A 55943-nucleotide genomic window follows, 5' to 3' on the forward strand; every position below is an offset into this window, starting at 1 on the left:
ACTCGCCACCCCTGAGTGCTAAAAATGCATTTGGCACTCTCGACCTGTGAGTGCCAGGTCGGGACGGTGAGACCGGGTTCCGTAGACACCCTCGGTCGTCCGTCGCGGGCACCGAACCTGGCCAGCGTAACTGGGACGACCCAACCGGCGGTCGTCCTGTGTGTCAGCCATCCACATGGAGGATCTCAACAACGCCATGGCCAAGACAATTGCGTATGACGAAGAGGCCCGCCGCGGCCTCGAGCGGGGTCTGAACAGCCTCGCCGACGCGGTCAAGGTGACGCTGGGCCCCAAGGGTCGCAACGTTGTCCTGGAGAAGAAGTGGGGCGCTCCCACGATCACCAACGATGGTGTGTCCATCGCCAAGGAGATCGAGCTGGAGGACCCGTACGAGAAGATCGGCGCCGAGCTGGTCAAGGAAGTCGCCAAGAAGACCGACGACGTCGCGGGCGACGGCACCACCACCGCGACCGTGCTCGCCCAGGCGCTGGTGCGCGAGGGCCTGCGCAACGTCGCGGCCGGTGCGAACCCGCTGGGCCTGAAGCGCGGCATCGAGAAGGCCGTCGAGGCCGTCACCGCCAAGCTGCTCGACACCGCCAAGGAGGTCGAGACCAAGGAGCAGATCGCCGCCACCGCCGGTATCTCGGCCGGCGACGCGTCCATCGGTGAGCTGATCGCCGAGGCCATGGACAAGGTCGGCAAGGAAGGCGTCATCACCGTCGAGGAGAGCAACACCTTCGGGCTCCAGCTGGAGCTCACCGAGGGCATGCGCTTCGACAAGGGCTACATCTCGGGTTACTTCGTGACCGACCCGGAGCGTCAGGAAGCGGTCCTCGAGGACCCGTACATCCTGCTGGTCGGCTCGAAGATCTCGACCGTCAAGGACCTGCTGCCGCTGCTGGAGAAGGTCATCCAGGCGGGCAAGCCGCTGCTGATCATCGCCGAGGACGTCGAGGGCGAGGCCCTGTCCACCCTGGTGGTCAACAAGATCCGCGGCACCTTCAAGTCCGTCGCCGTCAAGGCGCCCGGCTTCGGTGACCGTCGCAAGGCGCAGCTCGCCGACATCGCCATCCTGACCGGTGGCGAGGTCATCACCGAAGAGGTCGGCCTCTCGCTGGAGAGCGCGGGCCTCGAGCTGCTCGGCCAGGCGCGCAAGGTCGTCGTCACCAAGGACGAGACCACGATCGTCGAGGGCGCGGGCGACCCGGAGGCCATCAAGGGCCGGGTGCAGCAGATCCGCTCCGAGATCGAGAACTCCGACTCGGACTACGACCGGGAGAAGCTGCAGGAGCGGCTGGCCAAGCTGGCCGGCGGCGTCGCGGTGATCAAGGCGGGCGCGGCCACCGAGGTGGAGCTCAAGGAGCGCAAGCACCGCATCGAGGACGCCGTGCGCAACGCGAAGGCGGCTGTCGAGGAGGGCATCGTCGCCGGTGGTGGCGTGGCCCTGCTGCAGTCGGCGCCTGCGCTGGAGGAGCTGAAGCTCGTCGGTGACGAGGCCACCGGCGCGAACATCGTGAAGGTCGCGCTGTCGGCTCCGCTGAAGCAGATCGCGTTCAACGCGGGCCTCGAGCCCGGCGTGGTCGCCGAGAAGGTCGCCAACCTGCCTGCGGGTCACGGCCTGAACGCCGACTCGGGCGAGTACGAGGACCTGCTGGCCGCCGGCGTCGCCGACCCGGTCAAGGTCACCCGCTCGGCGCTGCAGAACGCGGCGTCGATCGCGGCCCTGTTCCTGACCACGGAGGCCGTTGTCGCCGACAAGCCGGAGAAGGCCGCCGCTCCCGCCGGCGACCCGACCGGTGGTATGGGCGGCATGGACTTCTGAGTCCCAGCCACCCGGCACCATAGTTCGACCCGGAAGCCGGTCCACCGCGAGGTGGGCCGGCTTCCGGCGTTCCGGCGTCAGATGCCGTCGAGGCTGACGACGGCGAACGGCGTCTTCGGGCTGCCGGGGCCCATCGGACCACCCTTGTCGAACTGGGATGAGACGATCAGGGTCCGGTCACCGGCGCGGGCCAGGGTCGTCGGGATGGCGAGCGCCTCGTCGCTGCGCTGCCGGTCCAGCGTCGCGGTGGTCCCGTCGCCGGAGACCGTCCAGCGGCTGATCGTGTTGGTGGTGTTGTGCGCGGCCCACAGCGTGCCGTCGCGCAGGTCGAGTCCGTCGCCTTGGCGGAGATCGCCGCCACGCAGGGTGACCTTGCCGATCGGGTTGGCTTCCGGCGACAGCGCGATCCGGTACAGGTCGCCGCGGGGCATGTCGACGGTGAGCAGATAGCGGCCGGCCGGATCGGCGACGATGCCGTTGAGGCTGAAGCCGCCCGGCTCGATCGGCGGCAGCACGGGGCGTAGGTCGAACTGCGGGCGCAGTTCGCCACGCCCGCCCTGGGCTCTGGCGGCGGCCAGTTGTTCCGGGGTGACGCGATAGACGACCGCCCGCGTGCTGTCGGTCAGATACGCCGTGCCGTCCGGGGTGAGGGCGAGATCGTTCACGAAGCGGGGATCGCTCCCGGGCACGGTGAAGTCGGCGAGCAGGGCGCGGGTCGCGACGTCGTACACCGCGACGCCGGTGGTCGAGTCGGTCACCCACAGCCGCCCCGCGGCGTCGACTTTCAATCCGTTGGCGGTGTTGTGGTCGCCGGCGCCTTCGGGCAGGAAGACTTCGGCGCGCCGGGCGTCCGGCGTCGCTCGGTAGACGGCGCCGGTGGTGTACGAGCCGACATAGACGTCGCCGGTGCGCGCGTCGACCGCGATGCCTTCCGGGTAGACGCGGTCGCCGGGGAGCTCGTACGCGGTGTGGACGGCGTGCATGTCACCGGCGCCGCACGCGGCGAGCGTGACGCAGGCGCTCGCCGCGGCCAGGCTCGACAGCAGGCGGTGGGGAAGTGCGTGGGGCATCGAGATACCTCTTCGAGTCCGTTCTATCTAACGTATTCACATTCAAAATCGCATACGAATGTAAGTTAGAACTCTAATGTCAGTCAAGGTTCATATGGTGAGACGCACGGATACCATGCGGTTATGACGTCGTTGCCCGCCGCCCAACGGATCGGCTCGTATCTCAAACGTGCCGAGCAGTCCCTCAGCACGGCCAAGAACGCCGCGTTGAAACCGGCGGGTGTCACCGTGCCGCAGTACGCCGCACTGCTGTTCCTCTCGGAGAATCCCGGCATCTCGGCCGCCGCCCTGGCCCGGCTCTGCGGCGTCACCCCGCCGTCGATGAACACCGTGCTGAGCAATCTGCAGGACCGGGGACTCATCGAACGAACTCCGCACCCGTGGCACAAGAACGTCCTGGAGACCACGCTGACCGACAAGGGCGCGGCGGTGATGCGCGACGCCGACGTCCGTGCGGTCCGGGTCGAACGGGCGCTCGCCGAGGAGTTCACCGACGCCGAACGGGCTGCGTTGCAGGACTTGCTGACTCGATGCGCGGACCGGTTGGACTCGATCCGCCCCGGTCCCGCCGCATAGCGAAGCGCCGAAGGGGCGGGAGCGCCAGCGTCAGGCAGGCAGGCCGCCTTCGCGGTCGGCACCCGACATAGGTGACCGGACGCAGAGCGATCGTCGCGCCGCCGGTACCGCGCCGGTGCGGGGCCGCGACCTGCGGTCGGTCGGCGTGCCCGGCGAGCGTGCCGGTCGTACGCTGAAGCCGTGCCTGACCGCAGTCGGATCCGAGGCGTGCTCTACGACATCGACGGCGTCCTGGTGACCTCCTGGCAGGAGATCGAGGGCGCCGCCGCCGCGGTGCGCCGGATCGGCGAAACCGGGCTGCGCCGCGCTTTCCTGACCAACACCACCTCGCGCACCTGCGCGGAGATCGCGGAACGCCTGTGCGGCAGTGGTATCGAGGTCGAGCAGGCCGAGATCGTCACCGCCGCAAGGCTCACCGCCGAGTTCGTGCGCGATCGCCATCCCGGAGCCGCGGTCTGGGTGCTCAACCACGGCGATATCACGGCGGACCTCACCGGCCTGACGCTCGACGACGATCACCCCGACGTGGTCGTGATCGGCGGCGCCGGGCCGGAATTCGATCACGCCGCGCTGAGCCGCGTGGCGGAACTGATGCTGGACGGCGTGCCCGTCGTCGCGATGCACAGCGGCCTGACCTGGGCGACGGCGGATGGGCTTCGCGTCGACGCGGGGGTGTACCTGCCCGGACTGGAGGCGGCGGGCAACGCGCGCATCGAGGTGGTCGGCAAGCCCGCCGCGCCCGGCTTCCGGACCGCCGCGGCGTTGATGCGGCTGGACCCGGCGGAGGTCGTGATGGTCGGTGACGATCTGTATTCGGATGTGCTCGCGGCGCAAGACGCCGGGTTGACCGGAGTGCTGGTGCGCACCGGTAAATTCCGGCCGGGAGTGCTGGCGTCGGCCGACCGCGCGCCCGATCACGTCATCGATTCCGTGGCCGCGCTGCCGGAATTGCTGGCCCGGCAAGCGGGGTCGGGCGAACCTGCCGTAACCGACGAATCGGAATGAAACAAAAAATTCTACAGTTTCCCTCTAAAATTGCCCGCAATCGTGGTGCTGCTGGGTATCGTCTGTTCCGGCAAATAGCCAGTGACAAGGAATGTCTCACGGACAGATCGGAGTTGCCGGATGCTCGATTCGCTGATGAGCGTGCTTGTACGCAAACTACTATGGTCGCCGGGCTTCGGCTCGGCGACCGATCAATGAGGTAGCAACTGCTCAGCCAACTTTCGGCTAACCCGTTGTCTGCCGAGGGTTGTAACGAAGGGCCCGATCCATGACGATGAGTTCGGGCCCTTCTGTATTGTCTGCCCCAATGTCACAGGATGCGAATACGGGTCGAATGTATGCCGGGCAACCCGTGGAGGACCGGCAGCGTCAGCGGCGTGCGCGTTTTCTGGAGTCAGGCCTGACGGTCTTCGCGCGCGACGGCTACGCCAATAGTTCGGTCGGCGCCATCTGCAAGGACGCCGGACTCTCCTCGCGACAGTTCTATGAGGAGTTCACCGGTCGCGAGTCCCTACTCCTCGAGCTGTACGAGCAGATCGACCGGGAGTCGCGGGACGCGGTGAAGAAGGCGTTGGACGCCAAGTCCGGCGCGAAGGCGCTGGAGGTCATCGACGCGGCCGTCCGCGCCTACGTCGAGTCGATCGGATCCGATCCACGCAAGGCGCGCGTCGCCCTCGTGGAAGTGGTCGGCGCGGGCCCGAAGGTGGAGAAATTCCGGCTCGCGGTGCGCCGGGAGTGGGGTTCGCTGCTGGCCGGCGCCGCCGAGGACGCCGCGTTGCACGGGGAGATTCCCGCGGGCGACTACGAGATGCGGATGCTCGCCATCATCGGCGGCGTCAACTACGTGGTGGACTCCTGGAGCGGTTCGGAGCCGCGCCCGCCGCTCGACGACGTGATCCGGGTGCTGAGCAGGGTGATCATCGGCGCGGTGCGCGCCTAGCGTTCCGGTCCGCGGGATCGGCGGTGACGAGCGCGGTACCGTGCGGGGATGCAGACAGTTCCGATCCAGATGCCGGACGGCACCACGGTCCCGGTGCGGTTGATCCCCGCCGGGGGCGCGCACCGGCACCCGGTCACCCCGGATACGCCGCGCCCGGTGCTGGTCATCGTGCCCGGTCTCGGCGTCCCCGCGGGTTACTACGAACTGTTCGCCGAAGGCCTGGCGGCGCGCGGGTTCGACATGGCCATCGGCGAGCTGCGCGGCAACGGCGACAGCAGGCCGAAGCCGAGTTCCGCCAGCACGTACGGCTACCACGAGCTCGTCTCGGTCGACTTCCCGGCGATTTTCGAGGTGGTCCGCGAGCAGTTCCCGGACAGCACGCCGTACCTGCTCGGGCACAGCATGGGCGGCCAGCTCGGCGTCATGTACGCCGCGCGCATCCGCGGCAGGCTCGGCGGGCTCGTCCTGGTCGCGTCCGGCACGCCGTATTACCGCGGCTACCGCGGACTTTCGGGGCCGGGCATGCTGGTCGGCACCACGGCCATCTCGCTGACGGCCAACCTGGCCGGTTTCTGGCCCGGCGACCGGGTCTCGATGGGTTTCGGCCGCCAGTCCAAGGTGCTGATCTCCGACTGGGCCCGGCTGGCCCGCACCGGCCGGTTCGTCCCGGTCGGCGCGGACATCGACTACGAGGAGCGCATCGCGCGGCTGAAGCTTCCGGTGCTGTCCATCACGATGACCGGCGACGACCTCACCCCGCCCAGCTCCGCCGAACACTTGCTGGAGAAGCTGCCCAACGCCGAGGTGACGCGCTGGCGGCAACCCGAGCCGCTGGGGCACAACGGCTGGATCCGCCAGTACACCAGCACCGTCGACCAGATCGAGAAGTGGCTGCGCGACCGCTGAGCGCCGCTCAGGCGCGGCGTTCGATCAGCATCTGGGTGAAGAACTCGTAGATCAGCGCCGCCTGGAAAGCCGACTGCTTGTTGTCGGCCGCGCCGCCGTGGCCGCCTTCGATGTTCTCGTGGTACCAGACCTCGTGGCCCTGTTCCTCCAGCAGCGCTGCCATTTTCCGGGCATGTCCGGGGTGCACCCGGTCGTCCCTGGTAGAGGTGGTGAGCAGGATCGGCGGGTAGGCGCGGTCGGCGCTGGCGTTCTGGTAGGGCGAGTACTTGCCGATGTACTCCCAGTCCTCCGGCTTGTCGGGGTCGCCGTACTCGGCCATCCAGGAGGCGCCCGCGAGCAGCAAGTGGTAGCGCTTCATGTCCAGCAGCGGCACCTGGCAGACGATCGCGCCGAACAATTCGGGGTAGCGGGTCAGCATCACGCCCATGAGCAGTCCGCCGTTGCTGCCCCCGACCGCGCCGAGCTGGTCCGCGGTGGTGATGCCGCGCGCGACGAGGTCCTTCGCGATCGAGGAGAAGTCCTCGTACACCTTGTGCCGGTTGGCTTTCTGCACCGAGGTGTGCCACTGCGGCCCGTACTCGCCGCCCCCGCGGATGTTCGTCATCACCCAGGTTCCGCCGCGCTCCAGCCACCCCATGCCCGACGCGCCGCTGTAGGCGGGGGTGCGCGACACCTCGAAACCGCCGTAACCGGACATCATCGTCGGCCCCGGGGAGCCCACTCGGTCACGATGGCGGATCACGAAGTACGGCACCTGGGTGCCGTCGTCGGACGTGGCGAAGAACTGCTCGGTCACCACGTCGTCGGCGTCGAAGAACCCGGGCTCCTGCTTGAGCCGCTCGGTGCGCTCGCCGACCGCGCCGGTCAGCAGCGTGGCCGGAGTGGTGAATCCGCTGGTGTTGAGCATGAACTCGTCGCCGTTGTCCAGCGGGTCGAGGTTCAGCACGCTGGTGGCGGCCATCGGCGGGGTGTCGGCCAGCGGCTCGCGGCGCCAGCCGTCCGTCCCCGGTGTCAGCACGTGGAGCTTGGTCTGCACGTCCTCGAGCGTGACCAGCAACAGGTGGTTCTCGGTCCAGCCGTAGCCGTGCAGCGAGGTGTGTGCGTCCGGGGTGAAGAGCACCTCGAAATCACGGTCGCCGGCCAGGAACTTCTCGAAGTCGGCGGCCAGCAGCGCGCCCGCGGGATAGCTCGCGTCGCCGACTTCCCACGGCGACTTCAGCCGCACCAGCAGCCAGTCCTTGTACCAGGACTCGTCGGCGTCGCTGGGGAGATCCAGGTACCGGAGCGTGCCGTCGGCTTCCAGCAGGTAGACCTCTTCGTTGAAGAAGTCGGTGGCGCGGCCGACGTAGTGCCGTTCGTAACCCGGAGTGCGGTCGTAGCCCGCCGACACCGCGACATCGCCGCTCTCGCCCTCGAAAACAGTGGTGGCGTCGGACAAGGGGGTGCCGCGACGCCAGCGTTTCGCGATCCGCGGGTATCCCGAATCGGTCAGCGAACCGGGGCCGAAGTCGGTGCCGACATACACCGAGTCGATGTCGATCCAGCGGATCTCCGACTTCGCCTCGGGCAGGAAGAAGCCGCCGTCGGCCGGCTCGAGGAACACCCGGCGTTCGAGGTCGAACTCGCGGACCACCTTCGCGTCCGCGCCACCTCGCGAGAGGCTGATCAGCGCGCGGGACTGTTCCGGGCGCAGCACCGCCGCCCCGCCCCACACCCAGTTCTCGTCCTCGGCGGCGGCCACCGCGTCCAGGTCGATCAGCACGTCCCAGTCCGGCGCGTCCTCGGCGTACTCGGCGAGCGTGGTGCGCCGCCAGAGGCCGCGCGGATGCTCGGCGTCGCGCCAGAAGTTGTACAGCCAGCGACCGCGCCGCGCCGGGTAGGCGATCTTGGTGTCGGTGTCGAGCATGCCGAGGATGCGCCGCTCCAGATCGCGGAAGCGATCGGAGTCGGCGAACCGGGCGTGCACTACCGCGTTGCGCGCGCGTGCCCAGTCGAGGGCGCGCTCGTCGGTCACTTCTTCCAGCCAGAGGTAGGGGTCGGTCACGTTCCGCTCAACGCCGCTCATCCCCACATTGTGGCCGAGCCGCGCGGCGCGGGTTCACCAGGAGTGCGCTACGTCGACCACGACGCGCGATCCGCCGCCCGGACCGGTGAGGGTGGACACCTGGAACGGCAACCGGGCACGCGTGCCCGCGCCGATCGTGGTCTGGCCCTCGAAGGAGCCCGCCCAGGCCACCTGCCGGAAGGTCCGGTAGTCCCGCACGTCGGCGAGCTCGGCCCGGTTCGCCGGGTTGTAGGTGGGGGTGAACGAGTCGTCATAGGCGGCGGCGTTGAGGGTGATGCTGAGGAACGCCCCGCCGCGCAGCGGGACGAGCGCTCCGGAGCCGTCCATGACGACCCGCTCGACGTAGCCGACGTGATAGCCGGTCACCGGTCCGGCGACATCGAACACCAGGCGGTCGAAGCAGTCGTGCCGACCGGCGCGGACACCGGTGAGCGGTGCGAGTGAGCGGGCCTGGCTGATCTTGGGGATCGAGCCCCAACCGGACGCGCACGCCGGGGCGGCGGACGCGGGGGCGGGCGCGATCCAGAGACCGGCGAATGTCACGAAGGAAAACAACAGCAGAAGTAAGCGACGCATGGTCGCACCGCCTTCGGGGCACGGGAGGATTGATGTATTTCATGCATCGGTCCAGGTGGGTGCCCTGTTACGGCGACGGCGACGAAAGATGTTGGCCGATACGGCAACTCGGCAGCTACGCGAAGCCGGCGGCGCCGGCCGTTCGCCGCGTGCCGATGTCCGCTCGATGCGGACAGTAGGATCGCTGCTTGCGAGGCCGATCCGACCAGGAGGTTCGAGGTTGCCACCCTTCCTCTGGGAGCAGCACTGCTGTCTGCCGCTGACGCCCGCAGCGCGCATCGGCGACCTCGCTCGTTACCCGGCCGGATCGTATTTGTCGGTGAACGTCGGATACTCCCGGCAGTCGACCGCCGATTCGCTGGCGCTGCTGGAGCGATTTCGCCGTGCTGCTCTGACGGACGGCCGGTTTCATCTGGTCGACAGCGTCGACGACATCGGAGCGCACGACGCCATCGCGCTCGCTTTCGACTTGGAGGACTCCGGCCCGCTCGGCGGCGATCTGGACAACGTCGCGCGCTTCGCCGAACTAGGCGTGCGGTCGCTGCTGCCCGCCTACAACCACGCCAACGCCGCGGGCTGTGGATGCCTGGACACCGAGGACACCGGCCTCACCGGATACGGGCGCGACCTCGTCCACGCGCTCAACGAAGCCGGTGTCTTCGCCGACGGCTCGCACTGCTCCCGGCGCACCGGGCTGGAACTGGCCGAGCTGAGCGTCGTCCCGATGATCTACAGCCACTCCAACTTCGCCGCGCTCTGGGACCATCCGCGCAACATCACCGACGACCAAGCGCGCGCCTGCGCCTCCACCGGGGGCGTGATCGGGATCAACGGCGTCGGCATCTTCCTCGGCCGCAACGCGGCAGGCGAGCGCGCCGAGCGGATCGCGGCGATGGCGCGGCACATCGAGTACGGCGCGGAACTCGTCGGCATCGAGCACATCGGCATCGGCTCGGATTACTCCTTCGACGCCGAGGACTTCAACGCCGAGATGGCGCACAATCCGGGTGCCTTTTCCGAGGCGTACACCAAATATGGTCCTCTGCAATGGGTCCCACCAGAGGACCTGACCGGCGCCTCCGAGGTACCCGGCCTCGACGAGGCCCTGGCCGCCCGCGGCTTCAGCCCCGCCGACCGAGCCGCGGTCTTCGGCGAGAACTTCCGCCGCGTCGCCCGCCGGGTCTGGCGCACCTGAGCCGTTTCGTGCGAGGCGGAACGGCTGCTCAGGCGGCATGGTAGGCCCATCGGGGCGAGTTGTTCTTCCCGGTCGGGGGAAGTTCTGTATTCGGTGTGGTCCATGCCTCACAGTTGTGGGGTACGGGTGCGTGAAGTTTGCGCTGCGGAGTTAGGCTCGGGGCGTGACTTCCCACTACGATGTCGTCGTTCTCGGTGCTGGTCCCGGCGGATACGTCGCCGCGATCCGCGCCGCTCAACTCGGCCTGCGAACAGCGATCGTCGAGCAGAAATACTGGGGTGGTGTGTGCCTGAACGTGGGCTGCATCCCGTCCAAGGCGCTGCTGCGCAACGCCGAGCTCGCCCACATCTTCACCAAGGAGGCGAAGACCTTCGGCATCTCCGGTGAGGTGAACTTCGACTTCGGCGTCGCCTTCGACCGCAGCCGCAAGGTCGCCGACGGCCGGGTCAAGGGCGTCCACTTCCTGATGAAGAAGAACAAGATCGACGAGTTCGACGGCAAGGGCACCTTCACCGGCCCGAACTCGCTCTCGGTCGAGCTCGGCAAGGGCGGCACCGAGTCGATCACGTTCGACAACGCGATCATCGCGGCGGGCACCGTCACCAAGTTGCTGCCCGGCACCCGGCTCAGCGCCAACGTGGTCACCTACGAGGAGCAGATCCTCACCCGGGATCTGCCGGGCTCGATCCTCATCGTCGGCGCGGGCGCGATCGGCATGGAGTTCGGCTACGTCCTGAAGAACTACGGCGTCGACGTGCGCATCGTCGAGTTCCTCGACCGCGCGCTGCCGAACGAGGACGCGGACGTCTCCAAGGAGATCACCAAGCAGTACAAGAAGCTCGGCATCACCATCACCACCGGTGCGGCCGTGCAGTCCATCGAGGACGACGGCGCCAAGGTCACCGTCGCGATCAAGGACAACAAGAGCGGTTCGATCGAGACCGTCACCGTCGACAAGGTGCTGCAGGCCGTCGGCTTCGCCCCGCGCGTCGACGGCTACGGCTTGGAGACCACCGGCGTGGTGGTCACCGACCGCGGCGCGATCGGGATCGACGACTACATGCGCACCAACGTGCCGCACATCTACGCGATCGGCGACGTCACCGGCAAGCTGCAGCTCGCGCACGTCGCGGAGGCGCAGGGCGTGGTGGCGGCCGAGACCATCGCGGGTGCGGAGACCGTCACCCTCGGCGACTACCGGATGATGCCGCGCGCCACCTTCTGCCAGCCGCAGGTCGCCAGCTTCGGCCTGACCGAGCAGCAGGCGCGCGACGAGGGCTACGACGTGAAGGTCGCGACGTTCCCGTTCACCGCCAACGGCAAGGCGCACGGCCTCGGCGACCCGACCGGTTTCGTCAAGCTGATCGCCGATGCCGAGTACGGCGAACTGATCGGCGGCCACCTCATCGGCCCGGACGTCTCCGAGCTGCTGCCCGAGCTCACCCTCGCGCAGAAGTGGGATCTGACGGTCAACGAGCTGACCCGGAACGTGCACACGCACCCGACGCTCAGCGAGGCCCTCCAGGAGGCCTTCCACGGCCTGGCCGGCCACATGATCAACTTCTGATCCGGTCGCGGATACAGGGCGTGCGGTCGTCGATCGCGCGCCCTGTTGCGCTGTCGGGCAAGAGTTTCCGCGCCGGTAGGGTCGTCGGTGATCGGCGCGGATGCGGGCAGTCTGCTATACAGCGTGCATGCTTCGCAGGTGGCTGATCGGAAGTGTGCCGGTGCTCGTCGTGGTGGTGCTGCTGGGGACGGGCACCTTCTATCTGACCAAGGCGCGCACCTTCCAGCTGGCCGGTCACGTCGTGAGCAGGGTGGACACCGACGCCAGGGTGGTCGCGCTGACCTTGGACGACGGACCGTCCGACCGGGCCCCCGAAGTGTTGCGCGTCCTCGCCGAGACGCAGGTACCGGCCACTTTCTACCTGAACGGGCGTGATCTCGCCGCGCACCCCGAGTACGGCAGGGCGATCGCCGCGGCGGGCCACGAGATCGGCAACCACACCTATTCGCATCGCCGGATGGTCCTCGTCACGCCCGCCACGGTTCGTGACGAGGTGGAGCGCACCGACGCCGAGATCATGCGGACCGGCTACGTCGGCCCCATCACGTTCCGCCCGCCTTACGGCAAGAAGTTGTGGGTGCTGCCGCACTACCTGGCCGAGCACGACCGGGTCACCGTGACGTGGGACGTGGAGCCCGATTCGGGCAAGGCGGGCGCTACGGCGGACGACATCGTCGCCGAGACCCTCGGCAAGGTCCGTCCCGGCTCGATCATCCTGCTGCACGTCATGCACGGGAACGCCGAGCCGTCGATCGCCGCCATTCCCCGCATCGTCGCCGAATTACGCGCCGCCGGTTATCAATTCGTCACGGTTTCCGATCTGATGTCACGCTGAGTCCGGCGGTGCGCCGAGTCGGCTCACCGTAGGCGCCCGCGAACCCGATTCGTCGGCGCCCCGGTCGCGGACCTTCGCACGGTTCGGGGAACGGAATCCGTTCGGTCAACCGGCGGCCGGAAGCATCCCGTAGGCGTGCGTCGGCGTGAACAGCACCAGGGCACGCCGGTCGGCGATCATCGCGTCGCGGTACTCGTCCCAGTCGGGATGCTCGCCGTTGGCGGTGCGGTAGTAGTCGACGAGCGCGTCGACGGTGGGGTCGTCGGGCGCGGCGGCCACGGGGGTGAGTTCCACCGTGCCTTCGAGCACGGCATAGGCGAAGAAGTCCGCGCGGGTCACGTGCAGCGCCGCCCACGGGTCGCGGACGAGGTTGTGATACTTCGCGCGGTCGGCGGTGATCGAGATGCGGATGCGGCCGTCGTCGCCGACGACGTGCAGCACATTGGACAATTGCGGCCGTCCGTTGCGGCGGATCGTGGTGAGCACGGACCTGCGGTGATCGCGGGCGAAATCGACTGCGGCGGCGAGTTCCATGCCCGTGTAACCCCTGGCGCGGCGGGTCTCTTCCCCGTCGCGGCCGGTCAGTCGCGGTGGTAGGCCGCCTGGGCCGCTCGCACGCGCGGCATGTTGGTTTCCAGTACCTGGATCAGTGCCTCCAGGTGTGCCGCCACCTCGGCGCCCAGTTCCGTGAGGGTGTATTCCACGCGCGGTGGAATCGTCTCCTGCACCTCGCGATGCACCATGCCGTCGCGTTCGAGTGCTTGCAAGGTCTGCGACAGCATGCGCTCGCTCACGCCGTCGACCCGCCTGCGCAGGGCGCTGAACCGGTACGGGCCTTCGCGCAGCGCGACCAGGGCCAAGGTGCCCCAGCGACTGGCGACATTCTGCAGGACCGGCCGTGAGGTGCAGTTGCGTGCGAAGACGTCGGCTTCCAGCGTGGGGTCGTCGGCTTCGGCCGAGACGGCGCGCTGGGTGGTCATGCCGCCATGGTAGCGAACTTGACCGCAGTGGCGGCGGAATGCATAGTGCTTACGAATAGTTAGTACTTGCAAATAGCACCTTGGGAGGTAGTCATGACCGTCGCCGTCACAGGAGCCAGCGGACAGCTGGGCCGACTCGTGGTGGAGGAGTTGTTGCGCACGGGGTCGACGCCCGTCGCGATCGTGCGTGATCCCGGGAAAGTGGCCGATCTGGCCGAACGCGGCGTCGACGTCCGGCAGGCCGCCTACGACGACCCGGCCGCGCTCGAGCGTGCCCTCGACGGCGTGGACCGGGTGCTGCTGATCTCGGGCAACGAGTTCGGCGCGCGAGTAGCCCAGCACACCAATGTGATTCGCGCGGCGCAACGTGCGGGCGTGCGACTGCTCGCCTACACCAGCATTCCGAACGCGGCCGACAACCCGCTGATCCTCGCCCAGGAACACCGGGGCACCGAGGCGGTGCTCGCCGAATCGACTGTGCCGTATGTCTTGCTGCGCAACGGCTGGTACTGGGAGAACTACGTGGGCGGCCTCGCGTACGCGGTGGAATCGGGGGTCTTGCACGGAGCTGCGGGCGAGGGGCGCGTGGCGGGCGCGGCGCGCGCCGACTACGCCGAAGCGGCCGCCCGTGTGCTCACCACCGACGGTCACGCGGGCCGGGTGTACGAACTCGGTGGCGGCGAGCGGCTCACTTACACCGGGCTGGCAGAGGCGATTTCGCAGGCATCGGGCAAGCCGGTGCGCTATGAGAACTTGCCCGAAGCGGACTATGCCGCCGTGCTGACCCGAGCGGGCCTGCCCGACGCCTACGCGAAGGCGCTCGCCGACGCGGACGCGGGCATCGCCACCGGCATCCTCGATGTGCGATCCGGGGACCTGGAGAAACTCCTCGGGCGACCGGCCACCCCGGCGGTCGAGGTATTCCGCGCGGCGCTCGCCTGAAACCCTCCGGCGGCTTCTGCCCCGGGACGATGGGCCAGGTGTGGTGACTTTCGTTGCCCACGCCTGGTCCATCGCAGGTAGTGCCAACCGCGGGCGCCGATCGCGGCCCGACTGCTGTCTGCGCGTGCTGTGCGCCCGAGTTCGGCCGGATACGTGCTCAGCCCAGCTCGACTACGTCTTTCGAGCGAAGCGAGACCGAGCATGCGCCGTTCGCGGCCCGGCTCGCGTCCGAGCGGCCGCCGCGTTCGCGACGTAGTCGCCAGTGGCGGTCGCTCGGACGCGAGCCATGAAGGGGCCGCGAACACGCCGCGACGCAGTCGCGGCCAATCCAACACAGCTCACACCCACTGCACCAACTGGATGATGATTCCGTTCGGGTCGCTCATCTGGAAGTACCGCTCGCCCCATTCCTCGGTCTCGATGGGCGTCACGATCGGCACTCCCTCGCGTTGCAGCCGGGCGTACTCGGCATCGATCTCGTCGACGACGAAGACGACGAGCAGGCCTTCGCCCGCACTGCCCGCCGCGCTCTCCGGTTTGAAACTCGCCAGCCCGGTGCGCAGGTAGATCACGTTCAGGCCGGCGTCGGCGCGATCCAGTGAGACGAACCCGTCGGCCGACATCTTCTCCTCGAAGCCGAGGTGGTCGATGAGGAACTTCGCCGAGGCGGCCGGGTCCGGGACGTTGAGCGAGATGGCGGATGCGGTGATGTTCACAGGCCCTCCTGAAATATCTGTACTAAGTACACTGTACTTTGTATGGTACAGACGCTCGGTGTTCACTATGAACTGCGTCACATCGATACCATCGGTGCGGGAGAGGCGTGGAGGAGGCGGCAATGGCACAGCCGAAGGAACGCAGCGGTGCGGGCGACCCGGTGCGCACGCTGGAGTTGCTATGGCGAGTTCCGGGCGAGTCGGGCCGGGGCCCGAAACAGCGCAGCAGCCTGGAGGCGGTCGTGGCCGCCGCAATCGAGATCGCGGACGCGGAAGGCATCGGAGCGCTCACGATGCGCGCGGTCGCCAACCGGCTCGGCTTGACACCCATGGCCACCTACACGTATGTGCCGGGCAAGGCCGAGCTGATCGATCTGATGCTGGACACGGTGTACGCGCAGATGGAGCGCGGAGACCTCACCGGCCTGTCCTGGCGCGAGCGGGTCATCCGGGTCGCGGCCGAGAACCGCGCCATGCTGGCCCGGCATCCGTGGGTGGCGTATCTGCCGACCACCCGGCCGCCGCTCGGCCCCGGTCTCGCCGCCAAATACGACCATGAGCTGGCGGCATTCGCGGGACTCGGTCTCGATGACGTCGCCATGGACGCCGCACTGACGTTCGTGCTCGGCTTCGTCACCTCCGTCGCCCGCATCGCCATCGACAGCGCGCGTGCGGCGGCCGACAGCGCCATGTCCGACGGACAGTGGTGGGAACGGGCCGCGCCGATTCTCGCGCGGGTCTTCGACGCGCAGCGCTACCCGCTGGCCGCGCGCGTCGGCGCCACGGCGGGCCAGGCGCACGACGCCGCCTACAGCGCCGAGCACGCCTACGAGTTCGGCTTGACGCTGGTGCTCGACGGTTTGGCGCGGCGGATCGAGGGGCCGTCCGCCGACGGCTAGACGCCGTCGCGCTGGATGCGCAGTGCGGTGATGGTCGTGGCCAGGCCGTCGTACTGGTTGATGAGCAGGACGATTTCGATCAGGCTGCGCTCGTCGTAGTGCTTCGCCAGCTCGGCCCAGGTGTCGTCGTCGAGGTCGCGCGCATCGACCAGTTGGTCCACCGCGGCCAGCAGCGCGCGGTGCTTGTCCGACCAGCCTGCCGCTGCCGGGCCCGTGCGCAGCCGCTCCAGGATCTCGCTCGTCACCCCGGCGCGGCGGCCGAGCCGGATGTGATGGTCCGTCTCGTAGTCGCAGCCGCGCAGATGCGCGACCCGGAGGATGACCAGTTCCGACTCGTGCCGGGGCAGCCGCCCGCCCGGCATGAGTTTGCCCGAGTAGTGCAGCCAGCCGCGGAACAGTCCCCTGGTGCGGCCGAGCGTGCTGAACAAGTGGGCGTCGCCGGTGCCGGCGGCGCGGGAAAGCACCTGCCAGACAACCCAGTTGAGCGGGCCGAGCTCCCGGAGCCGTCCGGGTGAGATGCGTGGTTGCAGCGCTGAAACCATGCCGGTTGCCACCTCCGCGTGGTCTGTGGCCGGCGTCGGTGCCGACCGAGAAAGAGCCTACTTGGCAGTATCCCGTGCAGCGCGCCACCATTCTTTTGCTTTCGGAGTGGTTTTCGGCGGGGTACCCCGTCATCATCAGTACCGGTGCTGGTCACCGTGGCGTCAGGTGTGGACAACAGGTCGGCAGGGGAATAGATGCTGGTGAGGATCAGGCCCGGAGCGGAGCTTTCCGGCGCCGAGCGGGAATTCGTCGCGTGTCTGCGGTCGTATCCGACGACCGGCCTCGCCGTGATCGATATCGAGGCGGACAATCGGCGCGTCGACGCGGTGGTATGGACCCCGCGGGGCCTGACCGTGCTGGAAGTGCACGGATTCCAGCGCAGGCAGAGCGGCATTCTGAGCACACCGGCCGAAGGGCAGTGGAAGATCAGCGACGCGCCGGTGGAATTGGACGACCCGGAGTCCGGGAGCCCCGCCGAGCGCGTGGAGCACGGCAGGTACGCGGTCAAGCACATGCTCCAGCGCGCGTTGCAGGACCCAGGGCACATCAGCGGCGCGGTGGTGCTCGTCCCGTTCCGTGGAGCCGTGGTGCGCCCGGCGCGCACGAATCTGCGTCCGGGTTTGGACGTGGTCGTCGGAAACGTCACCGACGCGACGGAACTGCGTATCTATCTGGAGGGATTCTCCGCGGGACCGCGCGACTGGACCGCGGACCGGGTGATCGGCGCGTGCGGCGCGCTCGGTCTGGCGGAACTCGCCCCGTCCCGGGCGGAGCTCTTGGAAGCGGGATTCGAGGAGCAGGCCCCGGAGCCGGTCACCACCATCGCGCGCACACCGAAGCCGCGCGTCGAGCCGACGCCCGGCGTGGCGACGAAGAGCCAGGCTTATGCCGGGTGGTCCGTCGTCGTCATCGCCGTGGTCGGGGTCCTGTTCGTGCTCGGCGTGATCGCCACCGCGCTCGCGCACGATTCCGCGCAGCCGATCCCCGCGACCGGCACGACGAGCCCGACGCCGTCGCCGCCCGCGTACCGGCCCACCCAGTGCTTCCCTTTCCAACAGAGCTGCTGAGCGGTCAATCCCGCACGGCGCGGCCCAGTTTGGTCAGGCGCAGGGCGTGCTCCGCACGGGCCAGCACGTGCGTGCGCGAGGTGGTGACGTGGGCGGTGAGCGTCTCCAGCGCCGCGTCCACGGCACCGGACAGCAGATGCTCGGCGACCGCGATGTGCTCGGCGGTCATCGTGGCGATCCGTTCCGGCGTCGGCACGTCCAGCGTGCGCACCGGGCGCACCCGGACGTGCACGGCGGTGAGCGCGTCGGCGAGTGCGGCGTTGCCCGCCGCCGACAGCAAGGTGGTGTGGAACCGTTCGTCGGCGGCCACCAGCGCGGGTCCCGGCTCGGGTGGGTCGTCGCGCAGTGCGCGCCAGGTGTCGAGTTCCGCGCGCACGAGATCCAGATCGTGCGCAGGCGCCGTGCCGGGCGGCCCCACGCGTTGCATGCCCCTGGTTTCCAGGACGAGCCGCAATTCGTAGAGGTGATCGAGTTCGTCCAGCCTCGGCCGGTACGGATACAGACCGTCGGGGAGACGCTCGACCAGACCGTCGGCTTGTAAGCGGGCCAACGCCTCCCGCACCGGGGTGCGCGACACCCCGTAGGCCTCGGCGAGGCGCTCTTCCCGGAGCCGTTCGGTCGGCACGATGGCTCCGGTGGCCAGATCCCGGCGCAACGAGTCGTACACCTGCTCGCGCAACGGGATCCGGCCCCTGTGGTGGGCCACGGCGGTGCTCAGATCGCCATCGCCGAGCGGACGTCGCTCTCGGCCCCGGCCCCACCCGCGCCCGTGGCGGTCACCCGGCCGGACCGCAGCACGTAGTAGCGCTGCGCCGCCTGCAACGCGAAGCCGATGTGCTGTTCGACCAGCAGCACGCTGAGCCCGCCGCGCCGGGTGAGATCGATGATGGTGCGCTCGATCTCGGCGACCACCGACGGCTGGATGCCCTCGGTCGGCTCGTCCAGGATGAGCAGCTTCGGCTCGGTGATCAGCGCCCGCGCGATGGCCAGTTGCTGGCGCTGCCCGCCGGACAACAGGCCCGCCTTGCGCGTCAGCAGCTCGCGTAGCGCGGGGAACAGGTCGAGCGATTCGTCGATCAGCGCCTTGCCGCGCTTGCGGCCGTCCGCCACCACCTGAAGGTTCTCCGCGGTGGTCAGTTGCGGGAAACTCTGCTGCCCCTGCGGCACGTACGCGATCCCGCGGCGCACCCGCCGCGACGGCGACAGCTTGGTGACGGACTCGCCGTCGAATTCGATCCGGCCCGACTTCGTGCCGATCAGGCCCACGGCGGTGCGCAGCAGCGTGGTCTTCCCCGCGCCGTTGTGTCCCATGACGGCCACCACGCTGTCGGCCGGGACGGTCACCGAGACGCCGTGGATCACCTCGGTGCGGCCGTAGCCGGCGTGGATATCGGTGAGTTCAAGCATCGCTGTCCCCTTTCCGGGTCGAGTCCGGGCTCGGCGCGCTGGACGCGTCCTCCAGCTCGGTTCCGACGGCCGCGGCGGTGCCGAGGTAGACCTCCTGCACTTTCGGGTCGGCCTGCACCTGTTCGACGGTTCCCTCGCTGAGCACCTTGCCACCGGCGAGAACGGTGACCGAGGTGGCGAAAGCGCGCATGAAGTCCATGTCGTGCTCGACCACCACGACCACCCGGTCGCCACCGATCCGGCGCAGCAGGTTCCCGGTCTCCTCGCGCTCCTCGGCGCTCATCCCGGCCACCGGCTCGTCCAAGAGCAGTACCGAGGCGTTCTGCACCAAGAGCATGCCGATCTCGAGCCATTGTTTCTGCCCGTGCGCGAGTACCCCGGCGGGCTTGTCGCGCAGACCGGCCAGGCCGGTGGTCTCCAGCGCCTCCTCGATCGCCGGGAGCACGGATCTGCGGCGGCGCAGCATGCTGAGCGCCGAGCGTCCCGCGCCCGCGGCGATATCGAGGTTCTGCAGCACGCTGAGCTGCTCGAACACACTCGCGGTCTGGAACGTGCGCCCGACGCCGAGCCGGGCGATCCGGTGCACCTTCTTGCCGAGCAACTCCACCCCGGTCTTCTGCGCCGATCCGGTCGCCGGGACCAGTCCGGTGATCGCGTCGATGAGCGTCGTCTTGCCCGCGCCGTTGGGGCCGATGAGGAAGCGCAGATCCCCCTGCAGCACCGTCAGGTCGACATCGGTGACGGCCTTGAATCCGTCGAAGCTCACCGACAGACCGCGGACCTCGAGGTATTCGCTGGACATTCCGGCGTTGCCGCCGAGCTTCGGTTCGTGCGTCGTCTCGGTCATCGCGATTCCACCTTCTCCGTCGCGGGTTCCGGCAGCTTCTCGACCACCACCGTCGAGGGCGGCGCGGTGCGCCGAAATCTGTGCTCCAGCAGGCGTTTCAGCAAAGGCCACAGTCCGGCGAGGCCCGCCGGGACGAAACCGACCACGACGATGAACAGCACGCCTTGCAGATACGTCCATCCCGACGGGAACTCCTCCGACAGCGCCGTCTGCGCCCACGCGACGCCGATCGCGCCGAGCACCGGCCCGAGCAGCGTGGTCCGGCCGCCGATCGCGACGCCGATGAGGAACGCGATGGAGGGGACGACGCCGATGTCGGCGGGGGAGATGATGCCGACGATCGGAGTGAACAGCGCACCGGCGATACCCGCGAAGAACGCGGCGACCACGTAGGCCACGATCTTGACGTTCGCCGGGTCGTAGCCCAGGAAGCGTACCCGCTCCTCCTGGTCGCGCACCGCGACGAGCAACTCGCCGTATCGGCTGTGCATGAGCTGCCGCACCAGCGCGACCACCACCAGCAGCGTGCCCGCGGCGACGAAGAACAGCATGCGCCGGTTGACCGGATCGGACAGCTTGAAGCCGAAGAACGCGCGGAAGTCCGACAAGCCGGTGAATCCGCCGATGGCCTGCTGACCGGTCAGCAGGATGGCCAGCGCGGCGGCCAGCGCCTGACTGAGGATCGCGAAGTAGGCGCCCTTCACCCGGCGTTTGAAGACGCCGTAGCCGAGCGCCGCGGCGACCAGCGCGGGCAAGACGAGGATGCCGAGCAGCGCCACCGGGGCCGAGGCGAACGGCTGCCAGAACGACGGTAATTCGCGAATGCCCGCGATCTCCATGAATTCCGGCACGTCGTTGCCGAGCCGGGCGGCGTCGGCCATCTGCAGATGCATGGCCATGATGTAGGCGCCGATGCCGAAGAACACACCCTGGCCCAGGGTGAGCATGCCGCCTCGGCCCCAAGCCAATCCGATGCCCACCGCGACGATCGCGAAGCACAGGAATTTCGCGAGCAGATTGAGCCGGAAATCGCTGAGCACGGCGGGCGCGACCGCGAACAACAGGACGGCGGCGAGGGCGAATCCGGCGAGCGCGCTCGGCGCGGAGTGCGCGCGCCACCGTTGGACGAGCGTGGTCATGCGAGGCTCCTTGTCCGGACGGTGAACAGGCCCTGCGGGCGGACCTGCAGGAAGATCACGATGACGACGAAGACGATGACCTTCGCGATGGACGCGGTGGTCGAGTACTCGATGTAGGAATTCAGCAGCCCCAGCGCGAATGCCGCGATCACCGTGCCTTTGATCTGGCCGAGCCCGCCGATCACCACCACGAGGAACGCGTCGATCAGGTAGCTCTGACCGACGGTCGGGCTGGTGGAACCGATCAGGGTGAGCGCGACACCGGCCACACCCGCCAGACCGGAGCCGATGAAGAACGTGCTGATATCGGTGAAACGGCTGGACACGCCGGAGGTTTCGGCCAGGCCCCGATTCTGCACCACCGCGCGGATCCGGCGGCCGAGCGGCGACGCCTTGAGGACCGCGGCCAGCGCGGTCACGGCGACGACCGCCAGCACCAGGATGAAGATGCGTGTCTTCGGCACCACCGCGCCCAGGATCGTGACGCCACCGCTGAGCCACTCCGGCGCGACGACGTTCTTGGCGGGCGCGCCGAAGATGTCGCGGGCCAGCTGTTGCAGTACCAGCCCGACACCGAAGGTGACCAACAAGGTGTCCAGCGGCCGGTCGTACATCCAGCGGATCAGGCCCATCTCCAACGCCGTCCCGAGCAGGCCGCCGACGAGGAAACCGATCAGCAGCGACACGACGAGCGAGACGCCCGCCGACGAGATGACCTTCTGCACAACGTAGGTCGTGTAACAACCGGCCATGATGAACTCGCCGTGCGCCATGTTGATCACGCCCATCTGCCCGAAGGTCAGCGACAGGCCGAGTGCGGCGAGCAAGAGTATCGATCCCAGACTCAGCCCGGTGAAGAGCTGTCCGATCACAACATCCATGGGAGAAGCTCCTGTGTCGAATTTGCCGCTTTGTTTGATTGCCGCGACTTCGTCGCGGCGTGTTCGCGGCCCCTTATGGCTCGCGAACGGCGGATGCTCGGTCTCGCTTCGCTCGAAACCGGAAGTTGCGGTGAGCGGGGCACGTCATGTGCTGATGTGCGGCCCTGACGTCCGCCTGACTGTGGTTCGGTGCATCGTCCATGGTTCCTTCCGGCGGGGCAGGTCCGTCGGCCCTTCTCGCCTGCCCCTTCGGTCCTGTCCGATGCTGCCCGCGGCCCCCCTCATTGCGCTCCGCGTGACCGCCGTGGCGACTGGGTCGCTCGGCGGGCACCGGTAGCTGGGCCGCGGACAGCCGCGGACTACTTCAGGCCCTTGGCCCAGTCGTAGGACTTCAGGTAGGGGTCCGGCGTGACGGCCTTGCCGGAGTCCCACACGGTGTAGATGAGGCCGTCGGGACGGATCTCGCCGATGCGGGCGGTCTTGGTGATGTGGTGGTTGGCGCCGTCGATGGTGACCAGGCCCTCGGGCGCTTCGAAGCTGACGCCGTCGGCGGCGGCCTGGATGTCCTCCACCTTGAACGACTTGGCCTTCTCGACGGTGTTCTTCCACAGGTAGACCGACGCGTAGGCGGCTTCCATCGGGTCCGAGGTCGGCTTGTCGGCGCCGAAGGCGGCCTTGTAGTCGGCGACGAACTTCTTGTTCACCGGGGTGTCGACGGTCTGGTAGTAGTTCCACGCGGTGAGCTGCCCGGCGATGTGCTGCGCACCGATGCCCGCGACCTCTTCCTCGGCGATCGACACCGAGACCACCGGCATCTCGGCGGCCTTCAGGCCCGCGTTGCTGTATTCGCGGAAGAAGGCGACGTTGGAGTCGCCGTTCAAGGTGTTGAACACCGCGCCCGCCTTGGCCGTGCGGACCTTGTTCACGATGGTGGAGAAGTCGGTGGAGCCGAGCGGGGTGTAGTCCTCGCCCTTGATTTCGATGCCGTTGGCGGCGGCGTACGCCTTGATCTCGCGATTGGCGGTCTGCGGGAAGACGTAGTCGCTGCCCACCAGGTAGAGGGAGGTGATGCCCTTCTGCTTCAGGTAGTCCAGCGCCGGGACGATCTGCTGATTGGTGGTCGCGCCGGTGTAGAAGATGTTCTTGCTGTCCTCCAGGCCCTCGTACTGCACCGGGTAGTAGAGCAGCGAGTTCAGGCTCTCGAACTTCGGCTTCATCGCCTTGCGGCTCGACGAGGTCCAGCCACCGAATACCGCCGCCACGCAGTCGGAGCTGATCAGCTTCTCGGCCTTCTCCGCGAAGGTCTTCGGGTCCGAGGCGCCGTCCTCGAGCACCAGATCGATCTTCTTGCCGAGTACGCCGCCCGCGGCGTTGATCTGGTCGACGGCCAGCTTGGTGGAGTTGGCGACGGTGACCTCGGAGATCGCCATCGTGCCGGACAGGGAGTGCAGCGAACCGACCTTGATCGTGTCCTTCGACGTGTCGACGCAGGACGCGGCGCCCGAGCCGGTGGTCGAGGCGTCGTCCTTGGCGCCGCAGGCGGTCAGCAACAGGGCGGCGAGCGCGATGGCGGTGGGCACCGCCATCGCTCGCGCCAAGCGCGGGGAGCGACGGGTGGCACGGAAATCTGGCATGGGGCGAACCCTCTCCTCATCAGGTGTTGCGGCGGCGTCGGCAGGGCGCCGCGTCGAACACCGCCGTCTTCGCCCCGGTCACGGCTGTAGACGGGGCTGTATACAACGGCTGTATTCGTGATGCGAACGGTAGACAGGAGTTGTTGCGCCGGAATATCTCTCGATGACAAGTCCGTTTCGTCTGTTTCGCTCGTGTGAACCTTTTCCGTAAACGTCCGGTGAACAGTTGTGAGGTTCTGGCAAACGTGCTGGCCAGGGTGGATCCGGCTACGGTTGCGTAGCGTCGCCGCGATGCGGCACGCTTCGACTCGTAGACGTCTGAACTGTCCCAATGCCGCGGCGGCGAACCGCGGAACCGAGTCGAGGAGGACAAGGTGGGTCACTACAAGGCGAACCTGCGGGATATCGAATTCAACCTGTTCGAAGTGCTCGAACTGGACAAGCTCCTCGACACCGGCGCCTACGGCGACCTCGATTCCGACACCGTCCGAGAGATCCTGTCGGAGGTTCGGCGGCTGGCCGAAGGACCGGTGGCGGACTCCTTCGCCGCGGCCGATCGCGATCCGGTCGTCTACGACGCGGCCACCTTCTCGATCGCCGTCCCGGAGCCGCTCCGCAAGACCGTCGCCGCCGTGCGCGAGGCGGACTGGAGCAGGCTCGGCATGCCGGAAGGCATGGGCGGCACCCCGGCGCCCGCGGCGCTGGTCTGGGCGGTCGCCGAGATGATCACCTGTGCCAATCCCTCGGCGTCGTTCTTCAACATGGGCCCGGTCATGGCGTCCGTGCTGTACAACGTGGGCACCGAGCAGCAGCGGCATTGGGCCGCGCTCGGCTTCGAGAAGGGCTGGCAGGGCACCATGGTGCTGACCGAGCCCGACGCCGGTTCCGATGTGGGCGCGGGTCGCACCAAGGCGATCCGCCAGGAGGACGGCTCCTGGCATATCGAGGGCGTCAAGCGGTTCATCTCCGGTGCGGAGGTCGGCGACACCGCCGAGAACGTCTTCCACCTGGTGCTGGCCCGCCCCGAGGGCGCGGGACCGGGCACCAAGGGCCTGTCGCTGTTCTACGTGCCGAAGTTCCACTTCGACCACGAGACCTTGGAACTCGGTGAGCGCAACGGCGTGTACGTCACCGGGGTCGAGCACAAGATGGGCCTGAAGTCCTCGCCCACCTGCGAGCTGACGTTCGGCGGTCACGGCATCCCGGCCAAGGGCTGGCTGGTCGGTGAGGTGCACAACGGCATCGCGCAGATGTTCCAGGTGATCGAGAACGCGCGCATGATGGTCGGCGTCAAATCCGCCGGCACCTTGTCGACGGGCTACCTCAACGCGCTCGACTTCGCCGAAGAGCGGGTGCAGGGCGCGGATCTGACCCAGATGACCGACAAGGCCGCGCCCCGCGTGACCATCGTTCGTCATCCGGACGTGCGTCGTTCGCTGGCCATGCAGAAGGCCTACGCGGAAGGGCTGCGCGCGGTATACCTCTACACCGCCGCTCACCAGAACGCCGATGTGGCGCAACTCGTCTCGGGCGCCGACCCGGAGCTGGCCCACCGGGTGGACGATCTGCTGCTGCCGATCGTCAAGGGTGTCGGCTCGGAGCGGGCCTACCAGTACCTGACCGAGTCGCTGCAGACCTTGGGCGGTTCCGGCTATCTGCAGGACTACCCGATCGAGCAGTACATCCGCGACGCGAAGATCGACTCCCTCTACGAGGGCACCACCGCCATCCAGGCGCAGGACTTCTTCTTCCGCAAGATCATTCGCGACCAGGGTGTGGCGCTCGGCCATCTCAACGCACGGATCGCGGCGTTCCTGGACGCGAAGACCGGGCGGTTCGACACCGAGCGCGCACTGTTGCGGACGGCCGCGGAGGACGTGCAGGCGATGGCCGCCTCGCTCACCGGCTACCTGATGGCCGCCCAGCAGAATCCCGCCGAGCTGTACAAAGTCGGCTTGGGTTCGGTGCGCTTCCTGCTCGCGGTGGGCGACCTGCTCATCGGCTGGCGGCTGCTGGTCCAGGCGGAGATCGCGGCTGCCGCCCTGGCCGCCGACGCCCCGGAGAAAGATCGCGCCTTCTACACAGGAAAGGTCGCCGTCGCGAGCTTCTTCGCCAAGAACGCGCTGCCCGCCCTGGCCGCGGTCCGCGGAATCATCGCCGCGCTGGACAACGACATCATGAACCTGGACGAAGCCGCGTTCTAGGTCTCGCTTCGCTCGAAACCTGTGGTTGCGGTGCACTGGGGCACGTCAGTGGCGAGGGCTGCGGAGCGCGCCGTTTCGAAAAGACTCCGCCGGCACTTACGCACGCAGCCGTGGCGGGCGGTATGCCGGCCGACGCGTGGCGGACCGGGTCAGGGCTCGGGCTGGGATAGGAGTCTGAGGACTACGGGCCGGGACAGGGTGCCGGATACCTGGCGGGCGAGATGGTTGGCGCTCGCGCCTGCGGCGTGGGCGGCGCGGAGGGCGGTGGCGAGTTCTTCGCGGGCGGCGTCGGCGGCGGCTTGGGCGTCGCGGAGTCGCTGTGCGGCGCGATCGACTCCGGACGGTTCGTCGTCACTGGTAAACTCATTGACCAGTTCGACCTCGGGCAGGCGGGCTTGCCGTTCACCGGGGGCGGCGTCGCGGCGCATCGCCGCCCTGGCGAACTCCATCAGGAACGCTCGGGTGGCGTCCGTGTCCTCCGCGGCGGCTTCGCCGAGCAGCAGTCTGGTGGTCTGCGGAACCGCGAGCGACCAATTGGCGAGGCCGCACAGGGCCAGCAGCAGGCGGCCCGCGTCGGCGGAGTCCACGTCGAACTGCTCTTGCGCGCGGTCGAATTTCCGCACGTAGTGCGCGGCGCGCCAGCCGTCGATGTCGTGCGCGTCGGCGCCGCGATGCAGCGCCTCCCAGAGCATCAGGCGCAGTAGCTGGGGGTTGTCCCGGTGGTAGTCGTACAGCTTGCCGACGTATGCGCCGGGTTCGGTGTCGGCCAGCGGCTGCACCACCTCGATGAACTCGCGCAGCGTCTCGATCAGGATGACGTCGAACAGCTTGTCCTTGCTGCCGAACAGCCCGTAGATGCGCTCCTTGTTGACGCCCGCCGCCTCCGCGATCCGGTCGACCCGCGCGCCGGCCAGTCCGTACTGCGCGAATTCGTCGCGGGCGGCGCGCAACAGGGCCTGCCTGGTCGCGTCACTGCGTTTCATCGTGGCCGTCATGACGGACACTTTACCATTTCATTAAACCAACTATTTGGTTGACAGCTGGATCGTTCCAGGCCTACCTTCATGTCATGGCTATGCCCACCCTTCACTCCGCGGCTCCGGCCCGGACGCGCACCGGCGACACCTCGGCGCGTGCCCACACCGGGCGCACCCTGCCCTTCTTCGTCTTGGCGGCCCTGCTGGCCACCGGCCAGATGTATGTTCCGATCCCGCTTTTCACCGCCATGCAGGCCGACTGGGGTGTCGGCTCGGCGGCGATGACCTGGATCATCAGCGCCTTCGCCTTCGGCTACGCCGGTGGCTTCGTCCTGTTCGGCCCGCTCTCGGATCGCTACGGTCACCGCCGGGTGCTGGTCACCGGGATGCTGGTGGCCGCGGTGGTCACACTGTTGACCGGGTTGGCGTTCAGCGCGCCGCTGGCCGTCGGCCTGCGCGTGGCGCAAGGCCTGGTGGTCGGCTCGATTCCGCCCGCGATCATGGCCTACGTGGCGACGCGCATCGCGCCGGCGCATCGGGCTGTGGCCACCATGTCGGTGGCCACGTCGTTCCTGGCGGCGACGGTCGTCGCGCAGATCGTGTCCCAATGGATGGTCGGCGCGTTCCCGTGGCGCACGGTATTCGTCGCCTCCGCGCTCGGCTTCGCCGCACTCGCGCTCGTGCTGTGGTCCGCGCTGCTGACCGACGCGCCCACCGGCCGGGACAAGCCGCTGCGGCACAGCTACGCCGCGATTCCCGCGGTGCTGCGTATCCGGGCGCTGGTGCCGATGCTGATCGCGGGCGCGATGAGCATGGCGGTGATGGTCGGGGTGTACACCGGCCTGGAACTGACCGGAGTGGTCCGGGGTTCGGGTGAACTGCTCGCGTTGCGCGCTGGCGCGCTGCCGGTGATGGTCGCGCTCCCGCTGCTCGCGGTGCCGCTGGCCAGGCTGTCCAAGCACGGTCAGATCGTGCTGGGCGTGCTGATCGCCGCCGCGGCGATGGTCATCGCGACCTTCGAGGGGGCCCATCCGGTCGTCCTGGCCGTCTTGCTCGCCGTTCTGGTCGGCGGGCTGGGCATCATCGCACCGGCCGTGTTGCAGAGCGCGGGCGAACTGGGCGGCGAATCCCGTGCCGCCGCCATGTCGGTCGCGATGTTCAGCTTCTATGTTGGCGCGACCATCGGCCCCCTGGTCGCGGCCGCCGCCGCGCCCCACGGTTTCGCGGCTCTGGCCTCGACGCTGGCGCTCCTGCTCGTCGCGGCGCTGGCGATGACGGTGGTCGGTCTCCGTATGCAACGCCGGGCGCAAGCCGCCTGACCATGACGTCCGGCCGGTCTCGTGTCGCGAGACCGGCCGGATATGTATTCAGGATCAGCGACGTACCGCAACGGACATGTACTCGAGACCAGCGATATACCGCAACGACCTGGCCGGTAAACGGGTCGTCCCCCATGACCACGCATCCCCGGGCCACTTCGCGCAGCATCGCGACCGCGGCGGCACGCGCCCGGCCGGGTTCGGCGTCGACAGGGACACACGCCAGACGACCGCAGAGCATTCCGCCTCGCGTGTCCACGACGCTGTGACGCCAACCCTCCGGCGTCGCGATCAGCGGTATCAGGGCGGGCATGGGGTACCGCGAATCATCCGGTCCGGTCACGGCGACAACCCGCGGAACCCGTGCGGCTACTTCAGCACGTAAGGCGAAACCGAGCTGCGGTGCTCGCTGATGTCGAGCACCTTGCCCAGCGGCGGGAACGCGCGCTGCGGGCAGTTGGCACGTTCGCAGACCCGGCAGCCCGCACCGATCGGCGTCGGCTGCACTTCATCGAGATCGATGCCGTCGGCGTAGATCACGCGGGCCGCGTGGCGCAGCTCGCAGCCGAGGCCGATGGCGAAGGTCTTGCTCGGCTGTCCGAAACGCGTGGCGCGGCGTTCGACGGTGCGAGCCACCCAGAGGTATTTGCGGCCGTCGGGCATCTGCGCGATCTGCGTCATGATCTTGCCGGGGTAGGCGAAGGTCTCGTAGACGTTCCACAGCGGGCACGTGCCGCCGCTGGAGGAGAAGTGGAAACCGGTGGCGGACTGGCGCTTGGACATGTTGCCCGCCCGGTCGACCCGCACGAACGAGAACGGCACGCCGCGTAGCGACGGTCGTTGCAGCGTGGAGAGCCGGTGACAGATGGTCTCGTAACTCTGCGTGAAGAACGCCGACAACCGTTCGATGTCGTAGCGGAAATCCTCGGCCACCTCGTGGAAATGCGTGTACGGCAGCACCGTCGCCGCGGCGAAGTAGTTGGCCAGCCCGAGCATCGCCAGTTTGCGGGCGTCCTCGGATGCGAAATTGCCCTCCTCGACCAGCTTCTCCAGCAGCTCGCCGCACTCGAAGTAGGCCAGCTCGGCGGCCAGTTTGAAGGTCCGCTGCCCGCCGGACAGATGCGGCGCGATCTCCAGGGTGCGGGTCTGCGGGTCGTAGCGGTGCAGCACGCCCTCGCCGAGGTCGATGCGCTCGGTGATCCGCACGTCGTGGCCGCGCAACATCCTGGCGATCTCGCTGTTCACGTCGCCGCCGTGGAAACGGATGCGGGTGGTCAGGTCCTCGGCGGCGGTGTCCAGCTCGTGGATGTAGTTCTGACGCTGATAGAAGTAGTCGCGCACTTCCTCGTGCGGCTTGCTGATCGCGCCGCTGCCCGCGCCGTCGGCGAACCGGTCCTCGGTGGCCGCGGCCAGCTGGGCGGAGGTGTTGCGGTAGCGGTTGTGCATGTTGACCAGCGCGCGGGCCATGCTCGGGTGCGCCGAGACCATATCCGCGATCTCCTGGGCGTCGGCCTCGATACCCAGTTCCTCGTCCATCACGACCTCTTGGAGCTCGGCGATGAGCCTGGTGTCGTCCTGGGCGGAGAAGAAGGTCGCGTCGACGCCGAACACGTCGCTGATCTTCAGCAGCACCGGCACGGTGAGCGGGCGCACATCGTGCTCGATCTGGTTGAGATAGCTCGCCGAGATCTCCAGCTGCTGGGCGAGCGCGACCTGGCTCAGCCCGCGTTCGGTCCGCAGCTGACGCAGCCGAGCGCCGACGAAAGTCTTGGCCATGCGTCCAGCTTATGGCGGCTTTCGCATCCGTGCCAATTTCCGATTAACACTCCTCGCGAACAGGTGTCGGACCCGGCGGCTACCGTCGGCAGGGTGTTGTTCTCGGATGTCGTCGTGGCCTCGGAGACCGTGCGCGCGACCAGGTCACGCAAGACGAAGATCGCCGCGCTGGCCGGGCTGCTCACCGCGGCCGCCCCGGAGGAGCTCGCGCCCGTCGTCGCCTGGGCGTCCGGCGAGCTACCGCAGGGGCGGATCGGCACGGGCTGGCGCACGCTCATCACGCTCGACCACCCGCCCGCGCCGGTCGCGACGTTGACGGTCTCGGCGGTGCACGCCGCGTTGACCGAACTGGCCGGCACCTCCGGCGCCGGGTCCGCCGCCCGCCGCAGGGAGTTGCTCGCGGCGTTGTGGTCCGCGGCGACGGCGGACGAGCAAGGCTTCCTGCTGCGCCTGCTCACCGGGGAACTGCGCCAAGGAGCGCTCACCGCCGTGGTCGCCGAGGCCGTGGCGGTCGCCGCCGAGGTGCCGCCCGATCTGGTGCGCCGGGCGTACATGCTGTCGGGCCGATTACCGGTCACCGCCGTCGCCGCGTTGACCGGCGGCGCCGCCGCGCTGGCGGAATTCCGGCTCGAAGTCGGCCGTCCGATCCAGCCCATGCTCGCCTCGCCCGGCGCGACCCTGGACGAGGCGATGACCGAGTTCGCGGGCGAGGTGAGCGTCGAGCACAAGCTGGACGGCGCCCGCATCCAAGTGCACCGGGACGGCGATCGGGTGCGGATCTTCACCAGGACGCTGCGCGAGATCACCGCGGGTGTCCCCGAACTGGTCGAGCTGGTCGCGGGTCTGGACTGCACGAGCGTCGTGCTGGACGGGGAGACGCTGGCGCTGACCGATGCCGGGCGGCCGCGTCCGTTCCAGGAGACCATGAGCCGCTTCGCCGAGGTGAGCTCCACCCGGGAGTTGCTGCTGCACCCGTACTTCTTCGACTGCCTGCACCTGGACGGCCGGGACCTGCTCGACGCCCCACTGTCCGAGCGGCGCGCCGCGCTGACGCGGGTGGCGGGCGAGCACACCATCCCCGCCCTGCTGCGCCCGGATGCCGAGGCGGCCGCGGAGTACTTCGACGCCGCGCTGGCCGCGGGCCACGAGGGCGTCATGATCAAGTCGTTGACCGCGGCGTACGCGGCGGGCAGGCGGGGCCGGGCCTGGCAGAAGATCAAGCCGACGCACACCCTCGACCTGATCGTGCTCGGCGCGGAGTGGGGTTACGGCCGCCGCACGGGCTACTTGTCGAACCTGCACCTCGGCGCGCGCGACCCGGAGACCGGCGAGCCGGTCATGGTGGGCAAGACGTTCAAAGGACTCACCGACGCGCTGTTGCAGTGGCAGACCACCGAATTCCCGCGCCACGAGCGCTCGCGCGATCAGCACACGGTGTATCTGTGGCCGGAACTCGTGGTGGAGATCGCCCTGGACGGCGTGCAGGTCAGCCCGCGCTATCCCGGCGGTGTCGCATTGCGGTTCGCCCGTGTGGTCCGGTATCGCCCGGACAAAGAACCGGCCGAAGCGGACACCATCGATACCGTTCGCGCGCTGCTGCCCTGATGTGAAGCGCGCACGCTCCCGCGGCGGGCGCGTGTCGGGCGGCCGGGCACGTCGAGCCACTGTAAGTATGGGCAGCGCAAGGTTCCGGATGGCCGCCACAATGCAGTGGTCCGGTCGGTTCGAACTTCCGGACAAGGAATCGGCGGGTGGGTGGGATGATGCGAATTCTGCGGTGCCGGCGGTATGTCCGGCTCGTCGTGGCGCTGCTGGGCGCCGTGGCGGTGAGTGCGGTCGGCACGCCCGCGCAGGCGAATCCGATCGAACAGTTCCTCACCCCGTCGCGGGAGTATTCCGGCATCCTGCCCACGCCACTGGGGGATGCGTTCTATACGCCCCCGCCGGGGTTCGAAAGTCTGCCGCCGGGAACGATCCTGGCGTCCCGCCGAGGTGGTACCGGCCTGACCCTGTTGCCGTTGCAGTCGACCGAACTGCTGATCCGGTCCACCGATTCCAAGGATCGTCCGGTGCCCGTGGTCGCGACGTTGCTCGTGCCGCGAGCGCCGTGGTCCGGGCCGGGACCGCGCCCGGTGCTGTCGCTGAATGCCGCGATCGACTCGCTCGGGCATCGCTGCGCGCCGTCGTACGAGCTCAGGAACGAGTTGTGGGCCGAGTTGTGGGCCGCCCAGATTCCGCTGTCCAAGGGCTACGCGGTGCTCGTGCCGGACCATCAGGGCCCGCGGCAGGCCTACGCGGCGGGGCTGATGGCCGGGCACGCCGTGCTCGACTCGATCCGGGCCGTGGTGAACACGCCGGAGTTCGGATTGCGACCGGATGCTCCGACCGTGGTCACCGGCTACTCCGGCGGAGCCATCGCGAGCGGGTGGGCCGCTCAACTGGCCCCCCGCTACGCGCCGGAGCTCAATTTGGTCGGCGCGGCGTTCGGCGGTGTCCCCGCCGACTTCGACCTGCTGCTGTCCACCATGAACGGCCGCAACGCCGCGTCCGGAGTTTTCCTCGCCGCGACGCTCGGCCTGGCGCGGGAATACCCGGAGCTGCTCGATCTGATGAACGACGACGGCTGGCGACTGGCCCAGATCGGCAAGGATCTGTGTATGGTCGCGGAGGAGTTCGGCGGTGTCGTGGCGCCGATTCCGGTGCAGGCGCTCACCCATGCCGCCGCGCCCACCGAGCTGCCGATGGTCAGGGAGATCATGACCGCCAATCGGCTGGGCGCGAGCGCGCCGACGGTGCCGGTGTTCCTCTATCACGGCACGCACGACCCGTGGGTGCCGCTCGCGGGGGCGGAGAAGCTCTACGCGGACTGGTGCGGCGCCGGGACGCCGGTGGACTTCCAGGTCTATCTCGGCGAACACTTCGTGGTCGGCCTCAGCGGCATCCCGGGCGCGAACTCGTGGATCGACGATCGGTTCGCCGGCCGGCCGGTCGCCCCGAACTGCACGCGAACCGGCTGAACTGGGCGAACCAGACTAGCCCATGCGTGTCGGACGAACTTCCGGTAACCGGCATGACCATCGCGTTCGGGGGTGCAGCACACTGGAGGCGTGACCGTCGAATTACTGGTTCTGCTGATCGTCATCGTCACAGCACTCGCCTTCGATTTCACGAACGGTTTCCACGACACCGCCAACGCGATGGCGACCTCGATCGCCACCGGCGCGCTGCGGCCGAGGGTGGCGGTCGCGCTCTCGGCGGCGCTGAACCTCGTCGGCGCGTTCCTGTCGGTGGCGGTGGCCGCCACCGTGGCGAAGGGCATCGTGCGGCTCGATGCCGTCGGCGGCCAGGACCTGATCGTCATCGTGTTCGCCGGTCTGGTCGGCGGGATCCTGTGGAATCTGCTCACCTGGCTGTTCGGGCTGCCGTCGAGTTCGTCGCACGCGCTGTTCGGCGGTCTGATCGGGGCGACGCTGGCCGCGCTCGGCTGGAGCGGGGTGATCTGGGCGTCCGGGTCCGACGGCGTGCTCACCAAGATCGTCCTGCCCGCGGTGCTCGCACCCGTCGTCGCCGCGCTGGTCTCGGCGATCGGCACCTGGCTGGTGTACCGGATCACGCGAGCCGCCGAGGAGGAGAAGGTCACCGAAGGCTTCCGCTGGGGGCAGATCGGCTCCGCCTCGCTGGTCTCGCTGGCGCACGGCACGAACGACGCCCAGAAGACGATGGGCGTGATCTTCCTCGCGCTGGTGGCGCACGGCACGCTCACCAAGGACGACGAGCTGCCGCTGTGGGTGATGGCCGCGTGCGCGCTGGCCATCGCGGCGGGCACCTACCTCGGCGGCTGGCGGATCATCCGCACGCTGGGCAAGGGCTTGGTCGAGATCGACTCGCCGCAGGGACTCGCGGCGGAATCCGCCTCGGCCGCGATCATCCTGACCTCGGCGCACTTCGGGTTGCCGCTGTCCACCACGCAGACCGCGACCGGCTCCATCCTGGGCACGGGTCTGGGCAAGGGCGCCGAGGTGCGCTGGGCCGTGATGGGGCGGATGGTGGTCGCGTGGTTGCTCACGCTGCCGCTGGCCGCCGTGGCCGGGGCGATCTGCTGGGCCATCGCACATCTCATCGGCGGGCTGGCCGGTGTGCTCGTGGTCTTCGGCATCCTGATCGGGCTCTCGGCGCTGATGTACGTGCGGTCGCGGCGCGACCCGGTGCATACCGGCAATGTCAACGAGTGGCCGGGGGACGGGGCCGAGCCGCCCCCGGTCGCGCCGGACCGGCCAACGCCGGACTCGAACCGATCGCAGGTGTAGGAGGATCAGCGTGCACACTCTCGTCACGAATGCGAACGCGCTGTGGAAAGTCACCCTGGCCGGGCTGGTGCTCGGCGCAGGTCTGCCGATGATCTTCGCGGTCGGTGTGCGGTTCTGGTCGATGACCGGGACGACCGACGCGGGTACGGGCACGGTGCGGCGCAACTATCCCGCGCTCGCGGTCGCGCTGGCGTGCTTCGTCCTGGTCGTGGTGGCGATCGTCGGCGGAATCCTGTACACCGCGAAAGCGTTCTTAGCCGCCAGATTCGGCATCCATTTGTTCGGCCAGGCGTGAGGAGTGCCAGCGTGACGGATCCAGTGAAACCGGTCCCGGTCCGGCCGAAGTTGCTCGGCAAAGTCGTGGGCTGGCTGCGCGCGGGCTATCCGCAGGGCGTTCCGCAGTCGGATTACGTGGCCTTGTTCGCCGTGCTGCACCGGCACCTCACCGACTACGAGGTGGTGGCGATCGCCGAGGAACTGGTCGCGTCCAATCCGTCCAGCCAGATCACGCACGCCGAGATCGAGGAGGCCATCGCCCGCGTCGCCAAGGAACAACCGGACGAGGGCGACGTCGCCCGCGTCGCCTCCCACCTCGCCGCAGGGGGATGGCCGCTGGCCGATCCGCCCGCCGATTCCGACTGACCGAGCCGCCGCCGATGCCCCCCTTCCTCGCCGCGATCATCGGCTGGCTGCGGGTTGGATACCCCGACGGCGTGCCGGAGGCCGACTACATCCCGCTGCTCGCTCTGCTGCGCCGCCGCCTGTCCGACGAAGAAGTGGCCCGGATCGCCGCCGAGCTGACCGGCACCGGCGGCGCGGACATCGACCAGACCGACATCCAGGTGATGATCACCAAGATCACCAACGACATGCCGTCCGAAGCCGACGTGGCCCGGGTGCGCGCCCGGGTCGAGGCCAATGCCTGGCCGGACCCGGATTCGGCCTGAGTCAGATCTGTTCGCGCGGGCCGCTGAGGTAGGGCAGGCGGCGTACGCCCGCTGCGACTTCGTATGCGAGATCCTCGTAGCCGAGCGCCAGTTCGGCGAGGCGCTCCCAGGCGTTGTGTACCGCCCATTCCGGTGCCCCGGACAGGATTTCGTGCGCGCAGGCGAAGAACTGGGCGAGCCGGTCGACCACCATCCCCACGGTTTCGGTATGCATGTGCGCGCCGCCGTGTGGCGGCGGCGCCTCGGTGGCGACCCAGCGGTCGATGGCGAGCACGAGGCGGGCGCGGTGCTGGTCGATGTCGTTCGTGCCACCCAAGTCGCAGCGCAGCCTGCGCTCGTGCAAGCCCGCGAGTAGGTGAGCGGATTCCAGGATCGGGTGCGCGCGACGCGGCGCGATGCGGCAGGCCTGCAGGACGAGCTCTTTGGTCGGCAGTGGTTCCACTGCGATAACCCCCTGGATCGAATGGTCGCGCCGGGCGTCACGCGAGACGCGAAGGATCATCGACGATGCCGCCCGCCCGGACGCGGCAATCGGTACCGATCGCGCAACGGCTCGGCTTCCCAGGGTGATTCGAGGACGACGAGCCCTACGGTTTCCAGTACCGTGAGCCCGACGCGGCGGGCCAACTGCTCCGTCAGCGAAACCATTTCCGCCGCTTGGATGGCCGCCGTCGCCTCCTCCGTGGTCACCATCCGGCCACGCAGATAGGACACGACCCACGCGTCGTCACTGACCCGCCGCGCCTGATGCGGCGTCTGATCGCTCACGATCCACGTCCGGTCGACGACGTGCACAGACATCGGAACCCCCTCATCCCCGCCGAGCGGGGAGTCGTGCAGAGCCCCCGCTGTGATGCGCAACACAGAAAGCTTAGGTGTGGTGACGCGATAGGTCAAGTTGACCAGTCAATTTGACAAACTCGCCCGGCTGTGGATGGGGGTACGGTCATCTGCACGAACAGCCGGAAGGACTGCAACGGACGATGGCACCACTCTCGCCCACGGTGGCGCGCTGGGAGCTCATGCTCCGGATCAAGCGCCGCCGCACGGAGTTCGACGTCTCCGCGTCCGTCATCGCCAAGGAACTCGGGTTCACGCTGTCGTACTGGTCGAAAGTGGAGAAAGAACGCGTCCTGGCCGAGGACAAACTGCGGAAGCTGATGAGCCTGCTCGAGTTCGACCCCGAGGAACGCGAGGAGATGCTGCGGCTCCGCGATATCGCGAAGCGGCGCGGGTGGTGGTCGGAGTACGCGGATCTACTGTCGGACGAGGTGATTCGCCTCTATGGGTTGGAGCACGGGGCGCAGAGCGTCCGGAGTTACACGAGCATCTTGGTTCCAGGTCTATTGCAGACGGAGGATTACGCGCGTGCGGTGATCGCCAACGACCGGGCGCGGATTCGGCAAGTGGAGATTGATCGCTGGGTCGAAATCCGCATGCGCCGCCAGAAGCGGCTCCTCGGGCCGGATCCGCTCCAGGTCACCGCGATCGTCAACGAGGCTGCGCTGAGCCAGCGCACCGGTGGTATCACTGTCCTGCAAAGTCAACTACGTCATCTACTCTCGATCCTCGAGACGCATGCCGACACCGTCGACATCCGCGTCATACCGTTCGACGCGCCGGGTGGTGCGTTGCTCACCGGTGCGTCGTTCCACCTGCTCGGGTTCGAGAACGCGCTTCTGCCCGATGTCGCGTGGACCGAGACCCTGGTCCATCTCGGAGTGATCGAGGAGGCCGAACCGGTGCGCCACCTCACGACCATGTTCGGCACGGCTTTCACCGAGCACGCACTTTCGCGGAACGAGTCGATAACGGTGATCGAACGCAGACTCGCCGCGCTGTAGCGTGAGCGGCATGGGGAGCGCAGCCGGCTGGTTCAAGTCATCTCATTCGAACGACAGCACCGCATGCGTCGAAGTGTGCTTCGACGGCGGTCGAGTGCTGATTCGGGACAGCAAGTTTGCGGGAGCACCCGGCGCGTCACCCACGCTGGCGTTCACACCGACCGAGTGGGAAACATTCACCGCGGCGCTCCGCGCCACCGACCTCGCCTGACGCATCTCCCAGCCGACTCTCAGCTGCGCTACATCCGGCACACAGTTCCACCCGGAAGAGTGTCCCCGTCGATGCGAAGCGATCCATCGACAGCCTCACCGGTGGGCAACTGCCCTGCCCACCACCCCGACCGGCCGACGGCGCGCCAACCCCTCGCACGCGCCGCCGGCCGATCGCTTTCGCGAGGGCACATGGCTGCGGCGAAACGCGAGAAGCCCTTTCGATGGTGTGCCACTCGTGGCGGGTCAGCGGTGTTCGATGCAGAACTCGTTGCCTTCGGGGTCGCGGAGGGTGGCCCAGCCCAGGCCGTCGGGGGTTCGGTGGTCTTCGTAGAGAGTGGCGCCGAGGGTGCGGGCGCGGTCGACTTCCTCGTCGCGGGTGCGCGTGGTGGGCATCCAGTCCAGGTGGACGCGGTTTTTCACCGCTTTCGTCTCTGGTACTCGGATGAACAGCAGCCCCGGTGTTCCTTCTGGCGCCTCCAGGCGGGCCCAGTCGTCGTCGGGCCCGTTCCCGTCCGTTACCGGCCATCCGGTGAAGGCGCTCCAGAACGACGCGAGGGCGAAGGGGTCCGAACAGTCGACCGTGACGTGTCGAATGATCATCTCCCCAGCCAATCATCCGGGCGCGTTGTCGTGCGGGTCAAACGGCGAGGAGGCGGAGGAAGTGTTCGACTTCCGACCGGATGGCGGTGCGGGCGGGGGCGAGGTACTCGCGTGGGTCGGCGAGTTCGGGGTCCTGCGTGAGGTGCTCACGGATGGCGGCCGTCATCCGGATGTTGAGGCGGGTGGCGATGTTGATTTTCGTCATGCCGTGTTCGACGGCGGCGCGCAGGCCGTGGTCGGGGACGCCGGAGGAGCCGTGCAGCACCAGGGGGACGGGAATTTTCGCGGCCAGATGGGCGATCAGGTCGTTGTCGAGTTCGGCGGTGCGCGTGTGCATGGCATGCGACGAGCCGACGGCGACCGCGAGCGCGTCGACACCGGTGGCGCTCACGAATTCGACCGCCTCGTCCGGATCGGTGCGCGCGCCGGGCGCGTGGACGCCGTCCTTGCCGCCCACCTCCCCGAGTTCGGCTTCGATGTGCACACCGCGTCCGTGGCACCACGCGGTGATCGCGGTGGTCGCGGCGACGTTGTCGGCGTAGTCGAGGGCGGAGCCGTCGTACATGACCGAGCGGATGCCGAGATCAACTGCCTGGTGGATCAATTCGGTGCTGGTGGCGTGGTCCAGATGGACCGCGACCGCGGCGTCGCTGTCGGCGGCGATGCGCAGGCAGGCGAGCGCCAGTGGGGCGATGCCGCCGTGATAGCGCGCGGTGTTCTCGGAAAGTTGCAGCACCACCGGCCGCTTCGCCGATTCCGCGGCGGCCGCGATCGCCTCGGCGTGCTCGAGGGTGATCACGTTGAACGCGCCCAGCCCACCCGGCCGGGCCGCGGTGATCAGGTCGGGTATCGAGGTCAGCGGCATAGTGCGTGCTTTCGGTTGAGCGAACGGCGTATTTGCGGCCCCATGACGCGCCCATCGCACCATGCCCGGCGGCGGCACGTGCCGAGCCGCCGCGGCTGTCGACACCGACCGTTCGGGCCGGCTGCACGTGTGGACTGGACTCGCGCCGTTGCGGGCTCGGCCACGACGGCACGACCTCGCGGCGTGCGTTCCGCTTGCCCGCGCGCAGTGGTCCACGGCCGATCGGCGCGCTACCGGGCGCGGCGGTCATGGGGAAGCCTTCTGCGGTGTGGGTGAGTCCAGTTCGCGGACTCGGACGGTCGGGGTGAGCCGGGCGCGCAGGCAGCGGTCGATCTCACCGGCCACCGGGATGACGACGGCGGCCGCGGAGGTGGCCACGGCGTCGGCCAGCAGGGTGGGCCAGTCCGGGTGCGGTTCCGACGAGAGGGTCGCGATCACGGCCGCCACCGCGGCGTCGCCCGCGCCGGTGGGATTCCCGGCGAGCGGTTCGGCCAGCGCCGCCGACCACGCGCCGTCGGCGGTCACCGCGGCGATACCCTCGGGGCCGCGGGTCGCGATCACCGCGCGCACCCCGTTGTCGATCAGCGGCTGCACGGCGGCCCGGATCTCGTCGTCGGTCTCCGGCTGCGTGCCGGTGAGGCGGCGCAACTCCGCATTGTTCGGGGTGAGCACGATGCCCGGCACCTGCGCCGCCAAGCGCAGTGCCTCGCCGTCGACGTCGCAGATGGTCGGCACGTCGGCCGCGATGGCGGTGCGGGCGATCTCGGCGGGCAACGAGGGCTCGATGCCGCCCGGCAGGGACCCGGAGATGACCAACCCGGCGATCTCGGGCAGCAGGCCCGCCACCCGGACGGCCAATTGCTCCGCGGCGTGCGGATTGGAGACGCGGGCGCCCGGCTCCCACAGCGCGGTGGCAGTGCCGTCCTCGGACTCGCTGATCACGACCGTGCGGCGTACCCAGGGCAACGCGTGCACGAAGTCGACCGGCATCTCCAGCTCGGCGGCGGCCGCGAAGGCGTGGTCGGAGAACCCGGTGGCCTTGGCGTATTTGCCGAGCTGATTCAGCACCCGGGTCACGTTGATGCCCTTGCCGCCGATGCGCTGTTCCACCGACCGCACCCGGTGGGCCTGCCCGCGTTCGAAGCGTTCGACGCGATAGGTCATGTCGTACGCGGGATTCATTGACACGGTGAGGATCACCTCAACCACTGTCCACGTCTGAGCACCCCGCGCAAGTGGAGATTGTCACTGACTGTCAATATGTCGGCGAATCGGCCGGGCCGCAGGTCACCGATGTCGGTGAGTCCGAGCGCGGTGGCCGGGACCGCGGTGGCGGCGCACACCGCGTCCCGCAGCGGGACATCGGATTCGCGCACGGCACGCGCGACGCACTCCAGCAAGGTGCTGACTCCGCCCGCGATCGACCCGCCCGCGATGCGCGCGACACCGTCGCGCACGGTCACCGGCTGCGGGCCGAGCCGGTATTCGCCGTCGCCGAGGCCCGCGGCCTGCATGGCATCGGTGACCAGCGCGACCCGCCCCGGCGCGGTCGCGAAAACCAGCGCGGCGAAGCCCGGATCCACATGCACGCCGTCGCCGATCAGCTCCACGACGACGTCTCCTGCCGCCGCTGCCACCAGTGCCGCGGCGACGGGGCCCGGGCCCCGGTGGTGCAGCGGCGGCATGCCGTTGGCCAAGTGCGTCACGATGGTTCCTGATCCCCGCGGCCGCAGAGCATTCCGGAACGAGGCATAGTCGGTGTCGCTGTGGCCGAGCGCGACCACCACACCGCTGTCGGTCAGCCGTCGCGCGACATCGGCGTAGCCGGGACGCTCCGGCGCTAGCGTCATCGCGCGCAGATGCGCGCCGCCGGCGGCCAGCAGCCGTTCGGTCAGCCCGAGATCGGGATCGCACAGGAATCGCGGGTCCTGCGCGCCGCAGCGCGCCCGCGCCAGAAACGGCCCTTCGACGTGGATTCCGCCGAGCACGCCTTCTTCGGCGAGTTCGCGCAAGGTGGCGGTCTGCGCCACCATCTCCGCGGCGGGCCCGGTGACCACGCTCGCCACCACCGTGGTGGAGCCGTGCGCATGGTGGGATCGGGCGGCGGACCGTGCGTCCGCGCCGTGCACGGTATCGAACCGGTAGCCGAACCCGCCGTGATTGTGAATGTCCACAAGCCCCGGCAGGACGGTGCCGGAAAATGGCGGCTCAGGTAAATCGGGATGCGCCGCTCGCCATTGCGCGAACGACCGCACGGCCGCGATCCGGTCTCCGGATACCAGCACCACCCCGTCGTCCAGTTCGACGCTCGCCGAGACGATGCGCCCCCGGATGATCAGCTCGGTGTGTGCGGTCATGTCAGTGCCCCCCTTGGTCCGCGAGGTGTGGGTGACGTCCGCGCTGGAAGTCGGCGCGGCGCGGTAGATCCGCCGACCCCAGGTGACGCGGCGTCGTCCGCGCGACCCGTCATGTCAACGCACCGCGACGGGCGAACAGGGCGGCGCCCGCCAGTCCGGCGCGAGCGCCGAACTCACCCAGCATCACTCGGGGCGCGGGGACCAGGCGGAGGCGGTCGGACAGGGCTCGGTGCAGTGGTTCGGTGAGCGCCGCGCCCGCGCCGGCGAGCCCGCCGCCGAGGACGACCAGTTCGGGGCAGGCCGCGTGCACGATACCGACCAGCCCGTCGGCGAGCGCGTCGACCGCGTCCGCCACCACGGCGGCCGCGTCGGGATCGGTGGCCACGAGCGCGAATACCTCTGCGGCGCCGCTCGTCTCGCGCCCGGTACGCCGCGTGTAGGCCCGTGCGATGGCCGCGCCGGAGGCGACCGTCTCGACGCAACCGGTATTGCCGCAGGGGCAGGGCAATCCGCCCACGCGCCGCACCGGCACGTGTCCGTACTCGCCGACCTGCCCGTAGCTGCTGCGCACCAATCGTCCGCCGACCGACAGCGTTCCCGAGATGCCGGTGCCGAGAACGACGACGCACACGTTGTCGTAGCCCCGCCCGGCGCCGTATCGCCATTCCGCCCAACCGGCCACGGCCACATCGTGCTCGATCAACGTCGGCACGCCCCAGCGTTCGGTGAAGCGGTCGCCCACGTGCACGTCCCGCCAGCCGACATTGCTGCTGAACACCGCGACCGACCGGGCGGTGTCGACGATGCCGGGCAGCACCACGGCCGCCCGGCGCACTCGGGCGCGGCCGGATTCCGGCAGGTCGGCCAGCAACCGATCACCCAACTCGCCCATGGCGTCGAAGGCGGCGGGGCCGTGTGGCGTGGCGACCGCGCCCACGGCAAGCACTGCTCCTCCGGCGTCGGTGACCTCTCCTTTGATAGTGGTACCGCCGACGTCCACGCCGAGCACCAAGGCGTCGCTCGGCAGCGCCGCGGTATCCGCCGCTCGGCCGAGCGCGACCGCGGGCTGCCGGTTCGAAACTCGGCGCGCGCTCTGCCGGTCGTCGCGGCCCGCCCAGCCGGGCCCGGCGGCGCTCGATTCGGAGGCGGAGCCCGGTGGCGTCCGCGACTCTTCGATACCCATTCCCCGCACAGTAGTTCTCGGCGGCTCCTTCGCCGGTGCGTGTGTGGTCTGCGAGGATGCCGTGCCCCGCTGTGGGTGTCGCGCCCCCGATACCGGCTCCCTACGTCGGGGTGGCCGCTGCGTTGAGGTATCCGTGGCTTGCGGAGTTGTCGTGGCCCAATGCGGCACTCGGGCCATACCCGATGCGGATACCAGCTTCCGCCGGCCCACAGCGGGTGGCGGGATCGCGGGCGCGCCCATGTGGTCCGGCTTCGAGGCGGTATCCGCCCGCCGCGCCATCGCGTGTGTGCTCCGTTCGATGACGTGCGGTGGCGCACTGCTTGGCGCGGCCGGCGGCTGTGATCGCTCGCCGATGCCGGAAGTCTCCTTCTGCGGTGCGGGGCGGCGGCGGACCGGGTTTCGCGGCGGCATGCCCGAGGTCCGCGCGGCCATCGACCCGGTTCTCATCGCACGCCCTCGGTCACGACTTCAGCACCACCGAGCGATTCAGGCCGCGCGGGTGGTCCGGGTCCAGTCCCAGGTCGGCGGAACGCAGCAGGCAGAGCCGGTGCACCCGGAGCAAGTCGGCCATCGGATCGATGTCGCGGTGTTCCAGGTGCGCACCGGTGGCGGTCACGTCGGCGGCGAAGTCCGGCTCGAGCGGCCCGAAGGCCCAGACCGCGCGGCCCGGTGCGGAGATGGCGATCGGGCCGTGGCGGTACTCGGTCGCCGGATACGCCTCCGTCCAGGACTGACAGGATTCGCGCAGTTTGAGCGCCGCCTCGTCGGCGATGGCCGCCGCGAATCCCATGCCGACGAAACTGATCTGCTCCGCAGCGCGGACCGATGCCAGCGATTCGGCGGGATCCTCGGCGAGGACCGCACGCGCCTGGGCGATCACCGGCGCGAGGTCCTCACCCAGATGGCTGCGCAGGATGGCGAGGGTGGTGGTGGCGAACCGGGTCTGTACCACCGATCGCTCGTCGACCTGGTCGATGAGAATCGGGTCGCCCAGTTCGAGGACGGGCGTGCCGGGACTGGAGCAGATCACCGCGCGCGGGATGTGCGCGGGGATGTCCCGCATGGCCCGCACCACCTCGGTGGTCGTGCCCGAACGGCAGATCACCAGGTAGCGGTCGTAGTCGCGAGCGCGCACGGCGCTGGCGGGCCAGGCGTCGGTGATCCCCCGGCCCGCGCCCTCCCGCAATGCCGCGATCGCGCATGCCATGAAATACGACGTGCCGCAGCCGATCACCGCGACACGCTCACCCGGCCTCGGCAGCGCGGCGTGGTGATCGGCGGCGATGGTCGCGGCGCGCGTCCAGTCGTCCGGCTGGGTCGCCACTTCGGTGGCCAGATGCGGCTCAGGCGTAGGCACCTGAACAGCTTCATCCCGATGATCGTTTATGTCAAATATGCGATCAAATCGGTCACATTTGATCACAATTCAGATTACATTGAGGTGCACGGACGGTGCGTCCTCCCATCATCGGCGGCTCCGCTGGCGCCGGGTGGGTAAATCTGAAAGGTTCTGCTCGTGAAAAGACCGTTTCACCGCGTGCTTGCCGGAGTCGCGATGGTCACCGGCGTCGCGCTGGCCCTCTCGTCCTGCGGGTTCGGTTCGAAGACCGCCGCGGACTCCGCCACCACGATCAACTTCCTCGCCCCCGCCTACAGCGACGGCGCCACGGGCACCAAGGCGCTGTGGGACGGGATCGTCGCCGAATTCCAGAAGCAGAACCCGGGCATCACCGTCAACGTGCAGATGGAGTCCTGGAATTCGATCAACGACGTGGTGCGCACCAAGCTCCAGTCGCCGTCGACCACCCCGGACCTGCTCAACATCGACGCCTACGCCAGTTTCGCGAGCGACGGCCTGCTCTACCCGGCCACCGACATCGTCTCCGCGCCGGTGCTGGCCGACATCCAGCCCGCTTTCGCGCAGAACGCGGCGTTGAACGGCACGCAATACGCGCTGCCGCTGTTCGCCTCCACCCGCACCTTGTTCTACAACGCCGAACTGTTCGAGAAGGCTGGCATCGCCCGGCCACCGAAGACCTGGGCCGAGCTGACCGACGCGGCGAAGAAGATCCAGGCGCTCGGCGGCGGCGTCTCCGGGTACGGGCTGCCGCTGGGCAGCGAGGAGGCGCAGGGCGAAACCTCCATCTGGACCTTCGGCGCGGGCGGCTCCTGGGCCGACGGCGACCGGATCACCGTGGACACCCCCGCGAATTTGGCGGGGGTGCGAGCAATGCGCGAGCTCATCGATGCCGGTGCCACCCAGCCCAACCCGGGCGCGACCGACCGCAAAGACGTGATCAACGCGTTCATCCAGGGCAAGATCGGCATGATCGAAGCGCTGCCGCCCACCATCGGCCAGATCCTGGCGAAGAACCCGGGCCTGCGGTACGCGACGGCGCCCTCGCCGACGAAGACCGGGTCGCCGGTCACGCTCGGGGTGGCCGATCACCTGATGGCGTTCAAGAAGGACGGCGCGAAGGCCGAGTCGATCAAGAAGTTCCTCGACTTCTTCTACTCGGCCGCGGTGTACGCCGACTTCGTCAAGCACGAGGGGTTCATCCCGATCACCCAGAGCGCCACCGCCGCGCTCGCCGAGGACCCGGTCACCAAGGCGTTCGCCGCCACGCTTCCGGTGGCGCGGTTCTACCCGAGCAACAACCCGAAATGGGCTGCGGCGCAGGGCGCCATTCGTCAGCAGATCGGCACCATCGGACAGGGCGCGGACCCGGCTCAGGTCCTGCGCCGGATCCAGGAAGCCGTGAACTGACGTGCGGCGCAGAGGATTGCCGGCGGCGCTGCCGTGGATCGGGCCGTCGCTGGTGCTGATCGCGGCCGTCGTCGCCTTCCCGGCCTGTTACATGGTGTGGACCAGCACCCGGGACCTCAGCGCCTACGGCCAGGACCGCGGCAACGCCGGGCTGGCCAACTATCGGGCCCTGTTCGGGATCTCGGAACTCGGCTCGGTGCTGGTCCACACGGTGGTCTGGGTGGTCGGCGTCGTGCTGGTCACCTTGGTGCTGTCGGCGGCGCTCGCCCAGTTCCTGAGCAAGGACTTCCCCGGGCGCACCGCGGTGCGGATGGCGATCCTGGTGCCGTGGGCGGCGTCGGTGGTGATGACGACGACGATCTTCTACTACATGCTCGACCCCGACGTCGGCATCGCGAATCGGTTCCTGGTCGACATCGGTGTGCTCGATCGCGGTTACGGTTTCACCAAACAGCCCACGCAGGCGTTTCTGGTGGCGATGGGTGTCGCGGTGTTCGTGTCGGTGCCGTTCACCACCTACACCATCCTGGCCGGGCTGCAGTCCATTCCGGCGGAGATCGATGAGGCCGGACGGGTCGACGGCGCGAGCGCGTGGCAGCGTTACCGCTATCTCACCCTGCCGCAGTTGCGTCCGGCGATCGCGGTGGCGACCGTCGTCAACATCATCAACGTGTTCAACTCGCTGCCGATCCTGCAAGTGATCACCGGCAGCATCGCCGGGTTCTCGGCGGATACCACCACTACGCTCACGTTCAAACTGATCCGGCAGAACCAGCAGGTCGACACGGCCGCCGCGATGAGTGTGCTGAACTTCGCGCTGATCATCGTCGTCATCGCGATCTACGCGAAGCTGGTCCGCCCGACGCGGGAGGTGGACCGATGACGGCGCGGGTGGAGGTGCTCGAACGGGAAACCGCGACGCCGGTCGCCGAAGCGGTGCCCGCGCGACGCCGCTGGGAGCTCACCGCGGTTGGCGTGGTGCTCGCGGCGGTGTTCCTGCTGCCGTTCCTCGTGATGGTGCTCGGTTCGCTGAAGAGCAGGGCCGAGATTCTGCGCATTCCACCGACGTATCTGCCGCGCTCCTGGCATCCGGACAACTACGCCACCATGTGGGACACCCCGGAGACGCCCCTGCCGTTCAACCTGGCCAGCACGATCATCATCGCGGTCTGCGCCACCGCGCTGGTGCTGGTCGTCGCGATCCCGGCGGGGTACTACACGGCGCGGCACCGCTTTCCGGGGCGCGGAGTGTTTCTCGGCGTGGTGCTGGTCACCCAGATGTTGCAGCCGACGGTGCTGGTCACCGGGTTGATCCGGGAATTCTTCGCGCTCGGCATCAACGACACCTGGCTGGCGATGATCCTGGTGAACGCCGCGTTCAACCTGTCGTTCGCGGTGTGGATCCTGCACAGTTTCTTCGCCGCGATCCCGGTGGAGATCGAGGAGGCCGCCATGCTCGACGGACTCGGCCGCGCGCAGACGCTGCTGCGGGTGAGTCTGCCGCTGGTCTGGCCGGGCATCGTGACGGCGACGATCTTCGTGATGGTGGCGTGCTGGAACGAATTCGCCGCCAGCCTGGTCGTGCTGACCACGCCGGAGAACCAACCGCTGTCGGTGGCGCTGACCAAGTTCGTCGGCCAGTACGACACCGCGTGGCAGTACGTGTTCGCGATTTCCACCGTCGGCATCATTCCGGTGGTGCTGCTGTTCGCGGTCATCGAGAAGCGCTTGGTGGCGGGACTGACCGCGGGCAGCGTGAAATAGCGTGCGCGCGCCGGACCGCGCGGACGACGGAATCGCCACGGCTCCACCGTCGCACGCGCGGGCGGGGGGTAGCCGCGCGGTAGCATCGAACGGTGACACGGCGGGATCACGGACCCAAGGACGGTCGCAGCTACGGCGGGCTGTCCAAGGAGCAGCGGGTTGCCCAGCGGCAGACCCGCCTCATCGATGCCGCCCTCGAACTATTCGGCACCCAGGGCTACGCGGCCACCTCGATCGAACGCCTGTGCGCCCTGGCGAACGTGTCCACGCGCAGTTTCTACGAGGACATGGGCAGCCGCGAGGCCTTGCTCATCGCCTTGGGCAATCGCATCACCTCCCGCGCGCTGGAATGCGCGCTGGCGGCCCTGGCGGCGACCGAGAACGAGCCCTTGCCCGTGCGCATCGTGGCGAGTTTCCGCGCGTACTTGGGTGTCACGTGTGCCGATGCCCGGCGCGCGCGAGTCTGTTACGTCGAGGTGGTCGGCGTGAGCGCCGTGGTGGAGGAGTGGCGCAGGCAGCAGCGCCGCCTGCTGTCGGCGTTGCTGATCAGCGAGGCCGAGCGCGCCGTCGGCCGTGGCGAGACCGGCCCGCGCCGGTTCGATCTCTTCGCGCTGGCGGTGATCGGCGCGGTCACGTCCCTCGCTCAGGAACTGGTGCAGAGCACGGCGCCGGATGCGACGGTGGGTCTGGACGAAATCTGCGCGGAGATCGCCTATTTCGTGCATTCCGGCCTTTCGTGCCCGCGGGTGGATCCGGCGACGGGCGATCCGGCCGGATATCTCCCCGGCACACCGGTGCTTCGGGAGAGCCACGCGGTCGAGGCCGAGGTGTCTCGAGCCGGACCGGCCCGGTGACGGTCGTGGGAGATCGCTACGGCCGGCACGGGCGTGTGGTCATATTGTTCGCGTGTTCGCCGAAACAGCGGGGTTCCCGCGCGTCCGGGCCGGTGTGAGATGACCGGACCCACGGATCGTCCGCAACGGTGGAGCAGGTTGCTGGAACTGCTCGCCGAATCCGGACGGCTCTCGGTGGAGGAGGCCGCCGACCGGCTCGGTGTGTCCGCCGCGACGGTGCGCCGCGATTTCACCGCGCTCGCCGAACAGCAGCTGGCCACCAGGACGCACGGCGGTGTGGTGGCGACCTCGGTGGCCTACGACCTGCCGGCCCGTTATCGGCAGAGTGCGGGCGAGGCCAAGCAGCGCATCGCCGAACACGCCGCGTCCCTGGTCGATCCGTGCGCGGTGGTGGGAATGAACGGCGGCACGACCACCACGGCGGTGGCCAGATCGCTGGCCGGGCGCACGGATCTCGGATCGGCCGGTGACGAACAGCTCACCATCGTCACGAATGCGCTGAACATCGCGGGGGAGATGGTGCTGCGGCCACACATGCGCACGATCGTTCTCGGCGGTGTGGCCCGGCGGGAGTCCTATGAACTGCACGGACCGCTGGCCGAACGGGCGCTGGCCGAACTGCGGCTCGACGATCTCGTGCTCGGCGTGAACGCGATTTCCGTCGAGGGCGGCGCTCAGTGCAGGCACATCGACGAGGCCGGGGTCACCACCGAGATGGTGCGGCGTTCCGGCCGGGTGATCGTGGTGGCCACCGGCGACAAGCTCGAGCGCACCGCGCTGGCTCGCATCTGCGGCATCGAGCAGGTGCAGGTGCTGGTCACCGATACCGGCGCGGACCCGGCCGCGGTGGAGGGGATTCGAGCGGCGGGCGTGCGGGTCGACGTGGTGTAGGCCGCTGTCGAGCATGCTCGCGCGACCAACTGAAAGCCGTTCAGCCCGACATGGCTATACGCTGTGATCGGGTCTGGCCAATTCCCAAGCAAACTCTCGTTCGGCTCTCGCGATGAGCTCATCACCGGCTGCCGGGTAGGCCAGCGCTATCGCGATCAACGTGGCCTCGACACGAGGGCCGAGACCCGAGTGAGAACCTGGAGCCAGCCCCTCTTTCGCACGTGCCAGGCTCGTATCGAAATTGCGTCGAAGCTGATCGGCTGACAAATCTCTGCCCCTCAAATCAATCCTTCTCTCCGCCACTCCGACTCTGCCGTGTCCACCAGTAGCCCATGCAGAACCTGTGCGGGTTCGCTAGCACGGGCGCCATTCAGCTCGACGTCGGCGAACGCTTCAGCCAAAGCCTCGGTCGGATGGAACTCTCCCCCTTTCCAGAAGCTGTAGCTACTCAGCTGATCACGCCATTTTCGGTAGGATTCGTCCATGTCGATTTCAGAGACCTTGTGGCCGTGGTTATTTCGATAATAATCCAACAAAGCGGAATCAGCCCTGTCGAGGGCCGCCGAGCGACCTGCGTAAGTCAGCGCATGGCCGAATTCGTGAACCATTGTGCTATATGCCGGGCCTTGGGATCTCGGGACGAAATGTCCGCTCTGCACCGCTTCCGATACGTCTGTAGAAAGTCTTTTCGGGTCTGTGGCGTACTTGGTGGAGAACGTTATCCGAGTTGCTCTGAGATCGGTACTGCCGACTCTGTCTTCGAGCGCCCTCATAATATCTCCCTCGACGTCGCCTATCTCTACCGATAAAATCCTGGTGTGCGGATACTTGGCAAGCATATCGTCCAAGGCGGCGACGATGCCGCGAACCGTATCCGTATCGACGCCCGGTGTACCGAAGCCATACACCTCGATGCCGTGCCGTTCGCGCAGACCGTCCGCGATCTCTCTGTTGATCTGCTCGTTTCCGCCGGGCCGCCGACGAACGGGAAGTTGTGAACCAGAATTGTTCGGTGGTGGAAAGTCGGCTCTCGGTGAATTGCTCGGCAGACCGGCTGCGGCGGCAATAGTCCGCCCTCCTTGTTCGTCGGACGCCCTGGCTCGGTCGGCAAAGCGACGAAGCTCCTCGGCCCGAGACCGGGCCGAACCTCTTTCGTGCGCCGCATATCTGCTCAATGCCCGGAGTATGTCTTCGGCGCCGTCGCGAAAAGCTCGGGAAACCCCATGGAAACGCGCGGGGAACATATGCCGAACCTCGAGACAAATCTACGTGCAAATTGACGATCCGACGACGCGGCCACCATGGTGCGTGTGGATGGACCGTTTGCTGTGAACCCTAGCATCCGATCTTCTCGGCAGCCGGATTCGGCGGACCAGGCAGGACCGTCAGGCGATGCCGCACATCGACACTGTTTCTTCTCCTGTTTCGAGAATGGTTGCATCGCAGGAGGTTCGGCGTAGTTGGCAAACTTCCGGCGCCGTGCCTATCCCCACTGGTGGGAATTGATGTGGTGGGGGACGATTCCGGACGGTAGCGACGAGGTTACCGATATGTGAACCGGAACAGCCGGTTATTCACCTGCGACGGTGGCCGCTACTCGATCGGGCGCCGCATCGCTGCCGGAGCCGGTGCCTCGGCGCATGGTTCGCACCCAGACGAGGAAGCCCCACACGACAAAGCCCGCGTAGATGAGATACAGAGCTGCCGAGGGGTAGTAGCCCGCCCGCACCAACAGCGGAACGCCGACCAGGTCGACGGCTATCCAGAGCAACCAGAACTCGGCCAGCCCCCGCGCCATGCCGTAGGTGGCCAGGACCGAACCGGTGAAGATCCACGCCTCGGCCCACGGACCGTACGAACCCAGCCACTCGAAGAACTGAGCGAACACCGCGGTGCCCGCGAGCATCGCGGCCACGAGCACCACGCGTTCGCGCGTACTCGCCCAACGCGGGTCGACGCCGCGCTGGGTCGAGCCGGTCTCCCGCGCCGCGTGGCGGTACCAGCGCCACCAGCCGTAGACGCTGACCGCGACGAACATGAGCTGGCGTCCGGCCTGTCCCGCCATGTTCAGCTGCTGCGGAGTATGGAAAACGCCGCCGACGAACACGGTGAACAGCAGGGCGTTCCCGGCGATGCCCGCCGGCCAGGCCCACACGCGCCGCCGCATGCCGCCGATCGCGGACGCCAACCCGAAGCCGTTGCCGATCACCTCGCGCCAGAGCATCTCCGAGCCCGCGACGTGCAGCTTGGCGTCGAGCAGCGTGATGATCGGGTTCACCTGTCGTGTAACCCGCGGCGGGGCGTATCTCATCCGATCGGATCGCCGCGATTCGAAATCCGCTTCGCCGCCGCGGTGCGGACCGTAACGATTGCGCAATCTGGCGGCGCGATTCGCAATGTCCGCGCAACGGGGTGCTCTTATCGTGGCCGTCATGAGCACGGAGAGCGGTACCGCCGGGGGGACCGGAATTCATCTCAGCGGATTGACGAAGACCTTCCGGGTCGGGCGGAAGACCGTGCAGGCGTTGGCGAGTGTCGATCTGCACACCGAACAGGGCGCGTTCCTCTCGCTGCTCGGCCCGTCCGGCTGCGGCAAGTCGACGGTGCTGCGCATCCTCGCCGGCCTGGAGACGCCGACCGCGGGCACGGCGCTGATCGACGGGGCGACGCCCGCCGAGCTGCGGGGTAGGCACGCGCTCGGCATCGCATTCCAGGATTCGGCGTTGCTGCCCTGGCGGTCGGTGGCCTCGAATATCGCGTTGCCGCTGCAGGTCGCGGGCATCAAGCCGGGGCCGGGGCAGATCGACGAGCTGATCGGTCTGGTGGGCCTGGAGGGTTTCGAGAAGGCCAAGCCCGCGCAGCTGTCGGGTGGTATGCGCCAGCGCGTCTCGATCGCGCGGGCGCTGGTGGTGCGGCCTGCCGTGCTGTTACTGGACGAACCCTTCGGCGCGCTCGACGACATGACCAGGCAGCGGCTCAATCTGGAGCTGCTGCGGATCTGGACCGAGAAGCCCGCGACGACGCTGATGGTCACCCACGGCATCGCGGAAGCGGTGTTCCTGTCCGACGTGGTGGCCGTCATGAGTCCGCGACCGGGCCGGGTGCTGGAACTGGTCGAGATCGATCTCCCGCGCCCACGGCTGCCGGAGATGATGCGGACGCCGGAATTCCACAAGCTGCACGACTATCTGTCGGAGCTGCTGTTCGGGACCGCGGGAAAAGGAGGCGTCGCATGAACGAGCGCCGGCCAGAGCGCTGCTTGCGCCATCGCGAAACGGGCCGGCAGCGGTCGAGCGCGCGCATCCGGCCGGTGCGCCGGCACCCCTTCGCGCGCTGCGTGCGGCGGACGGGAGACATGGCATGAAGCGCTTCGGCGGCGTGCTCGGCGTGCTCGGGCTGGTCGCGGTGTGGTGGGCGCTCGCGGCGTTCGAGGTCGCGGGCGGCACCGTACCCAGCCCCTGGCAGGTGCTGCACACCATGTATACCGACGGGTGGGGGCTGTACGGCCCCAACTTCCGGATCACCGCGCTCGGCGCGCTGCAAGGGTTCGTCTGGGGCAACGGCCTGGCCATCGCGCTCGCCGTCCTCATCGTGCTGGTGCCGCCGATCGAGTCGCTGGCCACCCAGCTGGCGATCCTGAGCTACTGCACGCCGCTGCTCGCGCTGGGCCCGATCATCCTGGTGGTCTTCGGTGGACGCACCCCTACGGTGTTCCTGGCGGCGATGTACTGCTTCTTCACGACGATGGTCGGCACCGTCGCCGGATTGCGTTCGGCCGACCGGACCAGCCTGGATCTGGTGCGCGCCTACGGCGGCGGCCGCTGGCAGCAGCTGTACCGGGTGCAGGCGGTCGCGGCGCTGCCCGGCACGTTCGCGGCGTTGAAGATCGCCGCGCCGTCGGCGGTGCTCGGCGCGATCATCGGCGAGTACCTCGGCGGCGTGGACAGCGGGATCGGGGTGGCGCTCACCGCCGCGCAGACCTCCTACAACGTGCCGCGCACCTGGGGCATGGCGCTGGCCGCCGCGGCGCTGGCCGGGCTCGGTTACGCGCTGGTGGCGCTGGCGGCCCGGTTGGCCGCGCCGTGGACCGCGCAGGCGGCACGATGAACGTCCGGCCGGGCCGGGACGGGAAGGACGCCCGATGAACCTGTTGCGACGCATCGGGATCTTCCTGTTCCCGCTGGCCACCTCGCTGCTGTTGATGTTGGTGATCTGGTCCGTCTTCCTGCGGGCGTTCCCGCAGGTCGGTCCGCGGGTCGGCAAGACGCCGGGCGACATCTGGACCTACCTGGTGACCGCCCCCAACGCCGCCGCCGCGCGGCAGGCCATCCTGGACGATCTGCAGATCACGCTGCGCGACGCGGCCATCGGGTTCGGCGCGGGCATGCTCGCCGCGCTGGTGGTCGCGGCGCTGTTCGTCTCGTTCGCCGCCGTCGAGCAGACCTTCCTCCCGGTGGCGATGCTGCTGCGCTCGGTGCCGCTGGTGGCGCTCACCCCGATCATCGTGCTGGTGTTCGGCCGCGGTCTCGCCGGGGTCGCCGTGCTCGCCGCGATCGTCGTGTTCTTCCCCGCCCTGGTCATGATCATGGCGGGCTTGCGCAACGCGCCGCGCCAGGCGCTGGAACTGGTGACCGCGTACGGCGGGTCACGCTGGACCGGGTTGCGCATGGTGGCCGTGCCCGCGGCGCTGCCTTCGGTGTTCGCCGCCGCGCGGATCTCGGTGCCGGGTGCGCTGATCGGCGCGTTGCTGGGGGAGTGGTTGGGCAGTGGAACCGGTCTGGGGGCCGGCCTGATCCGAGCGATCCCGACGTTCCAATACAGCAAGTTGTGGGCATCGATCGTCATCGTCACGCTGGTCTCGGTGGTGCTCTACGCGATCGTCGGTGTGATCGAGAACCTGGTGCTGGCCCGGTTCGGCCCGGAAGCGGGACGATTCTGAGCGAACAGACCCGGCGGATTCCGCGCTCGGAACGCCAAAGTAAAGAAAATGAAACGCGCGCCACCTAGATTCGGCCCATGACACCCGCGCACCGCTCCACGTTCGGGCACCTGAACCGACGCTCGTTTCTCCGTTACTCCGCGTTCGCCGGCGCCGCGCTCGGCGGTGCGGGTGCGCTGGCCGCCTGCGGCGGAAGCTCCGGCGACTCCTCCGGCGGCACCACCGCGGACGGCTCGAAATACGGCGGGGTCGCGGTGCAGTTGTCCTGGCTGAAGAACATCGAGTTCGCGGGTGAATACTTCGCCGATTCGAAAGGCTATTTCAAAGAAGCCGGTTTCGGTTCGGTCGACCTGATCGCGGGCGGCGCGGCCAGCACGTCGGTGGAGGCCGGATTGGACACCGGGAAGGTGTGGCTGGGGTTGTCCGCGCCACAGACCACCGCGCCCGCGATCCTGGAGGGCCTGCCCGCCAAGATCGTCGCCACCACGTATCAGAAGAACCCGTTCGCGATCGTGTCCTCCGCGGCGAAACCGATCAAGACGCCAGCGGACATGAAGGGCCGCAAGATCGGTGTGCAGGACACCAACCAGCTGATCTTCACCGCGCTGCTCACCGCCAACGGGTTGAAGCCCGGCGACGTCACCATCGTGCCCGCGCAATTCGACCCCACCCCGCTGGCCAACGGTGAGGTCGACGGATGGGTCAGCTACGTGACCAACGAACCGATCACGCTCGCGGCGAAGGGTTTTCCGACGGCGCACTTCTTGTTCGCCGATTACAACCTGCCGCTGGTCGCCGAGACGCTGACGGTCGCGCAGTCGACCATCGACACCGAGCGTGACAAGCTCAAAGCGTTCCTGGCCGCCGAGATCAAGGGGTGGAAGGACGCGGTGGCGGATCCGGCCGAATCGGCGCGGCTGGCGGTGGAGGTGTACGGCAAGGATCAGAAGCTGGACCTGGCCGAGCAGACGAAGGAGGCTGTGGCGCAGAACGAACTCGTGGTCTCGGCGGACACGGCCGCCAACGGTCTGCTCTCCATGACCGACGCGCTGATCGAACAGAACGTCGCCGCGCTGCGCAGCGCGAAGATCGACATCAAGGCCGCGCAACTGTTCGATCTGTCCGTGCTGCGCGAGGTCTACGCCGAGAATCCCGGCCTGAAGTGATCAGATCCCGAGCCCCACAGCGGTTCTCGGCGTGATCGGGATCTCGCCGCTGTACGGGTCGGCCGGTCGCGCCGGTTGCGCGGCGCGGGCGGCCAGCAGTTCGGCGGCGATCGCCACGGCCATCTCGGGTGCGGTGCGCGCGCCGATATCCAATCCGGCCGGCGAATGCAGCCGCGCGAGCGTCTCCGGGCCGAAACCGCCTGCCTGAAGATCCTCGATACGCCGGATATGCACCTGGCGTGAGCCCATGGCGCCGAGATAGCCGAGCTCGGGTAGTCGTAGCGCCACGGTGAGAAGCGGGATCTCGAAGGTGGGATCATGCGATAGCACGACGATGGCCGTGCTGCTGTCGATCTCCCCGGCCGCGGAGAGGGTGTTGAGGTAGCGGTGTGGCCAGTCCACTACCACCTCGGCGCCGGGAAAAGATTCCGGCGTAGCGAAATTGGGGCGCGAGTCGCAGATGGTCACTCGGTAGCCGAGCAATTCGGCCTGCACTGTGAGTGCGGCGGCGAAGGAATTGGCGCCGAAGATGATCAGTCGCGGCGGCGGGGCGAACGAGGAGACGAAGACGTCCGAATCCGGTAGCGCCAGCAGTTCGGTGGCGTGCTTCTTGTCGGTGATCAGGTGCTGGCCGATCAGGTCGGCATCGGAGTTCCACACCACCGTGAAGACGGTGACCCTGCGGTGCGCCGCGATCTCGGCGGCGACATCCGGGAACTCCGGGAAGTGTCTTCGGGAGAACGGTTCGGTGAAGACGTCGATCATTCCCTCGCCGTTCGCGCCCGCCTCCAAGCCGGTGGCCACGCCGAAGCGGTGCATCGCACGCCTGCCGGTGCGCGCCGCTTGTAGCACCGCCTCGTACGCGATCTCCTCCAGCCCGCCCGCGGCGACCGATCCGTAGACTGCCCCGTCGGGATCGATCAGCATCGCGGAGCCCACCGGCAAGGGGGCGGCGCCCACGGTGCGCACGATGGTGCCAAGTCCGCCGGTCCGGCCCGAGTGCCACACCCGCAACAGGTCGTCGACGATGTCCCGCATCAGCTAGCTCCGATCACCGTGCGGTCCTGGCCGGGAAGTCACGATCGACGCCCGTCGCCAAATCGTCGCACGTGACGCACACCATATCGTCTCTACCGGTCAAATATGTCCGGGCTCCGGAATCTCCCGCCGCCGCCCCGCACACCGCGGTCCAGTGCTTGTGGGCGATAACAACGGGGTGACCCGGTGTGTTGTGAAACACAGCTCGAGCCAGGCCGCTGGGGGCCGTCAGGGCGGCGGCCAGCACCCGGGCGACCACGTCGGCGCCGACATCAGGGGTGTCCACCGGCATGATCGCGGCGTAGCGCGCGGGCGTGCGC

General features: G+C 68.5%; 57 protein-coding genes (1 of these 57 running past the window's edge). 30 read left to right on the top strand and 27 right to left on the bottom strand.

Translation table 11 applies throughout. The annotated features are described in order from the left end of the window. The first annotated feature begins 196 nt into the window (after positions 1-196). Entirely contained in the window at positions 197-1822 is a 1626-nt protein-coding gene (groL, locus tag ACWEKR_RS12160; RefSeq protein ID WP_452354521.1) for a chaperonin GroEL, read from the top strand. A 77-nt stretch (positions 1823-1899) separates the two neighbouring features. Here the strand turns inward: groL and ACWEKR_RS12165 are convergent, their stop codons facing one another. Then, positions 1900-2892, bottom strand: coding sequence for an SMP-30/gluconolactonase/LRE family protein (locus tag ACWEKR_RS12165; RefSeq protein ID WP_452354522.1), 993 nt, complete (start codon positions 2890-2892; stop codon positions 1900-1902). A gap of 123 nt (positions 2893-3015) precedes the next feature. Here ACWEKR_RS12165 and ACWEKR_RS12170 point away from each other — a divergent pair, with 123 nt between their 5' ends. The 4 genes from ACWEKR_RS12170 to ACWEKR_RS12185 all read left to right on the top strand — a co-directional run bounded on the left by ACWEKR_RS12170 (position 3016) and on the right by ACWEKR_RS12185 (position 6319). After that, positions 3016-3468: a MarR family winged helix-turn-helix transcriptional regulator gene (locus tag ACWEKR_RS12170; RefSeq protein ID WP_452354523.1), complete on the top strand. Its 453-nt coding sequence runs from the start codon at positions 3016-3018 to the stop codon at positions 3466-3468. Between the two features lie 180 nt (positions 3469-3648). Further along, entirely contained in the window at positions 3649-4473 is an 825-nt protein-coding gene (locus ACWEKR_RS12175) for an HAD-IIA family hydrolase (protein WP_452354524.1), read from the top strand. Positions 4474-4780: 307 nt separating this feature from the next. After that, positions 4781-5413, top strand: coding sequence for a TetR/AcrR family transcriptional regulator (locus ACWEKR_RS12180; protein ID WP_228829294.1), 633 nt, complete (start codon positions 4781-4783; stop codon positions 5411-5413). Positions 5414-5461: 48 nt separating this feature from the next. Continuing rightward, positions 5462-6319 carry an alpha/beta hydrolase family protein gene (locus ACWEKR_RS12185; protein WP_452354525.1) on the top strand — a complete coding sequence of 286 codons (858 nt, stop codon included), beginning with the start codon at positions 5462-5464 and terminating at the stop codon, positions 6317-6319. A 7-nt stretch (positions 6320-6326) separates the two neighbouring features. On the opposite strand, the gene ACWEKR_RS12190 is transcribed toward ACWEKR_RS12185, so the two are convergent. Further along, positions 6327-8384 (bottom strand): prolyl oligopeptidase family serine peptidase, encoded by a 2058-nt coding sequence (locus ACWEKR_RS12190; RefSeq protein ID WP_452354526.1) that lies wholly within the window; start codon positions 8382-8384, stop codon positions 6327-6329. Between the two features lie 33 nt (positions 8385-8417). Further along, positions 8418-8960, bottom strand: coding sequence for an AMIN-like domain-containing (lipo)protein (locus ACWEKR_RS12195; RefSeq protein ID WP_452354527.1), 543 nt, complete (start codon positions 8958-8960; stop codon positions 8418-8420). Between the two features lie 220 nt (positions 8961-9180). Here ACWEKR_RS12195 and ACWEKR_RS12200 point away from each other — a divergent pair, with 220 nt between their 5' ends. The 3 genes from ACWEKR_RS12200 to ACWEKR_RS12210 all read left to right on the top strand — a co-directional run bounded on the left by ACWEKR_RS12200 (position 9181) and on the right by ACWEKR_RS12210 (position 12557). Then, entirely contained in the window at positions 9181-10155 is a 975-nt protein-coding gene (locus tag ACWEKR_RS12200) for a dipeptidase (RefSeq protein ID WP_452354528.1), read from the top strand. 163 nt (positions 10156-10318) lie between these two features. Next, the gene (gene lpdA / locus ACWEKR_RS12205; protein ID WP_452354529.1) at positions 10319-11722 is read left to right on the top strand and encodes a dihydrolipoyl dehydrogenase; all 1404 of its coding nucleotides are present in this window, start codon (positions 10319-10321) and stop codon (positions 11720-11722) included. Between the two features lie 127 nt (positions 11723-11849). Next, positions 11850-12557, top strand: coding sequence for a polysaccharide deacetylase family protein (locus ACWEKR_RS12210; protein WP_452354530.1), 708 nt, complete (start codon positions 11850-11852; stop codon positions 12555-12557). Between the two features lie 105 nt (positions 12558-12662). Here ACWEKR_RS12210 and ACWEKR_RS12215 read toward each other — a convergent pair whose 3' ends face one another. Both ACWEKR_RS12215 and ACWEKR_RS12220 read right to left on the bottom strand, forming a co-directional pair. Continuing rightward, positions 12663-13091, bottom strand: a complete 429-nt coding sequence (locus tag ACWEKR_RS12215; RefSeq protein ID WP_452354531.1) for a PPOX class F420-dependent oxidoreductase — start codon at positions 13089-13091, stop codon at positions 12663-12665. A 47-nt stretch (positions 13092-13138) separates the two neighbouring features. Beyond that, the gene (locus tag ACWEKR_RS12220) at positions 13139-13537 is read right to left on the bottom strand and encodes a winged helix-turn-helix transcriptional regulator (protein ID WP_452354532.1); all 399 of its coding nucleotides are present in this window, start codon (positions 13535-13537) and stop codon (positions 13139-13141) included. 93 nt (positions 13538-13630) lie between these two features. On the opposite strand from ACWEKR_RS12220, the gene ACWEKR_RS12225 reads away from it, so the two are divergent. Further along, complete coding sequence (locus tag ACWEKR_RS12225; protein ID WP_452354533.1) at positions 13631-14479, top strand: SDR family oxidoreductase; 849 nt, start codon at positions 13631-13633, stop codon at positions 14477-14479. A gap of 338 nt (positions 14480-14817) precedes the next feature. Here ACWEKR_RS12225 and ACWEKR_RS12230 read toward each other — a convergent pair whose 3' ends face one another. After that, a complete protein-coding gene (locus ACWEKR_RS12230; RefSeq protein ID WP_452354534.1) occupies positions 14818-15195 on the bottom strand; it encodes a VOC family protein in 378 nt (125 codons plus the stop codon). A 122-nt stretch (positions 15196-15317) separates the two neighbouring features. Between ACWEKR_RS12230 and ACWEKR_RS12235 the strand changes: the two genes are divergently transcribed. After that, positions 15318-16094: a TetR/AcrR family transcriptional regulator C-terminal domain-containing protein gene (locus tag ACWEKR_RS12235; protein ID WP_452354535.1), complete on the top strand. Its 777-nt coding sequence runs from the start codon at positions 15318-15320 to the stop codon at positions 16092-16094. On the opposite strand, the gene ACWEKR_RS12240 is transcribed toward ACWEKR_RS12235, so the two are convergent. Further along, positions 16091-16624 carry a carboxymuconolactone decarboxylase family protein gene (locus tag ACWEKR_RS12240; RefSeq protein WP_452354686.1) on the bottom strand — a complete coding sequence of 178 codons (534 nt, stop codon included), beginning with the start codon at positions 16622-16624 and terminating at the stop codon, positions 16091-16093. The genes ACWEKR_RS12235 and ACWEKR_RS12240 overlap by 4 nt on opposite strands. A 207-nt stretch (positions 16625-16831) precedes the next feature. Here ACWEKR_RS12240 and ACWEKR_RS12245 point away from each other — a divergent pair, with 207 nt between their 5' ends. Then, positions 16832-17704 (top strand): NERD domain-containing protein, encoded by an 873-nt coding sequence (locus tag ACWEKR_RS12245; protein WP_452354536.1) that lies wholly within the window; start codon positions 16832-16834, stop codon positions 17702-17704. Positions 17705-17708: 4 nt separating this feature from the next. On the opposite strand, the gene ACWEKR_RS12250 is transcribed toward ACWEKR_RS12245, so the two are convergent. The 6 genes from ACWEKR_RS12250 to urtA all read right to left on the bottom strand — a co-directional run bounded on the left by ACWEKR_RS12250 (position 17709) and on the right by urtA (position 23564). Beyond that, entirely contained in the window at positions 17709-18410 is a 702-nt protein-coding gene (locus ACWEKR_RS12250) for a GntR family transcriptional regulator (RefSeq protein WP_452354537.1), read from the bottom strand. An 8-nt stretch (positions 18411-18418) separates the two neighbouring features. Further along, complete coding sequence (gene urtE, locus ACWEKR_RS12255; RefSeq protein ID WP_452354538.1) at positions 18419-19111, bottom strand: urea ABC transporter ATP-binding subunit UrtE; 693 nt, start codon at positions 19109-19111, stop codon at positions 18419-18421. Beyond that, the gene (gene urtD / locus ACWEKR_RS12260; protein ID WP_452354539.1) at positions 19104-19958 is read right to left on the bottom strand and encodes an urea ABC transporter ATP-binding protein UrtD; all 855 of its coding nucleotides are present in this window, start codon (positions 19956-19958) and stop codon (positions 19104-19106) included. Before urtD ends, urtE begins: the two co-directional genes overlap by 8 nt. Beyond that, entirely contained in the window at positions 19955-21097 is a 1143-nt protein-coding gene (gene urtC / locus ACWEKR_RS12265) for an urea ABC transporter permease subunit UrtC (RefSeq protein ID WP_452354540.1), read from the bottom strand. Before urtC ends, urtD begins: the two co-directional genes overlap by 4 nt. Continuing rightward, on the bottom strand, positions 21094-21978 hold the full coding sequence (gene urtB / locus ACWEKR_RS12270; RefSeq protein ID WP_452354541.1) for an urea ABC transporter permease subunit UrtB: 885 nt from the start codon (positions 21976-21978) through the stop codon (positions 21094-21096). Before urtB ends, urtC begins: the two co-directional genes overlap by 4 nt. A gap of 359 nt (positions 21979-22337) precedes the next feature. Beyond that, positions 22338-23564 (bottom strand): urea ABC transporter substrate-binding protein, encoded by a 1227-nt coding sequence (gene urtA, locus ACWEKR_RS12275; RefSeq protein ID WP_416382528.1) that lies wholly within the window; start codon positions 23562-23564, stop codon positions 22338-22340. 422 nt (positions 23565-23986) lie between these two features. Between urtA and ACWEKR_RS12280 the strand changes: the two genes are divergently transcribed. Next, positions 23987-25816: an acyl-CoA dehydrogenase gene (locus ACWEKR_RS12280; protein ID WP_452354542.1), complete on the top strand. Its 1830-nt coding sequence runs from the start codon at positions 23987-23989 to the stop codon at positions 25814-25816. Between the two features lie 149 nt (positions 25817-25965). On the opposite strand, the gene ACWEKR_RS12285 is transcribed toward ACWEKR_RS12280, so the two are convergent. Further along, positions 25966-26811, bottom strand: a complete 846-nt coding sequence (locus ACWEKR_RS12285) for a TetR/AcrR family transcriptional regulator (protein WP_452354543.1) — start codon at positions 26809-26811, stop codon at positions 25966-25968. A gap of 74 nt (positions 26812-26885) precedes the next feature. Here ACWEKR_RS12285 and ACWEKR_RS12290 point away from each other — a divergent pair, with 74 nt between their 5' ends. Next, positions 26886-28112 carry an MFS transporter gene (locus tag ACWEKR_RS12290; RefSeq protein ID WP_452354544.1) on the top strand — a complete coding sequence of 409 codons (1227 nt, stop codon included), beginning with the start codon at positions 26886-26888 and terminating at the stop codon, positions 28110-28112. A gap of 369 nt (positions 28113-28481) precedes the next feature. Here the strand turns inward: ACWEKR_RS12290 and ramB are convergent, their stop codons facing one another. Continuing rightward, on the bottom strand, positions 28482-29888 hold the full coding sequence (gene ramB / locus ACWEKR_RS12295; RefSeq protein ID WP_195084214.1) for an acetate metabolism transcriptional regulator RamB: 1407 nt from the start codon (positions 29886-29888) through the stop codon (positions 28482-28484). A gap of 93 nt (positions 29889-29981) precedes the next feature. On the opposite strand from ramB, the gene ACWEKR_RS12300 reads away from it, so the two are divergent. The 6 genes from ACWEKR_RS12300 (at position 29982) to ACWEKR_RS12325 (ending at position 35142) form a co-directional block, all read left to right on the top strand. Continuing rightward, on the top strand, positions 29982-31493 hold the full coding sequence (locus ACWEKR_RS12300; protein ID WP_195084213.1) for an ATP-dependent DNA ligase: 1512 nt from the start codon (positions 29982-29984) through the stop codon (positions 31491-31493). 158 nt (positions 31494-31651) lie between these two features. Further along, on the top strand, positions 31652-32905 hold the full coding sequence (locus tag ACWEKR_RS12305; RefSeq protein WP_452354545.1) for a lipase family protein: 1254 nt from the start codon (positions 31652-31654) through the stop codon (positions 32903-32905). Positions 32906-32995: 90 nt separating this feature from the next. After that, complete coding sequence (locus tag ACWEKR_RS12310; protein ID WP_452354546.1) at positions 32996-34195, top strand: anion permease; 1200 nt, start codon at positions 32996-32998, stop codon at positions 34193-34195. A 10-nt stretch (positions 34196-34205) separates the two neighbouring features. Beyond that, positions 34206-34490, top strand: coding sequence for a hypothetical protein (locus ACWEKR_RS12315; RefSeq protein ID WP_195084211.1), 285 nt, complete (start codon positions 34206-34208; stop codon positions 34488-34490). Between the two features lie 11 nt (positions 34491-34501). After that, the gene (locus tag ACWEKR_RS12320; RefSeq protein WP_195084210.1) at positions 34502-34837 is read left to right on the top strand and encodes a DUF3349 domain-containing protein; all 336 of its coding nucleotides are present in this window, start codon (positions 34502-34504) and stop codon (positions 34835-34837) included. Positions 34838-34851: 14 nt separating this feature from the next. Beyond that, on the top strand, positions 34852-35142 hold the full coding sequence (locus ACWEKR_RS12325; RefSeq protein ID WP_452354547.1) for a DUF3349 domain-containing protein: 291 nt from the start codon (positions 34852-34854) through the stop codon (positions 35140-35142). Between the two features lies 1 nt (position 35143). Here the strand turns inward: ACWEKR_RS12325 and ACWEKR_RS12330 are convergent, their stop codons facing one another. Together ACWEKR_RS12330 and ACWEKR_RS12335 are read right to left on the bottom strand one after the other, a co-directional pair. Then, complete coding sequence (locus tag ACWEKR_RS12330) at positions 35144-35584, bottom strand: DUF4254 domain-containing protein (RefSeq protein WP_452354548.1); 441 nt, start codon at positions 35582-35584, stop codon at positions 35144-35146. A gap of 56 nt (positions 35585-35640) precedes the next feature. Then, positions 35641-36039, bottom strand: a complete 399-nt coding sequence (locus ACWEKR_RS12335; RefSeq protein WP_452354549.1) for a hypothetical protein — start codon at positions 36037-36039, stop codon at positions 35641-35643. A gap of 86 nt (positions 36040-36125) precedes the next feature. Between ACWEKR_RS12335 and ACWEKR_RS12340 the strand changes: the two genes are divergently transcribed. Next, the gene (locus tag ACWEKR_RS12340; RefSeq protein WP_452354550.1) at positions 36126-36986 is read left to right on the top strand and encodes a helix-turn-helix domain-containing protein; all 861 of its coding nucleotides are present in this window, start codon (positions 36126-36128) and stop codon (positions 36984-36986) included. 10 nt (positions 36987-36996) lie between these two features. Next, on the top strand, positions 36997-37197 hold the full coding sequence (locus ACWEKR_RS12345) for a DUF397 domain-containing protein (protein WP_452354551.1): 201 nt from the start codon (positions 36997-36999) through the stop codon (positions 37195-37197). A gap of 245 nt (positions 37198-37442) precedes the next feature. Here ACWEKR_RS12345 and ACWEKR_RS12350 read toward each other — a convergent pair whose 3' ends face one another. From ACWEKR_RS12350 to ACWEKR_RS12375, 6 genes are all read right to left on the bottom strand, one after another. Continuing rightward, positions 37443-37799, bottom strand: coding sequence for a VOC family protein (locus ACWEKR_RS12350; RefSeq protein ID WP_452354552.1), 357 nt, complete (start codon positions 37797-37799; stop codon positions 37443-37445). A gap of 37 nt (positions 37800-37836) precedes the next feature. Continuing rightward, positions 37837-38664 (bottom strand): class II fructose-bisphosphate aldolase, encoded by an 828-nt coding sequence (locus ACWEKR_RS12355; protein WP_452354553.1) that lies wholly within the window; start codon positions 38662-38664, stop codon positions 37837-37839. Between the two features lie 246 nt (positions 38665-38910). Next, entirely contained in the window at positions 38911-39852 is a 942-nt protein-coding gene (locus tag ACWEKR_RS12360; RefSeq protein ID WP_452354554.1) for a hexose kinase, read from the bottom strand. A gap of 8 nt (positions 39853-39860) precedes the next feature. Continuing rightward, positions 39861-41021 carry an N-acetylglucosamine-6-phosphate deacetylase gene (locus tag ACWEKR_RS12365; RefSeq protein ID WP_452354555.1) on the bottom strand — a complete coding sequence of 387 codons (1161 nt, stop codon included), beginning with the start codon at positions 41019-41021 and terminating at the stop codon, positions 39861-39863. A 109-nt stretch (positions 41022-41130) separates the two neighbouring features. Further along, positions 41131-42204 carry an ROK family protein gene (locus ACWEKR_RS12370; protein ID WP_452354556.1) on the bottom strand — a complete coding sequence of 358 codons (1074 nt, stop codon included), beginning with the start codon at positions 42202-42204 and terminating at the stop codon, positions 41131-41133. Between the two features lie 460 nt (positions 42205-42664). Then, positions 42665-43561, bottom strand: coding sequence for an SIS domain-containing protein (locus tag ACWEKR_RS12375; RefSeq protein WP_452354557.1), 897 nt, complete (start codon positions 43559-43561; stop codon positions 42665-42667). Between the two features lie 159 nt (positions 43562-43720). Between ACWEKR_RS12375 and ACWEKR_RS12380 the strand changes: the two genes are divergently transcribed. From ACWEKR_RS12380 to ACWEKR_RS12400, 5 genes are all read left to right on the top strand, one after another. Further along, positions 43721-44971 carry an extracellular solute-binding protein gene (locus ACWEKR_RS12380; RefSeq protein ID WP_452354558.1) on the top strand — a complete coding sequence of 417 codons (1251 nt, stop codon included), beginning with the start codon at positions 43721-43723 and terminating at the stop codon, positions 44969-44971. A 1-nt stretch (position 44972) separates the two neighbouring features. Then, positions 44973-45854: a carbohydrate ABC transporter permease gene (locus tag ACWEKR_RS12385; protein ID WP_281875915.1), complete on the top strand. Its 882-nt coding sequence runs from the start codon at positions 44973-44975 to the stop codon at positions 45852-45854. Further along, complete coding sequence (locus ACWEKR_RS12390; protein ID WP_452354559.1) at positions 45851-46735, top strand: carbohydrate ABC transporter permease; 885 nt, start codon at positions 45851-45853, stop codon at positions 46733-46735. The genes ACWEKR_RS12385 and ACWEKR_RS12390 overlap by 4 nt, the downstream gene beginning before the upstream one ends. Positions 46736-46827: 92 nt before the next feature. Beyond that, entirely contained in the window at positions 46828-47589 is a 762-nt protein-coding gene (locus ACWEKR_RS12395) for a TetR/AcrR family transcriptional regulator (protein ID WP_452354560.1), read from the top strand. A 99-nt stretch (positions 47590-47688) separates the two neighbouring features. After that, on the top strand, positions 47689-48480 hold the full coding sequence (locus tag ACWEKR_RS12400; protein ID WP_452354561.1) for a DeoR/GlpR family DNA-binding transcription regulator: 792 nt from the start codon (positions 47689-47691) through the stop codon (positions 48478-48480). Positions 48481-48758: 278 nt separating this feature from the next. On the opposite strand, the gene ACWEKR_RS12405 is transcribed toward ACWEKR_RS12400, so the two are convergent. Continuing rightward, on the bottom strand, positions 48759-49724 hold the full coding sequence (locus ACWEKR_RS12405; protein ID WP_452354562.1) for a hypothetical protein: 966 nt from the start codon (positions 49722-49724) through the stop codon (positions 48759-48761). 326 nt (positions 49725-50050) lie between these two features. Next, positions 50051-50758 (bottom strand): nicotinamide riboside transporter PnuC, encoded by a 708-nt coding sequence (gene pnuC, locus ACWEKR_RS12410; RefSeq protein ID WP_452354563.1) that lies wholly within the window; start codon positions 50756-50758, stop codon positions 50051-50053. A 154-nt stretch (positions 50759-50912) separates the two neighbouring features. Here pnuC and ACWEKR_RS12415 point away from each other — a divergent pair, with 154 nt between their 5' ends. The 4 genes from ACWEKR_RS12415 to ACWEKR_RS12430 all read left to right on the top strand — a co-directional run bounded on the left by ACWEKR_RS12415 (position 50913) and on the right by ACWEKR_RS12430 (position 54585). Continuing rightward, positions 50913-51716, top strand: coding sequence for an ABC transporter ATP-binding protein (locus tag ACWEKR_RS12415; RefSeq protein WP_452354564.1), 804 nt, complete (start codon positions 50913-50915; stop codon positions 51714-51716). 124 nt (positions 51717-51840) lie between these two features. Continuing rightward, a complete protein-coding gene (locus ACWEKR_RS12420) occupies positions 51841-52587 on the top strand; it encodes an ABC transporter permease (protein ID WP_452354565.1) in 747 nt (248 codons plus the stop codon). 34 nt (positions 52588-52621) lie between these two features. Beyond that, on the top strand, positions 52622-53419 hold the full coding sequence (locus ACWEKR_RS12425; protein WP_452354566.1) for an ABC transporter permease: 798 nt from the start codon (positions 52622-52624) through the stop codon (positions 53417-53419). Between the two features lie 77 nt (positions 53420-53496). After that, entirely contained in the window at positions 53497-54585 is a 1089-nt protein-coding gene (locus ACWEKR_RS12430) for an ABC transporter substrate-binding protein (RefSeq protein WP_452354567.1), read from the top strand. Here the strand turns inward: ACWEKR_RS12430 and ACWEKR_RS12435 are convergent, their stop codons facing one another. Both ACWEKR_RS12435 and ACWEKR_RS12440 read right to left on the bottom strand, forming a co-directional pair. Beyond that, positions 54586-55623 carry an XdhC family protein gene (locus ACWEKR_RS12435; protein ID WP_452354568.1) on the bottom strand — a complete coding sequence of 346 codons (1038 nt, stop codon included), beginning with the start codon at positions 55621-55623 and terminating at the stop codon, positions 54586-54588. It abuts the gene before it with no gap. A 13-nt stretch (positions 55624-55636) separates the two neighbouring features. After that, a protein-coding gene (locus tag ACWEKR_RS12440; protein WP_452354569.1) for a nucleotidyltransferase family protein crosses the window boundary here: on the bottom strand, positions 55637-55943 show its 3' portion. Its footprint extends 290 nt past the window's final position; 307 of the gene's 597 nt are visible here — the last part of the coding sequence; the start codon falls outside the window, past its right edge; its stop codon occupies positions 55637-55639.

This window comes from Nocardia sp. NPDC004573 (assembly GCF_053602135.1).

Bases quoted from the DNA above. Each gene is read 5' to 3' on its own strand.
- groL (WP_452354521.1), top strand. From the start codon at position 197: ATGGCCAAGACAATTGCGTATGACGAAGAGGCCCGCCGCGGCCTCGAG.
- ACWEKR_RS12165 (WP_452354522.1), bottom strand. From the start codon at position 2,892: ATGCCCCACGCACTTCCCCACCGCCTGCTGTCGAGCCTGGCCGCGGCG.
- ACWEKR_RS12170 (WP_452354523.1), top strand. From the start codon at position 3,016: ATGACGTCGTTGCCCGCCGCCCAACGGATCGGCTCGTATCTCAAACGT.
- ACWEKR_RS12180 (WP_228829294.1), top strand. From the start codon at position 4,781: ATGTCACAGGATGCGAATACGGGTCGAATGTATGCCGGGCAACCCGTG.
- ACWEKR_RS12185 (WP_452354525.1), top strand. From the start codon at position 5,462: ATGCAGACAGTTCCGATCCAGATGCCGGACGGCACCACGGTCCCGGTG.
- ACWEKR_RS12190 (WP_452354526.1), bottom strand. From the start codon at position 8,384: ATGAGCGGCGTTGAGCGGAACGTGACCGACCCCTACCTCTGGCTGGAA.
- ACWEKR_RS12195 (WP_452354527.1), bottom strand. From the start codon at position 8,960: ATGCGTCGCTTACTTCTGCTGTTGTTTTCCTTCGTGACATTCGCCGGT.
- ACWEKR_RS12210 (WP_452354530.1), top strand. From the start codon at position 11,850: ATGCTTCGCAGGTGGCTGATCGGAAGTGTGCCGGTGCTCGTCGTGGTG.
- ACWEKR_RS12215 (WP_452354531.1), bottom strand. From the start codon at position 13,091: ATGGAACTCGCCGCCGCAGTCGATTTCGCCCGCGATCACCGCAGGTCC.
- ACWEKR_RS12220 (WP_452354532.1), bottom strand. From the start codon at position 13,537: ATGACCACCCAGCGCGCCGTCTCGGCCGAAGCCGACGACCCCACGCTG.
- ACWEKR_RS12225 (WP_452354533.1), top strand. From the start codon at position 13,631: ATGACCGTCGCCGTCACAGGAGCCAGCGGACAGCTGGGCCGACTCGTG.
- ACWEKR_RS12235 (WP_452354535.1), top strand. From the start codon at position 15,318: ATGGCACAGCCGAAGGAACGCAGCGGTGCGGGCGACCCGGTGCGCACG.
- ACWEKR_RS12245 (WP_452354536.1), top strand. From the start codon at position 16,832: ATGCTGGTGAGGATCAGGCCCGGAGCGGAGCTTTCCGGCGCCGAGCGG.
- urtE (WP_452354538.1), bottom strand. From the start codon at position 19,111: ATGCTTGAACTCACCGATATCCACGCCGGCTACGGCCGCACCGAGGTG.
- urtD (WP_452354539.1), bottom strand. From the start codon at position 19,958: ATGACCGAGACGACGCACGAACCGAAGCTCGGCGGCAACGCCGGAATG.
- urtC (WP_452354540.1), bottom strand. From the start codon at position 21,097: ATGACCACGCTCGTCCAACGGTGGCGCGCGCACTCCGCGCCGAGCGCG.
- urtB (WP_452354541.1), bottom strand. From the start codon at position 21,978: ATGGATGTTGTGATCGGACAGCTCTTCACCGGGCTGAGTCTGGGATCG.
- urtA (WP_416382528.1), bottom strand. From the start codon at position 23,564: ATGGCGGTGCCCACCGCCATCGCGCTCGCCGCCCTGTTGCTGACCGCC.
- ACWEKR_RS12285 (WP_452354543.1), bottom strand. From the start codon at position 26,811: ATGACGGCCACGATGAAACGCAGTGACGCGACCAGGCAGGCCCTGTTG.
- ACWEKR_RS12290 (WP_452354544.1), top strand. From the start codon at position 26,886: ATGGCTATGCCCACCCTTCACTCCGCGGCTCCGGCCCGGACGCGCACC.
- ramB (WP_195084214.1), bottom strand. From the start codon at position 29,888: ATGGCCAAGACTTTCGTCGGCGCTCGGCTGCGTCAGCTGCGGACCGAA.
- ACWEKR_RS12305 (WP_452354545.1), top strand. From the start codon at position 31,652: ATGCGAATTCTGCGGTGCCGGCGGTATGTCCGGCTCGTCGTGGCGCTG.
- ACWEKR_RS12325 (WP_452354547.1), top strand. From the start codon at position 34,852: ATGCCCCCCTTCCTCGCCGCGATCATCGGCTGGCTGCGGGTTGGATAC.
- ACWEKR_RS12340 (WP_452354550.1), top strand. From the start codon at position 36,126: ATGGCACCACTCTCGCCCACGGTGGCGCGCTGGGAGCTCATGCTCCGG.
- ACWEKR_RS12345 (WP_452354551.1), top strand. From the start codon at position 36,997: ATGGGGAGCGCAGCCGGCTGGTTCAAGTCATCTCATTCGAACGACAGC.
- ACWEKR_RS12350 (WP_452354552.1), bottom strand. From the start codon at position 37,799: ATGATCATTCGACACGTCACGGTCGACTGTTCGGACCCCTTCGCCCTC.
- ACWEKR_RS12355 (WP_452354553.1), bottom strand. From the start codon at position 38,664: ATGCCGCTGACCTCGATACCCGACCTGATCACCGCGGCCCGGCCGGGT.
- ACWEKR_RS12365 (WP_452354555.1), bottom strand. From the start codon at position 41,021: ATGACCGCACACACCGAGCTGATCATCCGGGGGCGCATCGTCTCGGCG.
- ACWEKR_RS12370 (WP_452354556.1), bottom strand. From the start codon at position 42,204: ATGGGTATCGAAGAGTCGCGGACGCCACCGGGCTCCGCCTCCGAATCG.
- ACWEKR_RS12390 (WP_452354559.1), top strand. From the start codon at position 45,851: ATGACGGCGCGGGTGGAGGTGCTCGAACGGGAAACCGCGACGCCGGTC.
- ACWEKR_RS12400 (WP_452354561.1), top strand. From the start codon at position 47,689: ATGACCGGACCCACGGATCGTCCGCAACGGTGGAGCAGGTTGCTGGAA.
- ACWEKR_RS12405 (WP_452354562.1), bottom strand. From the start codon at position 49,724: ATGTTCCCCGCGCGTTTCCATGGGGTTTCCCGAGCTTTTCGCGACGGC.
- ACWEKR_RS12415 (WP_452354564.1), top strand. From the start codon at position 50,913: ATGAGCACGGAGAGCGGTACCGCCGGGGGGACCGGAATTCATCTCAGC.
- ACWEKR_RS12420 (WP_452354565.1), top strand. From the start codon at position 51,841: ATGAAGCGCTTCGGCGGCGTGCTCGGCGTGCTCGGGCTGGTCGCGGTG.
- ACWEKR_RS12425 (WP_452354566.1), top strand. From the start codon at position 52,622: ATGAACCTGTTGCGACGCATCGGGATCTTCCTGTTCCCGCTGGCCACC.
- ACWEKR_RS12430 (WP_452354567.1), top strand. From the start codon at position 53,497: ATGACACCCGCGCACCGCTCCACGTTCGGGCACCTGAACCGACGCTCG.
- ACWEKR_RS12435 (WP_452354568.1), bottom strand. From the start codon at position 55,623: ATGCGGGACATCGTCGACGACCTGTTGCGGGTGTGGCACTCGGGCCGG.